The organism is Streptomyces vietnamensis (genome assembly GCF_000830005.1).
Lineage (GTDB): Bacteria > Actinomycetota > Actinomycetes > Streptomycetales > Streptomycetaceae > Streptomyces > Streptomyces vietnamensis.
In genome coordinates this window covers 8,719,104-8,776,113 of sequence record NZ_CP010407.1, presented here as the reverse complement: position 1 = coordinate 8,776,113, position 57,010 = coordinate 8,719,104, and the positions used below count along the sequence as shown (strand labels likewise).

49 protein-coding genes and 3 pseudogenes (1 of these 52 running past the window's edge) are annotated in these 57,010 nt (G+C 70.4%); 33 read left to right on the top strand and 19 right to left on the bottom strand.

Going from position 1 to position 57,010, the window contains the following annotated elements; translation table 11 throughout:
* Positions 1 to 333, bottom strand: the 5' portion of a protein-coding gene (locus SVTN_RS38980; protein ID WP_245727824.1) for a hypothetical protein. It extends 57 nt beyond the left edge of the window; 333 of the gene's 390 nt are visible here — the first part of the coding sequence; its start codon is at positions 331 to 333; the stop codon falls past the left edge of the window.
* Between the two features lie 264 nt (positions 334 to 597).
* On the opposite strand from SVTN_RS38980, the gene SVTN_RS38975 reads away from it, so the two are divergent.
* Entirely contained in the window at positions 598 to 1,077 is a 480-nt protein-coding gene (locus SVTN_RS38975; RefSeq protein WP_245727822.1) for a hypothetical protein, read from the top strand.
* Positions 1,078 to 1,199: 122 nt separating this feature from the next.
* Here the strand turns inward: SVTN_RS38975 and SVTN_RS38970 are convergent, their stop codons facing one another.
* Both SVTN_RS38970 and SVTN_RS38965 read right to left on the bottom strand, forming a co-directional pair.
* The gene (locus tag SVTN_RS38970) at positions 1,200 to 1,730 is read right to left on the bottom strand and encodes a hypothetical protein (protein ID WP_041133282.1); all 531 of its coding nucleotides are present in this window, start codon (positions 1,728 to 1,730) and stop codon (positions 1,200 to 1,202) included.
* A 506-nt stretch (positions 1,731 to 2,236) separates the two neighbouring features.
* Positions 2,237 to 3,328, bottom strand: a complete 1,092-nt coding sequence (locus tag SVTN_RS38965) for an IS630 family transposase (protein ID WP_041127257.1) — start codon at positions 3,326 to 3,328, stop codon at positions 2,237 to 2,239.
* Between the two features lie 80 nt (positions 3,329 to 3,408).
* On the opposite strand from SVTN_RS38965, the gene SVTN_RS38960 reads away from it, so the two are divergent.
* The gene (locus SVTN_RS38960; RefSeq protein WP_041133281.1) at positions 3,409 to 3,930 is read left to right on the top strand and encodes a hypothetical protein; all 522 of its coding nucleotides are present in this window, start codon (positions 3,409 to 3,411) and stop codon (positions 3,928 to 3,930) included.
* Between the two features lie 10 nt (positions 3,931 to 3,940).
* Here the strand turns inward: SVTN_RS38960 and SVTN_RS38955 are convergent, their stop codons facing one another.
* Positions 3,941 to 4,816 (bottom strand): IS5 family transposase, encoded by an 876-nt coding sequence (locus SVTN_RS38955; protein WP_041133280.1) that lies wholly within the window; start codon positions 4,814 to 4,816, stop codon positions 3,941 to 3,943.
* 227 nt (positions 4,817 to 5,043) lie between these two features.
* Positions 5,044 to 6,225: pseudogene (locus SVTN_RS38950) on the bottom strand (IS701 family transposase).
* 65 nt (positions 6,226 to 6,290) lie between these two features.
* Here SVTN_RS38950 and SVTN_RS41315 point away from each other — a divergent pair.
* The 3 genes and pseudogenes from SVTN_RS41315 to SVTN_RS42830 all read left to right on the top strand — a co-directional run.
* The gene (locus tag SVTN_RS41315; protein WP_052499568.1) at positions 6,291 to 6,806 is read left to right on the top strand and encodes a hypothetical protein; all 516 of its coding nucleotides are present in this window, start codon (positions 6,291 to 6,293) and stop codon (positions 6,804 to 6,806) included.
* Positions 6,807 to 7,456: 650 nt separating this feature from the next.
* Positions 7,457 to 8,635, top strand: a complete 1,179-nt coding sequence (locus tag SVTN_RS38940) for a Cmx/CmrA family chloramphenicol efflux MFS transporter (RefSeq protein WP_041134743.1) — start codon at positions 7,457 to 7,459, stop codon at positions 8,633 to 8,635.
* A pseudogene (locus SVTN_RS42830) lies at positions 8,632 to 8,871 on the top strand (helix-turn-helix domain-containing protein); the annotation flags it as partial. The gene SVTN_RS38940 and the pseudogene SVTN_RS42830, both read left to right, overlap by 4 nt.
* Positions 8,872 to 9,257: 386 nt before the next feature.
* Here the strand turns inward: SVTN_RS42830 and SVTN_RS45985 are convergent.
* Positions 9,258 to 9,791, bottom strand: coding sequence for a transposase family protein (locus tag SVTN_RS45985; protein ID WP_245727821.1), 534 nt, complete (start codon positions 9,789 to 9,791; stop codon positions 9,258 to 9,260).
* A 770-nt stretch (positions 9,792 to 10,561) separates the two neighbouring features.
* On the opposite strand from SVTN_RS45985, the gene SVTN_RS38925 reads away from it, so the two are divergent.
* On the top strand, positions 10,562 to 10,957 hold the full coding sequence (locus SVTN_RS38925; protein WP_041133278.1) for a hypothetical protein: 396 nt from the start codon (positions 10,562 to 10,564) through the stop codon (positions 10,955 to 10,957).
* Positions 10,958 to 11,057: 100 nt separating this feature from the next.
* Positions 11,058 to 12,536: a glutamate-cysteine ligase family protein gene (locus tag SVTN_RS38920; protein WP_041133277.1), complete on the top strand. Its 1,479-nt coding sequence runs from the start codon at positions 11,058 to 11,060 to the stop codon at positions 12,534 to 12,536.
* A gap of 219 nt (positions 12,537 to 12,755) precedes the next feature.
* On the opposite strand, the gene SVTN_RS38915 is transcribed toward SVTN_RS38920, so the two are convergent.
* On the bottom strand, positions 12,756 to 13,157 hold the full coding sequence (locus SVTN_RS38915) for a hypothetical protein (RefSeq protein ID WP_041133276.1): 402 nt from the start codon (positions 13,155 to 13,157) through the stop codon (positions 12,756 to 12,758).
* Positions 13,158 to 13,904: 747 nt separating this feature from the next.
* Between SVTN_RS38915 and SVTN_RS38910 the strand changes: the two genes are divergently transcribed.
* From SVTN_RS38910 to SVTN_RS38895, 4 genes and pseudogenes are all read left to right on the top strand, one after another.
* Entirely contained in the window at positions 13,905 to 14,279 is a 375-nt protein-coding gene (locus tag SVTN_RS38910) for a hypothetical protein (protein WP_041133275.1), read from the top strand.
* Positions 14,280 to 14,726: 447 nt separating this feature from the next.
* Positions 14,727 to 15,536: pseudogene (locus SVTN_RS38905) on the top strand (RNA repair domain-containing protein); the annotation flags it as partial.
* 208 nt (positions 15,537 to 15,744) lie between these two features.
* Complete coding sequence (locus SVTN_RS38900; protein WP_041133273.1) at positions 15,745 to 16,464, top strand: leucine-rich repeat domain-containing protein; 720 nt, start codon at positions 15,745 to 15,747, stop codon at positions 16,462 to 16,464.
* 181 nt (positions 16,465 to 16,645) lie between these two features.
* Complete coding sequence (locus tag SVTN_RS38895) at positions 16,646 to 17,557, top strand: ADP-ribosylglycohydrolase family protein (protein WP_041133272.1); 912 nt, start codon at positions 16,646 to 16,648, stop codon at positions 17,555 to 17,557.
* Positions 17,558 to 17,638: 81 nt separating this feature from the next.
* Here the strand turns inward: SVTN_RS38895 and SVTN_RS38890 are convergent, their stop codons facing one another.
* Positions 17,639 to 18,073 carry a MarR family winged helix-turn-helix transcriptional regulator gene (locus SVTN_RS38890; protein ID WP_041133271.1) on the bottom strand — a complete coding sequence of 145 codons (435 nt, stop codon included), beginning with the start codon at positions 18,071 to 18,073 and terminating at the stop codon, positions 17,639 to 17,641.
* A 118-nt stretch (positions 18,074 to 18,191) separates the two neighbouring features.
* Between SVTN_RS38890 and SVTN_RS38885 the strand changes: the two genes are divergently transcribed.
* The gene (locus tag SVTN_RS38885) at positions 18,192 to 19,319 is read left to right on the top strand and encodes an NADH:flavin oxidoreductase (protein WP_041133270.1); all 1,128 of its coding nucleotides are present in this window, start codon (positions 18,192 to 18,194) and stop codon (positions 19,317 to 19,319) included.
* Between the two features lie 167 nt (positions 19,320 to 19,486).
* The gene (locus SVTN_RS38880) at positions 19,487 to 20,146 is read left to right on the top strand and encodes a rhomboid family intramembrane serine protease (protein ID WP_041133269.1); all 660 of its coding nucleotides are present in this window, start codon (positions 19,487 to 19,489) and stop codon (positions 20,144 to 20,146) included.
* A 258-nt stretch (positions 20,147 to 20,404) separates the two neighbouring features.
* Here SVTN_RS38880 and SVTN_RS38875 read toward each other — a convergent pair whose 3' ends face one another.
* Positions 20,405 to 20,842: a nuclear transport factor 2 family protein gene (locus tag SVTN_RS38875; RefSeq protein WP_041133268.1), complete on the bottom strand. Its 438-nt coding sequence runs from the start codon at positions 20,840 to 20,842 to the stop codon at positions 20,405 to 20,407.
* Positions 20,843 to 20,942: 100 nt separating this feature from the next.
* Between SVTN_RS38875 and SVTN_RS38870 the strand changes: the two genes are divergently transcribed.
* Positions 20,943 to 21,569: a TetR/AcrR family transcriptional regulator gene (locus SVTN_RS38870; protein WP_052499566.1), complete on the top strand. Its 627-nt coding sequence runs from the start codon at positions 20,943 to 20,945 to the stop codon at positions 21,567 to 21,569.
* 378 nt (positions 21,570 to 21,947) lie between these two features.
* Here the strand turns inward: SVTN_RS38870 and SVTN_RS38865 are convergent, their stop codons facing one another.
* Positions 21,948 to 22,247 carry a DUF6342 family protein gene (locus tag SVTN_RS38865; RefSeq protein ID WP_041133266.1) on the bottom strand — a complete coding sequence of 100 codons (300 nt, stop codon included), beginning with the start codon at positions 22,245 to 22,247 and terminating at the stop codon, positions 21,948 to 21,950.
* Between the two features lie 231 nt (positions 22,248 to 22,478).
* Positions 22,479 to 23,405 carry a LysR family transcriptional regulator gene (locus SVTN_RS38860; RefSeq protein WP_041133265.1) on the bottom strand — a complete coding sequence of 309 codons (927 nt, stop codon included), beginning with the start codon at positions 23,403 to 23,405 and terminating at the stop codon, positions 22,479 to 22,481.
* A gap of 227 nt (positions 23,406 to 23,632) precedes the next feature.
* On the opposite strand from SVTN_RS38860, the gene phnA reads away from it, so the two are divergent.
* The 3 genes from phnA (at position 23,633) to SVTN_RS38845 (ending at position 27,786) form a co-directional block, all read left to right on the top strand.
* The gene (gene phnA / locus SVTN_RS38855; protein WP_041133264.1) at positions 23,633 to 24,877 is read left to right on the top strand and encodes a phosphonoacetate hydrolase; all 1,245 of its coding nucleotides are present in this window, start codon (positions 23,633 to 23,635) and stop codon (positions 24,875 to 24,877) included.
* 164 nt (positions 24,878 to 25,041) lie between these two features.
* Positions 25,042 to 26,448, top strand: a complete 1,407-nt coding sequence (locus SVTN_RS38850) for an MFS transporter (RefSeq protein ID WP_041133263.1) — start codon at positions 25,042 to 25,044, stop codon at positions 26,446 to 26,448.
* 204 nt (positions 26,449 to 26,652) lie between these two features.
* A complete protein-coding gene (locus SVTN_RS38845; RefSeq protein WP_041133262.1) occupies positions 26,653 to 27,786 on the top strand; it encodes a TIGR03364 family FAD-dependent oxidoreductase in 1,134 nt (377 codons plus the stop codon).
* 91 nt (positions 27,787 to 27,877) lie between these two features.
* Here the strand turns inward: SVTN_RS38845 and SVTN_RS38840 are convergent, their stop codons facing one another.
* Positions 27,878 to 29,389, bottom strand: coding sequence for an aldehyde dehydrogenase family protein (locus SVTN_RS38840; protein ID WP_078908682.1), 1,512 nt, complete (start codon positions 29,387 to 29,389; stop codon positions 27,878 to 27,880).
* Between the two features lie 296 nt (positions 29,390 to 29,685).
* Here SVTN_RS38840 and SVTN_RS38835 point away from each other — a divergent pair, with 296 nt between their 5' ends.
* Entirely contained in the window at positions 29,686 to 30,462 is a 777-nt protein-coding gene (locus SVTN_RS38835; RefSeq protein ID WP_041133261.1) for a hypothetical protein, read from the top strand.
* A gap of 108 nt (positions 30,463 to 30,570) precedes the next feature.
* On the opposite strand, the gene SVTN_RS38830 is transcribed toward SVTN_RS38835, so the two are convergent.
* The gene (locus tag SVTN_RS38830; RefSeq protein ID WP_041133260.1) at positions 30,571 to 31,260 is read right to left on the bottom strand and encodes a TetR/AcrR family transcriptional regulator; all 690 of its coding nucleotides are present in this window, start codon (positions 31,258 to 31,260) and stop codon (positions 30,571 to 30,573) included.
* A 106-nt stretch (positions 31,261 to 31,366) separates the two neighbouring features.
* Here SVTN_RS38830 and SVTN_RS44525 point away from each other — a divergent pair, with 106 nt between their 5' ends.
* The 5 genes from SVTN_RS44525 (at position 31,367) to SVTN_RS38805 (ending at position 35,482) form a co-directional block, all read left to right on the top strand.
* Positions 31,367 to 31,693, top strand: a complete 327-nt coding sequence (locus SVTN_RS44525; protein ID WP_041133259.1) for a hypothetical protein — start codon at positions 31,367 to 31,369, stop codon at positions 31,691 to 31,693.
* A complete protein-coding gene (locus SVTN_RS38820; RefSeq protein WP_041133258.1) occupies positions 31,690 to 32,649 on the top strand; it encodes an NAD-dependent epimerase/dehydratase family protein in 960 nt (319 codons plus the stop codon). The genes SVTN_RS44525 and SVTN_RS38820 overlap by 4 nt, the downstream gene beginning before the upstream one ends.
* A 156-nt stretch (positions 32,650 to 32,805) precedes the next feature.
* Entirely contained in the window at positions 32,806 to 33,183 is a 378-nt protein-coding gene (locus tag SVTN_RS38815) for an FKBP-type peptidyl-prolyl cis-trans isomerase (RefSeq protein WP_041133257.1), read from the top strand.
* 233 nt (positions 33,184 to 33,416) lie between these two features.
* A complete protein-coding gene (locus SVTN_RS38810) occupies positions 33,417 to 34,310 on the top strand; it encodes an AraC family transcriptional regulator (protein ID WP_041133256.1) in 894 nt (297 codons plus the stop codon).
* Positions 34,311 to 34,525: 215 nt separating this feature from the next.
* Positions 34,526 to 35,482, top strand: coding sequence for an ankyrin repeat domain-containing protein (locus tag SVTN_RS38805; RefSeq protein ID WP_245727819.1), 957 nt, complete (start codon positions 34,526 to 34,528; stop codon positions 35,480 to 35,482).
* A 116-nt stretch (positions 35,483 to 35,598) separates the two neighbouring features.
* Here SVTN_RS38805 and SVTN_RS38800 read toward each other — a convergent pair whose 3' ends face one another.
* On the bottom strand, positions 35,599 to 36,615 hold the full coding sequence (locus SVTN_RS38800) for an alpha/beta hydrolase (protein WP_041133255.1): 1,017 nt from the start codon (positions 36,613 to 36,615) through the stop codon (positions 35,599 to 35,601).
* 273 nt (positions 36,616 to 36,888) lie between these two features.
* Here SVTN_RS38800 and SVTN_RS38795 point away from each other — a divergent pair, with 273 nt between their 5' ends.
* Genes SVTN_RS38795 through SVTN_RS38785 form a run of 3 tightly spaced genes read left to right on the top strand, consistent with a single transcriptional unit; the run spans position 36,889 to position 40,197 of the window.
* Entirely contained in the window at positions 36,889 to 37,722 is an 834-nt protein-coding gene (locus SVTN_RS38795) for an alpha/beta fold hydrolase (protein ID WP_041133254.1), read from the top strand.
* Between the two features lie 19 nt (positions 37,723 to 37,741).
* On the top strand, positions 37,742 to 38,647 hold the full coding sequence (locus SVTN_RS38790; RefSeq protein ID WP_041133253.1) for an alpha/beta fold hydrolase: 906 nt from the start codon (positions 37,742 to 37,744) through the stop codon (positions 38,645 to 38,647).
* A complete protein-coding gene (locus tag SVTN_RS38785; protein ID WP_041133252.1) occupies positions 38,644 to 40,197 on the top strand; it encodes an FAD-dependent oxidoreductase in 1,554 nt (517 codons plus the stop codon). Before SVTN_RS38790 ends, SVTN_RS38785 begins: the two co-directional genes overlap by 4 nt.
* A 211-nt stretch (positions 40,198 to 40,408) precedes the next feature.
* On the opposite strand, the gene SVTN_RS38780 is transcribed toward SVTN_RS38785, so the two are convergent.
* From SVTN_RS38780 to SVTN_RS38765, 4 genes are all read right to left on the bottom strand, one after another.
* Positions 40,409 to 41,032, bottom strand: a complete 624-nt coding sequence (locus SVTN_RS38780; protein WP_041133251.1) for a TetR/AcrR family transcriptional regulator — start codon at positions 41,030 to 41,032, stop codon at positions 40,409 to 40,411.
* A 419-nt stretch (positions 41,033 to 41,451) separates the two neighbouring features.
* Positions 41,452 to 42,051, bottom strand: a complete 600-nt coding sequence (locus tag SVTN_RS38775; protein ID WP_041133250.1) for a hypothetical protein — start codon at positions 42,049 to 42,051, stop codon at positions 41,452 to 41,454.
* Positions 42,051 to 43,742: a helix-turn-helix domain-containing protein gene (locus tag SVTN_RS44005; RefSeq protein WP_245727818.1), complete on the bottom strand. Its 1,692-nt coding sequence runs from the start codon at positions 43,740 to 43,742 to the stop codon at positions 42,051 to 42,053. The genes SVTN_RS38775 and SVTN_RS44005 overlap by 1 nt, the downstream gene beginning before the upstream one ends.
* A 125-nt stretch (positions 43,743 to 43,867) precedes the next feature.
* Entirely contained in the window at positions 43,868 to 46,165 is a 2,298-nt protein-coding gene (locus SVTN_RS38765) for an FUSC family protein (protein ID WP_052499565.1), read from the bottom strand.
* Positions 46,166 to 46,333: 168 nt separating this feature from the next.
* Here SVTN_RS38765 and SVTN_RS38760 point away from each other — a divergent pair, with 168 nt between their 5' ends.
* From SVTN_RS38760 to SVTN_RS38745, 4 genes are all read left to right on the top strand, one after another.
* A complete protein-coding gene (locus tag SVTN_RS38760; protein WP_078908680.1) occupies positions 46,334 to 47,830 on the top strand; it encodes an MFS transporter in 1,497 nt (498 codons plus the stop codon).
* Positions 47,827 to 48,468, top strand: coding sequence for a TetR/AcrR family transcriptional regulator (locus SVTN_RS38755; protein ID WP_041133249.1), 642 nt, complete (start codon positions 47,827 to 47,829; stop codon positions 48,466 to 48,468). The genes SVTN_RS38760 and SVTN_RS38755 overlap by 4 nt, the downstream gene beginning before the upstream one ends.
* A 62-nt stretch (positions 48,469 to 48,530) precedes the next feature.
* Positions 48,531 to 49,187, top strand: a complete 657-nt coding sequence (locus SVTN_RS38750; RefSeq protein ID WP_041133248.1) for a maleylpyruvate isomerase N-terminal domain-containing protein — start codon at positions 48,531 to 48,533, stop codon at positions 49,185 to 49,187.
* Positions 49,188 to 49,327: 140 nt separating this feature from the next.
* Positions 49,328 to 49,786: a group II truncated hemoglobin gene (locus tag SVTN_RS38745; RefSeq protein WP_041133247.1), complete on the top strand. Its 459-nt coding sequence runs from the start codon at positions 49,328 to 49,330 to the stop codon at positions 49,784 to 49,786.
* An 85-nt stretch (positions 49,787 to 49,871) separates the two neighbouring features.
* Here the strand turns inward: SVTN_RS38745 and SVTN_RS38740 are convergent, their stop codons facing one another.
* A complete protein-coding gene (locus SVTN_RS38740; protein ID WP_041133246.1) occupies positions 49,872 to 54,107 on the bottom strand; it encodes a tetratricopeptide repeat protein in 4,236 nt (1,411 codons plus the stop codon).
* A gap of 146 nt (positions 54,108 to 54,253) precedes the next feature.
* On the opposite strand from SVTN_RS38740, the gene SVTN_RS44520 reads away from it, so the two are divergent.
* The 3 genes from SVTN_RS44520 to SVTN_RS38730 all read left to right on the top strand — a co-directional run bounded on the left by SVTN_RS44520 (position 54,254) and on the right by SVTN_RS38730 (position 56,747).
* A complete protein-coding gene (locus SVTN_RS44520; protein WP_159026568.1) occupies positions 54,254 to 54,415 on the top strand; it encodes a hypothetical protein in 162 nt (53 codons plus the stop codon).
* Complete coding sequence (locus SVTN_RS38735; RefSeq protein WP_245727817.1) at positions 54,412 to 55,059, top strand: hypothetical protein; 648 nt, start codon at positions 54,412 to 54,414, stop codon at positions 55,057 to 55,059. The genes SVTN_RS44520 and SVTN_RS38735 overlap by 4 nt, the downstream gene beginning before the upstream one ends.
* Positions 55,060 to 55,469: 410 nt before the next feature.
* Positions 55,470 to 56,747 carry an extracellular solute-binding protein gene (locus tag SVTN_RS38730; protein ID WP_041133245.1) on the top strand — a complete coding sequence of 426 codons (1,278 nt, stop codon included), beginning with the start codon at positions 55,470 to 55,472 and terminating at the stop codon, positions 56,745 to 56,747.
* Positions 56,748 to 57,010 lie beyond the last annotated feature (263 nt).

The following is a 57,010-nucleotide window of genomic DNA, read 5'->3' as shown; positions in this document are numbered from 1 at the left end:
CTCGAAGTCCGACGCTGAGGCGATACCCAAGGCCGGGAGGGAACCCACGTCGTCGAGGCCGGCGATGAAGTCCACGTCGGCCCAGCCACCCCGGAACAGCACAACCGACAGCTCGGCCTGTCCCGGACCGGAGATGACCACGCCGACCGAGTCAGGGTCATGCACCCCGGCCCTGTCGGTCTCCAGTGGCTGGGGCCATGACGCTTCGGCGTCCCTCCAGGTCACTTGGCCCACTTCCAGGCCGGCCGACCTCCAGCCCACCGCCCGGCCGGCCAGAACCGCGGCCACCTCATCAAGATCAACAACCCTGTCCATGAAGGGATCATCGCTCATGGGCGAACCGGGCGGTCCGGAAAACCGGCAGCGAGACCGCGCGACGAACGCGCCTGCCTGTTCCTGCTTCTCCCCGATATTTCCTGGATGCCGGCCTGCGGTCGTTCCAGAGACTACCGACAACCGTTCCTGCTTCTGACCTACGCAGCCAGCCGACTGAGTACGGACGGATGAGTGGCGTACCCGGCCGTCCCACGCCTTCAGCACCGCTGTAGCGTTGCAACGTTGTCCGCAAAAGATCAGGGGGATTCAGTGACGAGATCCTTGCACTTCAGCTGGGAACTGAGCGGCTCCGGCTGGGCGACGTGCAGGATCTGGGACGGCTCGACGAAGCACCGGGAAATCGTCAGCTACTGCACAAACGCGTTCGCCGACTTGTTGAAAGGCGTGACGGGCCTCTACGGCCCCCATGGCATCCAGCGGTTCTCATTCGACCTCGAACCGGCAGAAGCGCGGTGGATTCTTCGTCGCCGAAACAGCGACGTGCACATCACGATCCGCCACTTCCCGGACATGTCGACGAGCTTCGACGCACCGGACGGGAAGGGCACCCTCGTGTGGACGTCCACACGTCCTCGCACCTCCCTGGCACATGCGGTCCTGATGGCTGCCGAGAAGGTGCTGCGAACCCACGGCGAGGACGGCTACCTCCGGAAGTGGCAGCTGCACGCCTTCCCCACCACCGAACTGGAAACCCTTCGTCACCTGCACCTGGCAGCGGATGACTGCGCTCTCCAGCACTGAACCCACGGCGCCTCACGGAGCAAACGAAAGCTGAGCCAGAACCGCTTCTTGTTGATCAGAAACTCATGGTGTTCACTCGTTGTGACTGGTTCCCCATGCCTGTGGTCAAGCGTCGAGGGTGCTTACCGGGTGGCTGATGTCATGCCGATGGCATGCCGGAACCGTGCCCACCGAGAGGTCGGCAAGCTGCCACCAGAGACTTCATCGGGAGAATCGGCATCCTGTGCCGGGGCGGTCCGCTCTGTTCGGTCCTCGTGAGCGTCTCCGCGGAATGCGACGGCGTCCTCCTCGATCCCGACTGCCTCCAGGAGGGTGTCCAGGGCCTTGTTGGCTTGCTCGTGCGGCTGGGTGAGCCAGACGTACGAGACGCCGGCCGGATTGCCGTCGTGCTTGCTGATCGCGAAGCTGAAACCTTTCAGCCGGAACAGAACGACGTCGAGATCGTCCAGCCCGTCCCACGACCGCTCCACATGCAGGCGCAGCCGCTGGGCCACGGGCTGCACCGGCAACGCCAGCGCTCCGATCATCTGGAACAGCGGGGCGGAGTGCTCCCAGACGCTGTACTGGTGGGCGGGGTTCTTGCCGGTGTAGTAGGGCGGTTGTACAGCCGGCTGCCAGTCAGGCTCAGGTCCCGGGACCTCGATCTCCGTCACAGCAGTTCCTCCCCCCAGCCTCCAGCAAACGAGTGATCAACCTACCTCCACCAGGTCGGCCGGCGTTATGTGGCGCTGGTCAGGCCTGGTTTCGGTGGCTGGTGGCTTTGTTCATGAGAGCGGGCTCTGGCACAACTTCTGTGATCCGGCCACGCGTGGCGTAGTGAGTCGGTCGGAGACAGATCAGAGGGCTATCGCCACGGCGCGGCCTCCTGACGAAACGCGAGCAGTACGTCCAGGTCGCCTGCCGTTGTTCGCTCGACAATCACCGTGGTTCGTCCTCCTGCCGAGCGGACCACGTGCCGATCTCGTAGTTCATCCGGTTCAGGGCACCTCGGAAGGTCGTGATGGTGCACCAGATGGCCTTGCCCGCCAAGTAGCCGGTACGGGTCCGGCGCAGGACAGGGACGCCGGCGCTCCTGTATCCCTTCGCGCATCGCGCGGATCTCTCTGCCGTCGCTGATTCCGGAGCCCTTCAGAGTGAAGAGCTGAAGGCACCTCTCGATCTAGTCTTCTGAGTCAGGAATTCTGTTCAGATATGAGGCGAGGCGTTCGAGGATCTCGTTCGCGGTCTTGGTCCAGACGTAGGGCCTGGGGTCGGTGTTCCAAGCGGCGATCCAGGTCCGGATGTCCTGCTCCAGGGCTTGGACGGTCTTGTGGACGCCTCGCCGTATCCGCTTGTTCGTCAGCTCGGCAAACCATCGCTCCACCAGGTTGAGCCAGGACGACCCGGTCGGCGTGAAGTGCAGGTGGAACCGAGGGTGGGCCAGTAGCCAGGTCTTGATCGCCGGTGTCTTGTGAGTGGCGTAGTTGTCCAGCACCAGGTGGACGGCGAGGCCGTCCGGAACTTCCTTGTCGAGCTTGATGAGGAACTTCTTGAACTCCTCGGCCCGGTGGCGCCGGTGCAGGGAGCCGATGACCTTGCCGGTGGCGACCTCCAGAGCGGCGAACAGGGTGGTCGTGCCGGCCCGGACATAGTCGTGCGTGACGCGTTGCGGCACTCCGGGCATCATCGGCAGCACCGGCTGAGAACGGTCCAGGGCCTGGATCTGCGACTTCTCGTCCACGCAGAAGACCAGGGCCCGCTCGGGCGGGTCCAGATAGAGGCCGACGACATCGTGGACCTTGTCGACGAAGTACGGATCCGTCGACAGCTTGAACGACTCCGAGCGGTGCGGCTGCAGGCCGAACGCCCGCCAGACCCGCGACACGGTCGACTGCGACAGGCCCAGTTCCTTCGCCATCGACCGCGTCGACCAATGGGTCGCGTTCTTCGGTGCCGCCTCTAGCGTCCTGGTGACCAGTGCGGCCACCTGCTCGTCGGTCACCGTCCGAGGGCCGCCCGGGCGGGGCATGTCGCCCAGGCCGGCGATCCGGTGCTCGACGAACCTCGCCCGCCACCGGCCCACCGCATGCGGCGTCGAGCCGAGCCGGGCCGCGACATCCTTGTTCGAAGCGCCCTCCGCGCAGGCCAGGATGATGCGGCAGCGAAGAGCCCACGCCTGCGGCGTGGAACGGCGCCGCACCCACCCCTCGAGCGCAGTCCGTTCCTCGCTGGACAGGATCAACTCGGCCTTCGGCCGCCCAGTACGCGCCACAGGGCAAGCCTATACATCTGAACAGAATTCCTGACTCAGAAGACTAGGGCGTGTGTCGGAAGTGCTCTAGGTTGGCTGATGTGAGCGCGCGGGGGCGGAGTTACCGATATGTCGGACCGGTGGAGCTGAAGGCTGCGGTCCGGCCTGGCAGTGACGGGTCCCGGATCAGCTCGGCAGCAGAATTCGACAACTGGATCGCTGGGCGATCGGCGGCGGAGCTGGCCGAGCCATTCACCTTCGTGGTCGGCACGGACGGTGTGCTCCGGCTGGCGCCGCGCCGGAGCGAGCACGTGGCCTGTGCCGGCGGAGACATGGTTCTGAGTGCCGGCGAGATCGGTTTTGTGCGCGAGGCGGACCGGTGGACCGTGAGCGAGATCAGCAACCAGTCCACCGGCTACTGCCCCGACATCGGCTCCTGGTCGGAAGTCGCCCATGCTCTGGATGCCGTAGAACTTGAGCGGCCCTCCGGCTTCACTCACGAAGTGGTGTTCCGGCGATGTCCTGGCTGCCAGGAGCACAACATCGTGCGCGAGGACGACTTCGTCTGCGTCTTCTGCGGCAGCGATCTGCCGGAGACGTGGAACGTGGATCCCACTGTGTGACGGCCGAGGCTCAAAGCCATTCGTTGATGGCCGCGACGAGGACGGTTGCTTCGTAGCGGACGGCGAGCTTGTCGTACCGCGTGGCGACAGCGCGGTTCCTCTTGAGGCGGTTGATCCCGCACTCCACCGCATGGCGCTCGCGGTAGTCGGCCGGGTCGAAATACGGCGGTCGGCCCCCGCGGGAGCCGAGCCTTCGACGGTTGCGCGCCTGGTCGGCCTTGTCCGGGATGGTGCAGCGGATCCCGCGGCGGCGCAGGTAGACGCGGTTCTTGCGGGAGGCGTATGCCTTGTCGGCCCGCACGCGGTCGGGGCGGACGCGTGGCCGGCCCGGCCCGATGCGGGGCACGCGGACCTTCTCCAGCACGGGTTCGAACTGCGGCGAGTCCCCGCGCTGTCCTGCCGTGATCACGATCGACATGGGCTTCTGGCCCTGCTCGACGGCCAGGTGCAGCTTGGTGGTGAACCCGCCGCGCGACCGCCCCAGCCCGTGATCACGGGGCTCGGTGAAGATGCCGCCCGGTGGTTCCTTCTGCAGGTCGCCCTGTATCCGGGCTCCGGCCGCGTGCTGGTGGGCGCGGCAGACCGTGGAGTCGATGCTCAGGTCCCACACGATCACCCCCTTCGCGTCGGCCAGGGACTGGAGCCGGGTGAGGATCCGTTGCCAGGTGCCGTCCCGCTGCCATCGGCGGAACAGGTCGTAGACCCGGCTCCATGGCCCGTACTCGACGGGGATGTCCCGCCACGGAACACCGGTGCGGACCCGGAACCGTATGCCGTCGATCAGTCGCCGCCGAGGCCAGACGGGCGGCCGCCCCGCCTTCCTCCCCTTCGGCAGCAACGCCTCCAGCGCTGCCCACTGTTCGTCCGTGAGATCTCCCCGACCCATGAACCGTGATCATTCACGCTCCAAGATCCACTTTCGATACACGGCCTAGTACTACAGCGGCACTGGTAGGTGGTGAGGGTAGTCGCGTCGTCGCCAGTGGCTGATCTTGGCCTGGGCCTGGTGATGGCGGCGGAAGCGAGACCAGGTCAGGATGTGGGCGAGGTCGTTGAGCGGCCGTAGGAGTGTGCGCGCGAGGAGCTTTCGGATCTCATTGCAGGACAGGCGAATCAGACTGATTCGTCCCGAGTGACTGCCCCCGGAGTCGGGTGGTCGGCGCGGATCACCGCCAGGAGGGCGGCGGCGAGCATCGCCAGCGTGATGTGTCGGTACCAGGCCGGCCACTTGCGGACCTCGTGCTGGTCCAGGCCACACTCGTTCTTCGCGGTCTCGAAGCACTCTTCGACCGACCACCGCGCACCCACCGCGGCCGCCACCTCCGCCAGCACGGTCCTCACTGGCGCGTGGACGAGGAAGAACGCGATCTCGGCCGGATCAGCGATGGAACGCCGGACCAACAGCAGGTGTTCGAAGCCTGCGGCCGGTGCGGCCAGTACTGCGCCCGGTCTGGCCGAGTGTCGCATCCCCACCTCAACGGTCGCCCAGTCGTAACGCCGCATGCCCTTGGAGCCCTGACCACAACTACGCCGCTCCCACGCCTCGCCGGGGATGCGGGGCAGCAAGGTGCGAACCTGGACAGAGCGGCCGTCCGCCATAACCTTCAAGTGCGGCGGGACCGCCATCGCATACCGCAGCGACTGCGCCTCGCACCATTCCCGCAGACCGGATGCTGCCCGTAGGCCGCATCCGCGGCCACCCACGCGAACGGAGCCCCGGCCGCCAGGGCACGGGCCAGCATGCGACGCCCCAGCTCCGGTTTGGAGGCGAAGCCCACCTCGTCGGGCACCGCCGCATCCTTGCGCCGACCTGCGTCGCGCACCCATGACTCGTCCGGTAGGTACAACTCCCGGTCGATCAGCACCCGCCCGCGCGAGGACGCGTAGCCCAAGAACACCCCCACCTGGCAGTTCTCAATCCGCCCCGCCGTGCCCGTGTACTGCCGCTGAACGCCCGCTGACCGGTTGCCCTTCTTCAAGAACCCCGTCTCGTCCAGGACCAGCACCGCGTCGGCCTCGCCCAGACGCTCGACCACGTAGGACAGCACCACATCGCGGACCCGGTCCGCATCCCAGCGGGCGGCCTCCAACAGCCGCTGTGTCGACCAGGGCATCGCGGCACCGGCCTGCTCAGCCAACTGCCACCCGTTCTTGCGCGGCACGTCCGCCAGCAGCCCCCTGACGTAGGTGACTGCTGTCGCTCGCGGCTCTGACCTCTCGAAACACCCAGCCGATCCGCGGCCCCAGACCGGCCAGCTCCGCGCCCCACAGCTCCACCTGATCCGATGTCACCACACGACGATCATTGCAGGCAGGATGACCCACGCGGCGAATGCCGCCGCGGCACCAGGGAGACCCGCATGGCTGACTACTATCCGTACCGAATCGCGACCAGGAGAGGGGACCTGACGCTGATCTGGCAGCCCGGGGAGGGCGATGCCACCGATGCGCTCGTCGTTGACGACCTCGGACGACTCCTGGCGTTCCAAGACCGCAAGACGCTGCAGGAATACTGTGATCGCAACGGCTGGGAGCTCGTCTGGGAGGGCGAAGCCACTCTCGATCTGGACGTCGTACGGCAGTGGGTCGAGCACCCCGACCGTGGCTCGGTCACGGCAGGACTGCTGCTGGACGCGTGGAACTTCCTCGAAGACCTCTCCCACAGCCTGAAGGCCGGCCCCTCCCTCCCCTTCCAAGGGCCGATCCACGACAGCGCTTACGAAAAGATCTTCGGCGGCGAAGCTCTCGAACCGACCGCTGACGAGGGAGCCTGGACGGACGAGGAGACCGCGGCCGTGCGCGAACTCCTCCGCGCGGGGCTGAACCTCTGGGAACAGGCCCTGCGTGGGTCGCAGAGCAATGGCAAGCGGGAATGATCTGACAGACGCCCAAAAGGATGTGTACGAGCGGAACACTGCCGCCCTCGATGAGGCCGAGGAGCAACTCCGGATGGCCCCACAGGAGGCCCGTGCGAGGTTGAAGGCAGTGGGCATCAATGGCGGCCCCAACGATGACGACGAAACCTCGTGCTTGAAGTGCGGATGTCGGGCGTATGTGCCGACACCCCACCATCCCGACGCCCCTTGCCCGCGAGAGCACTGCGGGCACTCCCGGCTCAGCCACTATGGGTGATAGAGCTCGCCCGGTGAACATCGGGTCTGCCCGCTTCGCCACTGAGTCCTTTCATGGCGGAGACCAGCTGTGGGGCGCGGAGTGGAGAACTTACGTTTCACAACGTCCACGCGCGCCCCTGGGCGACTACCTGTTGCGGGACATGACGTTGGTGACACAGGCCAATGCCCGGAAACCAAGATGCTGCGACGGGGGCTGGTCGGGTAGCGTGCGGGTCATGTCGAGTCCTGAGTCAGACAAGGTGGGGGCTTTCGGTCACGCCGTCAGCCCCCTGAACCACTGAGCTCGTAGCCCTGTCGTCGCACCGCTTTTTGCGGTGGGACGGGTGGTGCTTGGGGCTGGCCGCGGTGACGAGATGACCTTCTCGTGCTTCTCCTCACCTCGGAGCCACTCGATGCCTCTGCCGCTGTATCTGCTTGCCATGGCGGTCTTCGCCATGGGCACCTCGGAGTTCATGCTCGCCGGCCTCTTGCCGGACATCGCCTCAGACCTTGACGTCACAGTCGGGACAGCAGGTGTCCTCACCTCGGCCTTCGCGATCGGCATGATCGTCGGCGCCCCTTCTGTGGCCGCGCTCGCCCGTGACTGGCCCAGGCGCGCCAGCCTTCTCGGGTTCGTGCTCGTTTTCGCGGCAGCCCACGTCGTGGGCGCCGTCACCACGAGCTTCCCCATCCTGTTCGCTACTCGAATCGTCGCCGCACTGGCGAACGCCGGGTTCCTTGCCGTCGCTTTGACGGCTGCGGCCACGCTGGTCCCGCCCGACAGGAAGGGACGTGCGCTGGCCGTGCTCCTGTCAGGCACGACGGTGGCCACGATCGCCGGTGTCCCTGGTGGTTCGGTGCTCGGCACGGTGCTCGGCTGGCGGGCCACGTTCTGGGCTGTCGCCGCTCTCTGCCTGCTGGCGGCTTTCGGCATCCTGAAGGGAATCCCAGCCGGACGTGATGAGGACGAGGCAACTGGCAGGCCTGCCTTGCGAGCGGAACTCGCCCAGCTCGCCAGGCCGCAGTTGATCCTGGTGATGCTGCTCGGTGCGCTGGTGAACGCGGCCACGTTCGGAAGCCTTACCTTCCTCGCCCCGGTGGTGACCGACAGCGCCGGGCTGGGCGAGTTGTGGATCTCTGTCGCTCTGATGCTCTTCGGTGCGGGTTCCTTCGTGGGGGTCACCGTCGCCGGCCGGCTGTCCGACAGGCGTCCCGGTCCGGTCATTGCAGTTGGCGGTCCGTTGCTGCTCATCGGCTGGCCGGCCTTGGCGATGCTGGCCGACGAGCCGGTCGCCTTGTTCATCCTCGTGTTCGTGCAGGGCGCACTGTCGTTCGCGCTGGGCAGCACGCTGATTACGCGGGTCCTCTACGAAGCTGCAGGAGCACCTATGATGGCCGGCTCGTATGCGACCGCGGCGCTCAACATGGGCGCCGCAGTCGGCCCCCTCATCGCTGCGGCCACCCTCAGCACCGAAGCCAGGAACCTCGGGCCGCTCTGGGCGAGTGGACTCCTCGTCGCGGTGGCGCTGCTCATCGCGTTCCCCTTCCTCACCGCCATCACGGCCCGCCGGAGCACGGAGGTGCTCCAGTGAGGCATGCGAATGCCCCCTTGAACATCGAGGGACGCCGAAGGCTCGTGGAGCGCTGCCGCACCCGTCCGATCGCCCGCGTCGCTGCCGAGGCCGGTGTCTCCCGCGCCTGCCTGTCCGCGTGGAGGAACCGGTACGACACGCACGGCGAACTCGGGCTGCAGGACCGCCCAAGCGTCCCGCGATCCTCGCCGACCCAGACCCCACCCGATGTCATCGAACGGATCGAGCGGTTGCGGACGCTGGTGCATACCCCGGCGAATCGCCGTTCGAGGTAGGGCTTGTAGGGATCCAGCCTGCTGGGTCGGGGGCGGTTCTCGCGGATGGTGTCTTGTCGGCGTACGGCGTTCGCGTACCGGAGCGCGGTGTCGAGTCCCCAGTCCAGGTGCCGGGCAATCCGCCCGGCGTGAGTGGCCCTGGGCGAGCATCTTGTGGACCAGGGCGTGTGCGGCCTTCTTGCGCTCAGCCCACCGGCCGACGGGCGCCGCGCCGGGCGCCCTCGGCGTAGGCGCCGCCCGGTCCCGGCAGATGATCTCCACGCCAGGATGGCGCTCCAGCCACGCGGCCAGCGGCCCGGCTTCACGTGTGGGGAGTACGTCGACCACGCAATGATCTTCGGCGCTGGTCAGGACGGTGGAGTAGGTCTGGCCTCGGCGGAGCTCGAAGTCGTCCGCGCCCAGCAGCCGTGGAGGCTGAACCGTGGATCGGGCAGTGCCATGACCCTCCGGAGTACGGTCATCCGTCCCGCGCCGAAGCCCAGCTGGGCAGTCAGCCGGGCGCCGGCCCGCCCGGGCAGCGCGAGCCCCACTCGCTCCAGGGCATGGTTGAGACGCCCGGTGAACCGTGTGTACGGGGCGGCCGGCCGGGAGAACGGCTCGGCGAGCGTCCGGCGCGGGCAGTCTGCCGCCCCGCGGATGAAGCGCCGGACCGTCAGCCGGATCACAAAGTCCTGCTCAGCGAGCGGAAGGTCCTTCAGCCTGCGCTGGTACCGGTCGTCCACCCGGTCCGAGAAGCGGCCGCAGTCCGGACACGCCGCTGCGGCCGCGCGGCCTCTCGCCACCGCCTCGACCGTGCCGAACGCGGCCGTCACCGCTTCGACAGCCACCTCGTCGATCCCCTCGAACACCAGCGAGTCCCAGAACGGTGCATCAGTGTGCATGACCGGCACCATCACCGCTCGTAACGGTCCGCAGCAGCGACAGGCAGACACCTGAGGGAGCGTTATTTCCTGATGTCAGACGACAAGGCGCATGCCGTCTCACACGAGTCAGACTCCTCGCGATCGAACAGGGAAGTAACGCTCTGCGACGCTCCCCAAGCTCTGCGCCAGAACCTGGAACTCACCTACAAAGCCAGTACGTGCGCCGAGTCCTCGTCGAGCAACTGCGCGTCATCGGTCATGCGCAGTAGGAGACAGTCCACGGATCGTTCCACCAGCAGGCTCGGCGCAGCCACCGCGATGACGAACCTGTCGGCAGGCTCGGGCGGGGACTCGGCTCCGTCCCGAAGACCTGGCTCAGGGACTCCCGCTGGCGCCCTCGAGAACGTCACTCGGGTCGGCGCGGTTGCGGTCGTGGCCGATCAGGTCACCCGTGTCCCGGCCTCCGTTGTCATGGCGCCGCTTCACCGCCCGGCGCGACTCGGTCACGCCCTCGCTGCGACAGCGCATTCCTGCAGAACGCTGGGTGCACGGCCTCCGCGCCGACAGGGGATGGCGAACATGCCACACTGGGACAGAGGCGTCATACAGGGCCATCATTCCAAGAATCCGGGAACCGTTCATCCACAGCACCGCTGCTTCGAACCCCCTACGAAGTGCACAGCGAGTCTCACGGTTGCCCGCGATCGCCTCGCGAGTCGGACTGTCCCCTTACACGCCGGCTGTCGCCGCGCATTCCTCTTCCGGCTCGCTCGAAGGAGGTGTGTTCCATGACCAGGACCATGCGAGTCCGCCGGTTGGTGGCGGGTGCCGCCGCGTCCGGCCTGCTGGCAGGCGGCGCCGCGCTCGGGATGGCCGGCTCGGCGGCGGCTGCTCCTGCCCCGGCGTCCGTCGCCACGACTGTCGTGACCCATGACGACGGCGACCGGCACGACCATCACGACCGGTGCGAGTGGAAGAAGGGGCACTGGGAGAAGACGTGGGTCAAGGGCCACTGGGAGAAGAAGCGGGTCAAGCACGACACCTGGCACCCGGACCGGCATGACAACCACGGGAAGTGGCACCACGGCTACTGGGAGCACAACCAGTCCTACAAGTGGGTCTACGTTCCGGGGCACTGGGAGCAGGTCTGGGTGAAGGGCCACTGGGACTGCCACCACCGGTGAAACACCTGCCGGGTGCTGGGGGCCGGCTCGATGGTCGGGTCGGCCCTGAAGTGGGACGCTGAAGAGAAGGGTCCGTGCCGACGAGTCTCGGGAGGGCCTAATGGGACGCGACGTTCCGGCGCTGGAGTTCACCCGTGACGACCGTCGCCGGTTCCGGAACAAGATGCACACGTGCCTCGACGTGTTCGCTCAGATGCTGAGGGAGTCACGGTTCGACTTCGAGCGGCCGCAGGTCGGGTTGGAGATCGAACTGAACCTCGTGGACGAAGCCGCGGAGCCCGCCATGCGCGGCTCGGACGTCCTGGAGGCGCTGGCCGACCCGTCCTGGTCGACCGAGCTGGGGCGGTTCAACCTGGAGATCAACATCGATCCGCGGCAGCTCACCGCGGGCGGCCCCGGATCCTGGGAACAGGAGATCCGGGACGCGCTCAACCACGCCGAGGAGAAAGCCGCGGCGATCGGGACGCACCTGGTCATGATCGGAATTCTGCCGACGCTGGAGCTGAAGGACGTGGGTCCGGCGTCGCTTTCCGAGAATCCGCGGTACCACCTGCTGAACGAGCAGATCTTCGCCGCACGGGGCGAGGACCTGTTGATCGCGGTGGACGGGGTGGAGAGGCTGCGCACCTACGCGGACACGATCACGCCGGAGGCGGCGTGTACCAGCACTCAGTTCCACCTGCAGGTGTCGCCGGACGAGTTCGCGGACCACTGGAACGCCGCGCAGGCCGTCGCCGGGGTACAGGTGGCGCTGGCCGCGAACTCTCCGTTCCTCTTCTCCAAGGAGCTGTGGCGCGAGACGCGTATTCCACTGTTCGAGCAGGCCACCGACACCCGGCCGGAGGAGATCAAGGTGCAGGGAGTCCGGCCCCGGGTGTGGTTCGGCGAGAGGTGGATCACCAGCGTCTTCGATCTCTTCGAAGAGAATGCGCAGTACTTCCCGGCGTTGCTGCCGCTCTGCGACGACGAGGATCCTCAGAAGACGCTCGACGAGGGAGGGACCCCTGAACTTGCCGAGCTGACGCTGCACAACGGGACGGTCTATCGGTGGAACCGCCCCGTTTACGCCGTCGTCGACGGCGTACCGCACCTGCGGGTGGAGAACCGCGTGCTGCCCGCGGGGCCCACGGTGGCCGACGTGCTGTCGAACGGCGCCTTCTACTACGGCCTGGTCCGCGCCCTGGTCGACGAGGACCGGCCGGTCTGGTCGCGGATGTCGTTCTCGGCTGCTGAGGACAATCTGTATGCCGCAGCCCGGCATGGAATCGATGCGCAGCTGTACTGGCCCGGGATGGGTGAGGTTCCCGTGACCGAACTGGTGCTGCGCCGCCTGCTGCCGCTCGCAGACCGCGGGCTGGAGCGGTGGGGCATGGACAGCGCCTGGCGGGAGCCGCTGCTGGGGATCATCGAGCAGCGGTGCGTCAGCGGCCGCAACGGCGCGGTATGGCAGTCGGAGATGTTCCACCACATCCAGGACATCGACCACGTGGACCGGCATCAGGCGCTGCGGCGGATGACGCAGCAGTACCTCGACTACATGCACATGAACGCTCCGGCTCACACATGGCCGGTCGAATGAGCCGGGGCTCCGGACGCGGCTGAGCCAGGGCTCTGCACGCGGCGCCACTCAGGCACGGCAGGGCGCCGTCCACGTTTCTCCGGAAGGGGCCGCACCGACGGCCAGGTCCTGGGAGGCCGTGCAGGCGTCCGGGCGGGGCCCTGGAGCGGACCGCCACAGAGCGCCGACCAAGATCCGGCCCCTTCCCGGACGACCAGTGGGACGACCAGTGCCGGCCCACTACGCGCAGATACGCTTGAAGGCACTCGCACCCGGCCGGGCATGGAACTTCACCACGTGCCCGGCGTCGTCGGTGAAGACGGCCTCCGTTTTGGACTTCAAGGTCATCGTGCCGTGCTGGCTCGGGTTGTCCCACCCGTCGGGCGGATTTCCCGAGCCGTCCGACAGCGGGGTCTCCGCTTCGAAGTACGTCGCGCCGATACGGGCCTCGTCTATTCCGCAATGCGTATAGAGGTCGAAGGGGATCGTCCGGAGGGACGGTGTCGTCCGGACGAACGGTGTCTCCCGGAGAGACGGTGTCTCCCGGACGGCCTCTGCGCCCTCGTCGGCCTTGGCACAGCCCGTGAGGACCCCGACAACCAGCCCGAGGGCGAAAATGATGTGCCCAACTCTCCCAACCATGGTGTTTCGACGTCCCCACCAGCTCGACGGTTCCACTCCCCACGGCCGTACGCCACACACAGCGCGTCGTGCTGCAACACTCATGGGTCCAGTCGGCCCGACCGACAACGCCGACATCGAGCCCCGTCCCCGCGAAGCCGGGAACAGCCGACAGTCGACGTGAGACGACGCCCAGGCAGCCGGGCGCGGGTCGGCAGGGGGCGTGGATGACGTGGAGCAGGCCGGCCGCCGGGGAAGCGATCCGGACTCCGTCGTCGCTGATGCCCCGCATCGTCAGTCGCCGCCATGGGACAGGGCGGGTGTGGCCTGGTGGTCGTACAGCCATCAATCCGCCTCCTCGCTCACTCTGCGCGACAGCTAGCTCCGGCGCGCCCGCCGGCCCTCGATCGTGGTCTCGTACGTCAGGTGCACCGCCCCGGGAGCCGGCACGACACCCGTCGTTCCTGAGGGGATGTACCGCGGGCCTCCTCCGGGTTGCCGGGCATGTCCGTCAACTCGGTCGGCCTCTCCTCGGGCGCAGGCCACGGACGTTCGTGCACTGATGTGCGCGCAACGCCGATGCGTTCCGACCGGCCGCCACCGCCCGGACGACGGTCCTGTCGCAGTGACAGCCGTTCGGCTACGACGGCCCCGAGGCTGTCGGAACAAGGCTCCGGTCACCGAGCCACCCGCCCTCCGTCGCGCCCGCGGGTCGGGTATCGCGGATTTCGGTTGAGACCGGCACGCGGGGCCGGAGAGACTCCCACGATGAGACGGACCACGCCCGGCAAACCGGTGAAGCAAGGATGGGACGGGCCTTGGTACCGGGTCCGTACGGAAGCCTTCGAAGCGTCGTTTCTGCCCAGCGACGGCGAGGACCTGAACACGGTCTGCAACATCGATGTCTCCGTGACCCTGAACGACGGATCCCACTGGACCGCAACCGTCTTCACCGTCGCGGAAGTCGAACGCCTGATGACGCTCTGGGCAGGGACCGACGAGGCTCTGGGAGGCCGGTACTTCTGGGTCCCTGACGGCCTGATCGTCCGGGACCCCGGCATCGACGGCATGACCGACGTGATCGCCGGACTCATCGAGAACAGCGAGTTCCCCGACATCTTCCAACGGTCGGGCGACGACTGATCAGACTCCGGAATACAGGGCGCCGCAGCGGGCCCCGGTGGCAGCCTGGTGTCCGTACATCACGCCCCCACCGGACAGGGGCTGGTCAGAACTCGGTCCAGTCGCCCTGCACCCGCCTGCGAGCGGTGCTCCGGTCCCGGGGTTCTCAGGGGAGGAACGTCACCGCCGGGAAGGCCGGGGACCGCGCCCTGGGCCTGGACGTTCAGCCGCCAGCCCCGCAGGCGCGACCAGAACGACCGGAGCACGGACCATCCCCCGCGAGCGGCGGGCGCCAACAGTCCTACTCGCGGGTTACTCGTCCCCTGGTGCCCGAGGTGGGAGCCCGGGGTGAAAACCGCCGCCGTGTTTCGCTCTCCCGCCGAGACCGCAGCAATGTGGACGGGCTCAGCACGGCTTGCAGGGCCGACCGGGCGCGCATCACCCTGATAGTCGAGAGCAGGTGCTGACGTGCACACCAGCGACGAGATCTACCACCGGGTGCTCTGGGACCCGCGCTTCGACCCCGAGCGGTTCGTGATGGGGATCGCCGAGCGCGGGGCCCCGCCGAAACGGGTCCTGCTCGGCGACTTCGTGCCGGGCGGGGAGATCCCCTGGCACCGGGTGGTGTTCTTCGAGGCGGACGGCCAGGTCGTCTGGGACCGCGCCTCGGGCATCGACCGGCTGGACGAGACCCTCGCCGGACAGGCCGGTCCCGTGCCGGACCCGGCACCCGGCGATGTCCTCGCCGTCCCGCCGACGAACCGCACCGCCGTCGCCTGGCTGCCGCCGGCAAAGCTGTGGCCGCCGATCCAGCACATTCGCCGCGAACACGACCGGCAGATCCGCCGCTGGCCGCCGCACGTCAACGTGCTCTTCGGTTTCGTCCCCGAGGCCGAGTTCCCCCGGGCCCTGCCGCTGGTCGCCGCGGCGCTCGCCGAGACGCCTCCGTTCACCGCCCGCCTGGCGGGTGTCCACTGGTTCGGACACCGCCAGGACGCCACCGTCTGGCTCGATCCGGCCGCCGCCGGCCACGAGCCCTGGGCGCGGCTGCGGGAGTCCCTGGAGCTCCGCTTTCCGCTGTGCGGATCACGCTCGCACGGCTTCACCCCGCACCTGTCCCTCGGCCGTACCCCCGACCCGCACCCCCTTACCCGCAAGGCCGAGGCCCTCCTCGGCCCCATGACCGCCCGGGTCGACGAGCTGGTCCTGCTCTCCCGGCACGGCGACGAACCGATGCGGGTCCGGGCCCGCATCCGGCTCGGCAGCGGCGACGTACGGCCTCCGGAGAGCCTCGCCCTTCCTGGCAAACCTCCACCATCGCCCCCTCCAGAGCGATGATCCTTCGTCCGAAGTCCCTCTCCCCCGGGCCCGGGCCGAACACGCTGAGGCCAGTTGATCTGGTCCTGCCTGTCCGCTGCCCCGTCGCCGCCGAGGAAGGTCCCGGACGAGAATCGGAGCCCAGACCGCTGGCGAAGGGGAGACGGCCGTGAGGCACACACTGAACTTGTGGCGTCAAGAGCTCGGAGAGGTGCCCGAATCGGTCTGGCGACAGACTGAGCTCGATGTGTTGATCCTCGCGGACAACGGACTCACGGCCCTCCCGCCGGACATCGGGCAGCTCCACCGGCTGAAAACCCTGGACCTCGGCCACAACGCGCTGACGTCGGTGCCCGAAGAACTCGGCAAGCTGACCGAGCTCGGCGACTGCCTCTACCTGCACGACAACCAGCTGTCTCGACTCCCCGATTCTCTGGGAAACCTGACCCGTTTGCGTTACCTCAACGTCGGCGAGAACCTCCTCACCACCCTGCCGGAGACCATCGGTGGAATGAGCGGCCTCATCGAGTTCAGAGCGCAGCACAACCGGCTCACCACCCTGCCCGATGCCATCGGCCGGCTCCGCAGCCTGCGTGAGCTGTGGCTCCGAGGAAACGCGATCGAGTACTTGCCGTCGTCGACGGCCAAGCTGCACGAACTGCGTCACCTGGACCTACGCGAGAACTCCCTGACCGAGGTGCCGGAGACACTCGCCCACCTCCCGCGGCTGCGTCAGATCGACCTGCGGAGCAACAACCTCGGCCGGCTGCCCGACTGGCTCACCCTGATGCCATCGCTGGAGAAACTGGATCTGCGTTGGAACGAGGTCGATCCCTCCCTACCGCTCCTCAGCAAGCTGGAGCGGCTGGGGTGCGTCGTCCTGATCTGACGGCGACGCCCCTCGCGCCACAGTGCCGCTGTTTCTCCTGAACAAACACGAGGGAGTCGATCACCAAACGCCGCTGAAACTCGTCGACAAACGCTGTTGCTGGGGATGAGCAAGGCCAGCACGCCCATGCCGCGCCGAAATCGGGGTGCCGGAGACGTCGTTGCCTTGTGATACTGCTCCGATGATCGACCTGCCCACCGCCGCGCTGGACTCACTGTCCGGGCTCGCCTTCGGTGACGCCTTCGGCGACCGCTGGTTCGGCATCCTGCGCCGCGAAGGCACCGCAGCCCTGGAGGCACGGATCCTGCCTCCGGAACCGCTGTGGCTGTGGACCGACGACACCGCCCAGGCAGTCGTGCTCATCCGGGAACTCGCCGAGAGCGGCGGCACCGTCGACCAGGAGCGGTTCGCCCTGCGCCTCGCCGAGGCCTACGCCGACGACACGCACCGCGGCTACGGAGCCTCCATGCACGACGTGCTCCGCCGGATCGGCGCGGGCGAGCCCTGGCGGGGCGTGGTCGCCGGACAGTTCGGCGGCCAGGGCTCCTGGGGCAACGGCGCGGCCATGCGCGTGGCCCCGCTCGGCGCCTGGCTCGCCGACGACCTCGACGCCGTGGCCGAGCAGGCCGCCGCGCAGAGCGTGGTCTCGCACCACCACCCGGAGGCGGTCGCCGGAGCGGTGGCGGTGGCCCTCGCCGCGGCCCTGGCGACCCGCAGCCGCGGCGGGCCCGCGCCGGCCCGCCCAGACCTCCTCCGGGCCGTCGCCGCGCGGCTCCCCGACAGCGACGTCCGGTCCGGGCTGCGGATCGCGGCCCGGATGCCGGCGCACACCTCGGTCCGGCACGCCGCCGAGGTCCTGGGCTCCGGCTACCGGATGTCCGGTCCCGACACCGTCCCGTACGCCCTGTGGTGTGCGGCGGGCCACCTCGACGACCTGCACGAAGGCCTCTGGACCACCGTCGCCGGACGCGGCGACATCGACACCACCTGCGCCGTCGCGGGCGGGGTCATCGCCGCTCGTACGGGCGTCACCGCCCTCCCGCCCGCCTGGCACGCGGCCCGCGAACCGCTGCCGCCGGTTGCGTCGCAGTAGGAACCCACAAGGCCCGTGCGCCCGTCCGAACAGGAGGTACGGCTCAAGGCGGCAGCTGCGACATCCCCGCAGGGGGCGGAGTCAGACGGCGGGCCGAGAGACGAAGACCCGTTCCAGCAGGGTGTACAGGCGGTCCCTGTCCTGGTCGTCGAGTCCGTCCAGGCCCTCCTGCGTGGTGCGCATCTTCGCGCGGATCGCGTCGGTGACGCGCTCGCCCTCGGCCGTGAGGATGACGTTCTTGACGCGCCGGTCGGAGGCGTCGGCCTCGCGTCGCACCAGGCCCCGCTGCTCCAGCCGGTCGATGATCCCGGTCATGTTGGAAGCGTCGCAGGCCATGGTCTCGGCCAGGGCGCGCATCGCGGCGGGTCCCCGGCGCAGCACGGTGAGGGCCTTGCCCTGGCTCGCCGTGAGGTTCTCACTCGCCGCCGCGACGGTGAAATCGCCGTAGTAGACGCCGAGCGACACGGAGAGCAGTTCCATGAGCTGGGCCGTGTCGACGCGGGGGCCTTCTGTCATGGAGGCCACTCTATCCGGAAATGCTTGACCATCTCAACTATATGGCTCTACCGTCTCCTCATTGCATGAAGTTCTCAAGCATCAAGGTTGTCAAGTAGTAGCCATGAGGAGCGTCCCTGTGACCGTCAACGCGTCCCCCACCTCCCGCGCGGCCGAGATCCTGTCCCGGCCCGTCACGCTGAACGGCCTGACCGTCCCGAACCGCATCGCGATGGCTCCCATGACGCGCATGTTCTCCCCCGGCGGAGTCCCCGGCGAGGACGTGCGGTCGTACTACGCCCGCCGCGCCGCCGCCGGCGTGGGCCTGATCGTCACCGAGGGGACCTACGTCGGCCACGAGTCGGCCGGGCAGAGCGACCGTGTGCCGCGCTTCCACGGCGAGGAGCAGCTCGCGGGATGGGCGAAGGTCGCCGAGGCCGTGCACGCGGCGGGCGGCACGATCGTGCCGCAGCTGTGGCACATCGGCATGGTGCGCGAGCAGGGCCAGGCACCCTACCCCGAGGCCCCGGCGATGGGCCCCTCCGGCATCCGCCCCGACGGCACCGAGGGCACGGGCAAGGCCATGACCCAGAGCGACCTGGACGACGTCATCGGCGCCTTCGCCGAGGCCGCCGCGGCCGCCGAGCGCATCGGCTTCGACGGCGTCGAACTGCACGGCGCCCACGGTTACCTCATCGACCAGTTCCTGTGGGCGGGGACGAACCGCCGTACCGACGCCTACGGCGGCACCTCTGTGGCCCGTACGAAGTTCGCGGCCGAGATCGTGGCCGCGGTCCGCGAGACCGTCTCGCCCGACTTCCCGGTGATCTTCCGCTTCTCGCAGTGGAAGCAGGACGCCTACGACGCGCGGCTCGCCGAGACCCCGGAGGAGCTGGAGGCGATCCTGGCCCCGCTCGCCGCGGCCGGCGTCGACGTGTTCCACGCCTCCACCCGCCGCCACTGGATACCCGAGTTCGAGGGCTCGGACCTGAACCTGGCGGGCTGGACCAAGAAGCTCACCGGCAGGCCCACCATCACCGTCGGCTCGGTCGGCCTCGACGGCGACTTCATCCACGCCTTCGCGGGCGAGGGCGCCCCGGTTCAGGGCATCGACGACCTCCTCGACCGCCTGGAGCGCGACGAGTTCGACATGGTCGCCGTCGGCCGCGCGCTGCTCCAGGACCCGGAATGGGCGGCGAAGGTCCTGGCGGGGCGGACCGACGAGCTGAAGCCGTACGACGCGACTGCGGTGAAGACGCTGAGCTAGCCCTCGGACTCGCGAAACGGTTCGCCGCCTCCCTCGGCGAACCGTTTCGCGTTCCGGCCGGGTGGCGTGTTGCTCATCGCGCCTTGACGCTGTCCGGGTCGGCAGTGCGTCGCCGTCGGGACGGGAGTGCCCGCAGGGTCCGCTGCGCCACCTGACAGGCTGTGGGCATGGACATGCATAGTGTGTTGCTCTACGGGTGCGCTGCGGCCGTCGTCGTGTCGGGCGTCCAACTCCTGGCGGCGCTCGCCGTGAAGGACTGCGAGGAGAAGGCTCCTCCGCTGGCCCTGTTGCAGTCGTGGCGGCGGCCGGTCCCGAGAGCCGCTGCGGGGCTGATGGGCACCATGGTGGCGCTCGGCGTGGCCCAGGTGGTCGCCCCCGCCATGATCGATGCGCTGGAGCGCCACCCCCATGGCGCGTGGTGGCGAGCCGTGACCGCCTTGATGGTGCAGTCCTCAGGATGGTTCCAACTCGTCTTCAACCTCGCTGCGCTGGCCGTTGTCGCTCCGGTCGCCGAGCGACAGTTCGGTCCCTGGCGGATGGTACTGATCTTCACGACGAGCGGTGTGACGGCACAGGCGGTGAGCATGGCCGGCTGGAGTCTCCAAGGAGGCGGCGACTCGGTGGCGATCTGCGGCCTCGTCGGCGCACTCGGCACCCATTACGCGACGCGCGGCAGCGTCACCGCCCTGCGACGGGTGGCCCTCCTCATCCCCGCCGCAGGCCTTGCCCTTTGCCTCCTCGCCAACAACCACGGCGTCGGGCTCCTCGTCGGCTGCGCACTCGGAGTCGGACTCGCGTCTCCTGCCCGGCAACACCTGGTGGCCTGATCCCGAGCGACGGACGGCGGCCACATCGCTCCCCAGGAACCCGCCGCCTGCGGGGAACCGCAACCGGCCGCCGACATCCATGAGCCGGAAGGGCCGGCCAGGAGCAGCGGACCGTCCCCGCAGGCACGGGACGCAGAGCGAGGAGACGCCGCAGGATGTCACGCGCGGGTCGACCAGGTCGGTGGCCGCGGCGACCGGGATGTCGTAGTCGGCGATCTGACGGATCCGACGGGCCTCCGCCCTACATATCGGTCGGCCTTACCGGTCCAGCGCGGCAAGCAACTGGCTCGCGCGGCCGTCCGCCGCGGCGAAGGCGAGGTGGTCGTGATAGTCGCGGGTCTCGACGATCAGGCCATTCCTGACGCGCAGCACTTGGATGTTGGCCGTGCGGAAGGTGCGGCCGGTGGCGGGGTACAGGCCCTCGTAGTCGAACTCGGCGATCACCACCTCGGGGTCGTCGGTCTCGTGGATGCGGATGTTCTCGGCACGCAGGCGAATCGCATCAGAGGCTCCCAGGGCATCGAAGCGCTTACGGAGTTCCGCCCGGCCATGGATGCGGCGCGGGGGAACCGGCGAGAAGACGATCTCCACCTCGGCGTCCTCCGCGTAGAGCTCGGGGAGTTCACTCCACTTGCCCGCCGAGATGAGACCCGTCAACTTCCCGAAGATCTCGCGGGGCGTAGCTGGTGCGGACATGGCCTACCTCCGTGATCCCGCCGCCTATAATCGGATAGGCGACTCCGTTTCCGACGATACGGATAGCCCACTCCGTTTGTCCAGGCATGGCGAGGCTCACTTGACGACAGATCAGACTCCCCCCGACACGGGCGTGAAGCCCCTGCGCGCCGACGCGCGGCGGAACCGTGCGCGGCTGCTGGAGGTCGCTGAAGCGGTCTTCGCCGAGCGGGGCACCGGCGCGTCCACGGAGGAGATCGCCCGGGAGGCGAAGGTCGGCATCGCCACCGTGTTCCGGCATTTCCCCACCAAGGAAGCCCTGTTGGAAGCGGTACTCGTCCGACGACTGCAACGGCTGGCCGAGGAGGGGCAGCGCCTGATGGCCGAACTCGGGCCGGCGTACGCCCTCTTCGCGTTCTTCGATCTGGTACTGGATCAGTCGCCCGTCAAGAATGCCTTCGCCGCGGCGCTCGCGGACGCGGGGGTCGATGTCCGGGCCGCCACCTCCGAGGCCGGGCGCGCCCTGCGCGAGGTGCTCGCCGCCCTCCTCGACGGCGCCCAGCAGGCCGGCGTGGTGCGACGGGACCTGGAGGTGCCGGAGCTGACGGCGATCCTGGTGGGCACCTGTCGCATGCTGGAGCACCTGGACGGTCACCCGGAGGCCGCGAAGCGCGCCCGAGCGGTCGTCCGCGACGGGCTGAGGGCGCGTGCCGGGAGCCCGGGAGGACAAGGACGTTTCCACTCCTGAGGCCGCCCGAGACCGTCCCCACGGATGGTCGGCTCGAACCTGTCCGTTCCGCCCGGCCGGCACTCTTCACGTCACCCGGACAAGGGCCCTGCACGTTCTCCCCCGTCGGCCGCGCTCGGCGAGCGCGGTCGGGGTCTGCCCCACGGCCCACGAGCGTAAGGCCGTTCACCGACAGGCTCCCGCGGTTCCGCAGGCGTACCGGAGCGTTCCCCTGAGACGGCTCCCGGAGCACGTCGAAAGCGCTTCGGCCACGGGTCGGCGGGGTGGCGTCCGGGCCTCGCCTCACCGTGCTGGGCGTGGGGCGGTTCCTCCCCGGATCACGCAAGGGTGGCGGTCTCGCCGCGGCGAGACCGCCACCCTCCGTCGTGCGGGGGCGTCCTAGTACTGGAGGTCCTTCTGCTCGGCGATCAGGCGGCCGGCGATGTGCAGGTTGCCGTCGGAGTCGAGCACCGCGATGATCTTCTTCGTGGAGCCGTGATGGGTCGTGAAGTAGATCTTGTCCGCCTCCTGGGAGGAGGAGTAGTTCGTGTTCACGGACAGCTCGATGCTCACCGGGGAACTGATGAGCACGTCCTTCTTCGGCGAGGTCGGGTAGACCTGGTTCTGCCGCAGTTTGACGCGGCCGTGGATGTCCCCCTCGTCCCAGTCCGACGCAACCCCGAGATCGATGTCAGCCATGCGATTTCCCCTCCGGTTCCGGTGACAGGATCTTTCGGCCGGGCTGCCGCAGGGCGTCCCGAACCGCCCCAGAACCTACGCAGTTCGTTCACAAAGCGGCACCGCGTCCCGTGAATATGACTGGTTTTCCTTCTGCTTAGTCGCGAATTGACACCCAAGGCCCCAGAGCGACGGAAACACCCGAAAAGAGCCGTGACAAGACCTGGGGCCACGTTCTGCCATGCCGAACCGTCAGGAGCCGTCTGCCGGTTCCGGGAGTTCTCGTGGCCAGCGGCCGACGGAGCGCAGCAGGGTGGTGAAGGCCCGTTCGGCCGGGGACAGCAGGCGGTCGCGGCGGTAGACCAGGGTGACCGGTCGGGAGCGGAGCAGGGGGTTGATGGGGAGGATGGCCAGAGTTCCCGCGCGGACATCGTCCACTACGGCATGTTCCGAGATCAGCGCCAGACCGAGGCCCGCCGATACGCATTGCTTGAGGGCTTCGGGTCCCCATACGTCGCTGCGTGAGGCGTCCGTCAGTTCCCATTGCGCCAGGGCTTGTTCCTGCAGTTCTCGGGTCTGCGAGCCCGGTTCGCGCAGGAGGAAGCGGGCGTCGGCGAGGTCGTCCGGGCCGACCTGGTCCCGGCCGGTCAGGGGGTGGGCCGGGGCCGCGATCAGGACCAGGCGTTCGTCCAGTACCGTCTCGGTTACCAGCCGTGATGCCGTCGGTGCGCCGGCCACCACCGCGATGCCGATGTCGCCGGCGACCAGCCGGTCAAGTACCGCTTCGTTGTTGCCCACGAAGATGTCGCAGTCGATGCCGGGATGCTGCTGGGCGAAACGCGCGAGGAGCGGCGGGAGCAGGTAGGTGCCGACCGTGGTCGAGCCGCCGACCAGGAGGCGTCCGGAGGCCAGGCCGCTCACCTGTTGGACCGCGGCGACCGCCTCCTGGGCCAGGAGGAAGACCCGTTTGCCGTACTCGGCCAGTACCTCGCCCTCGGCCGTCGGCCGGATCCGGGTGCCCGAACGGTCGATCAGAGTGACCTTCAGGGACTGTTCCAGACGGCGTACCTGGTTGGAGACCGAGGGCTGGCTCATGTAGAGGCGGTGCGCCGCCGCGGAGAAGCCGTGGTGCTCCACGACCTGCATGAAGATCCACAGACGGTGGAGGTTGAGTTCCACATGCCTCCCCAGAGGTCTTCGGTGATCATCCTGGCCGCCGAGCCTAACCGCGCGAACGGCCCTTGGGGAGGGTGCGGACAGCGGGGCCCGGCGGCGTGAGAGCTATGGGCGTCATAACGAAGCCGGTGGTTCTGCCGCCGGTCGGCCCGGTGCTACCCATGAAACTGCGGGACGGCGCACCGAGGCGGCCGTCCCGGCGACTTCGACCATCAGGGGTGGATCCGCACATGACCGAACCGCTGACAGTGAACGGGCGCCGCTACCCTCGGCCCCGCCGTCCCGTCGTCGTGGTGTGCATCGACGGCAGTGAGGACGCCTACCACGAGCGAGCGATCGCGGACGGCCGCATGCCCTTCCTGGAGCGCATGCTCGCCGCCGGCGCCGACCTGCGCGCCGAGTGCACGATGCCGTCCTTCACCAACCCCAACAACCTGTCCATCGCCACCGGTGTGCCGCCGTCCGTGCACGGCATCTGCGGCAACTACTTCTACGACCCGCAGGCCGGCGCCGAGGTCATGATGAACGACCCCGAACTGCTGCGCGCGCCGACACTGTTCGCCGCGTTCTCCCAGGAGGGCGCCAAGGTCGCGGTCATCACCGCCAAGGACAAGCTGCGCCGGCTCCTGGGCAGCGGTCTGGTGGACGGCATCTGCTTCTCGGCCGAGAAGGCCGATCAGGCCACCGAGGAGGAGAACGGCATCAGCAAGGTCCTCGCGCGGACCGGGATGCGGCTGCCGTCCGTCTACAGCGCCGAGCTCAGCGAACTCGTCCTCGCCGCCGGCGCCGACATCCTCGAACACGACCGGCCGGAGGTGATGTACCTGTCGCTGACCGACTACATCCAGCACAAGCACGCCCCCGGCTCCCCCGTGGCCAACGACTTCTACGCCATGCTCGACCGCTACTTCGAGCGCATCGACGCCCTCGGCGCCGTCCTCGTCGTCACCGCCGACCACGGCATGAACGCCAAGGCCGACGCCGACGGCACCGCCCGGGTCGTCCACCTCCAGGACGTCCTCGACGAGGCGCTCGCGCCCGGCGCCGCCCGCGTCGTACTGCCCATCACCGACCCGTACACCGTCCACCACGGAGCCCTCGGCTCCTACGCCACCGTGCATCTGCCCCCGGATGCCGACCGGGAGGCCGTCGGTGCCCGGCTCGCCGCTCTGGGCGGTGTGGAGACCGTCCTGACCCGTGAGGCGGCCGCGGACCGGTTCGAACTGCCCGCCGACCGGATCGGGGACCTCGTCGTCATCGCCGAACGCAACACCGTGCTCGGCACGACCCCCGCCCGCCACGACATCTCCGGCTTCACCGAGCCGCTGCGCTCGCACGGCGGACTGACCGAGCAGAAGGTGCCGTTCCTCGTCAACGCGCCCGTCACCGGCCTGCCCGAGGGGCACCGGCTGCGCAACTTCGACGCGTACTGGGTCGCGGCCGCCATCGCCGCCGGTGAGCCCCTCACCGCCTGAGCCCTGCCCCCTTCATCACCGCTGACCCGGCCCCGGCGCGCGCCTGGGTGCGCGCCGGGGCCGCGTCATGCACCCACACCCCCCGCGAGTGAGCCCAAGGGGCGCCGTGTCTTTCGGCGCCCCCCGAGGAGAACCGAGCCCGACGAAGAGCAGAGGACACCGCCATGGCCGACCTCGCACCATCACCGCGCACCGTCCCCACCCGTACGGCGAAGGCCGACGCCGCCCGCTGGCGCCGCCGTATCTTCGCCGTCACCTGGCTCGCGTACGCCGGGTTCTACTTCGTACGCCAGGCCTTCTCCGTCGCCAAGCTCGGCATCCTCGACGACCCTGCCGCCGGCACGGTGCTCACCGAGCAGGCCCTGGGCGTCATCGACGCCGTCTATCTCACCGCCTACGCGGTCGGGCAGTTCCTGTGGGGCATGTGGGCCGACCGCTTCGGCCCCCGCGTCGTCGTCATCGGCGGCATGATCGGAGCCATCGCCGCGGCGTGCGTCATGGGCGTGAGCAGCGCGCTGCTCGTCTTCGGCGGCGCCATGGTCCTGCAGGGGCTTTCCCAGTCGGCCGGCTGGGCACCGCTGTGCAAGAACATGGGCAGCTTCTTCCCCATCGAGCAGCGCGGGCGCGTCCTGGGACTGTGGAGCACCAACTACGCGTTCGGCGGACTGGCCGCGCCCCCGTTCCTCGGCTGGATCGCGTACGGGCTGTTCGACAGCTGGCACCTCGCGTTCCTCGCCGGGGCCGCCACCCTCGGCATCGTGCTGCTGGCGTTCGTCCTGTTCCAGAAGAACACGCCACGCGATGCGGGGCTGGGCGAGGACGGCGACGCGGGTTCCGCCGGACCGGGCGGCGCGGAGGACGGCCGGGTGCCGGCCGCACGGGCGGCGGACGGCACCGCGGTCGAGGCGGGGGCGTCGTGGGAGCGGACTGCGGACGGCACCGCGCCCGGGGCGAGGGCGTCGCGGGGCGGGCTCGCGCTGTACCGCGAGACTCTGCGCGACCGGATGGTCCTGACGCTGGGGGCGGCGTACTTCCTCCTCAAGCCGGCCCGTTACGCCATCCTGCTGTGGGGCCCGGTCCTGGTCAGCCGGCGGCTGCCCGGCATCGACAAGGTCGGCGCCGTCCTCATCCCGGTCGCGTTCGGGGTTGCCGGAGTCCTCGCTCCGATCGCCGCGGGCTGGCTCTCCGACCGGCTGTTCGCCTCCCGTCGCGTGCCGCCGTGCGTGTGGGCCCTGGCCCTGCTCACCGTGACCCTGGCCCTGTTCATGCCGCTGACCGCCACCGGCAGCGTCCCCGTCATGATCGCCGTGCTCGCCGTCATCGGACTGACCGTCTACGCCGCGGACTCGATGATCTCCTGCGTCGCCGCCGTCGACTTCGGCGCCGACAAGGGGGCGGGCACCGCCGCCGGACTCGTCAACGGCTGCGGCTCGATCGGCGCCGTCCTGGGCGGGCTGCTGCCCGGATTCCTCTCCGGCGGCGTACTGTTCACCGGCTTCGCCGGCGCGGCCCTGCTCGCCGGACTGCTCATGCTGCCGCACTGGAACCGGTTGCCGCGCACGGCGGCCTGACGCCGGTACGGCACGGCGGCGCGTCGCTCCGCACGGCACGGCGCTGCCGCGTGACGTCGCTGCCGTGCGGCCCGCGTCGCCTCGTACACCCCGGTACACCTCGTACGCGGGTCCGTACTGCCGCATCGCCCCGGGCCCCCTCCCCCGGCTCCCCCATCAGCCATGACCTCGCCGTACCCGTCACGTACTGAGAGAGGAACCCCCATGAGCGTCCAGCACACCGACACCCTCGTCGTCGGCGCAGGCATCGTCGGCCTCGCGCATGCTCTCGCCGCCGCCCGCCGCGGCGAACGCGTCGTCGTCATCGAACGCGACGACTTCGCCGTCGGCGCCTCCATCCGGAACTTCGGCATGATCTGGGCCATCGGTCAGGAACGCGGCCACATCTACCAGCGGGCCCTGCGCAGCCGCGAGATCTGGCTGGAGATCGCTGCCAAGACCGGCATGTGGGCCGAGCGCTCCGGCTCCCTGCACCTGGCCCACCACCCCGACGAGGTGGCCGTCCTGGAGGAGTTCATCGCCACCACGCCCGCCGCCCGCGAGCACGGCGTCACCATGCTCACCGCCCGCGAAACCCTCGAACGCAGCGACGTGGCCCGCCCCGAGGGACTGCTCGCCGCCATGTGGTCCCCCACCGAGGTCAACGTCGACCCGCGCCGTGCCATCCCCGCCGTGGCCGAGTACCTGGTCGCCGAATACGGCGTCGACATCCGCTTCGGCACCACCGTGCGCGACATCGGCCTGCCCCGCGTGTCCACGACCGCGGGCGAGTGGCATGCCGAGCGTGTCTTCGTGTGCAGCGGCAACGACTTCGCCACGCTCTACCCCGACGTGTTCGCCGACAGCGGTCTGGTGCGCTGCAAGCTGCAGATGATGCGCACCGGCGTCCAGCCCGGCGGCCGGCAGCTCGGCCCGATGTTGTGCGGGGGTCTGACCCTGCTGCACTACGCCGCCTTCGACGGCCTTCGGTCCCGCGCGGCGCTCGCCGAGCGGATGGCCGGGCAGCTGCCCTTCCACCGCGAGCACGGCATCCACGTCCTGCTCTCCCAGACCGCCGACGGCCGTCTGACGATCGGCGACAGCCACGCCTACGGCATGACGCACGACCCGTTCGCCCGCGAGGAGGTCGACAGGGCCGTCCTCGACTACCTGGGCACCTTCGCCGATCTCCCCGACCCGCGCATCACCGAACGCTGGACCGGCTACTACCCCTCCCTGCGCGACGGACGCACCGAACTCCTCGTCTCCCCCGAACCGCATGTCACCGTCGTCAACGGCGTCGGAGGCGCGGGCATGACGCTGTCCTTCGGCCTCGCCGAGGAAACCGTCATCGGCTGAACCACACGTGGACCGGCCCCGGCGGGATTCCTCCCGCCGGGGCCCTGTGCTGTTCGGGTGTGTCAGGGGGCCGGGCTCAGCGGCCGCGGTCTCAGTAGCCGATGCAGGCCGAATGCCACTGGGTGTAGAAGTCGAACACCTCCGGCGAGCACTCGGGCGGCCCGTACTGCGACGCCTTCGCGCCCGTGTGCGGCAGATGCGCGTACGCGCCGACTCCCGGACGGTTCACGTGCAGCATCCCCGCCTCGAAGCGTTCCATCGCCTCGAACGCCCGCGACTGCGAGGCGGTGAACACGGTGCCGCTCATCCCGTACCGCACCGAGTTCGCGATCCGCATCGCGTCGTCGAAACCGTCCGCGTCGATGACGGCGAGCACCGGCCCGAACACCTCCTCCTGCGCCAGCTCCGAGTCCCACGGCACGTCCCGTACGACCGTCGGCCGCACGTAGCAGCCCTCGGGCAGGTCGGGCCGCTCCTCGGGCCCGCCGCCGCACACCACCTTCCCGCCGTCCCGCTGCGCGCCGGCGACCGCTGCCAGCGCGGCATCGCGGCGTACGGTGTTGACCACGGGGCAGATCCGCGATGCCGGGTCGTCGCCGGGCCCGACCCGCAGGCCCGCCACCCGCGCCACCAGCCGCTGCAGGAAATCCTCACGTACCCGTACGTCCACCACGGCCCGGCTCGTCGCGCTGCACCGCTGCCCGGCCTGGCCGAACGCCCCGTGCACCACCGCCTCCACCGCCCGCTCCAGATCCGCGTCGTCACACACCACGACCGCGTTCTTGCCGCCCAGCTCCAGCTGCGTGCGCAACAGCCGCTGGGCGCCGCCGGTGTGGATGGCCGTGCCGACCCCCAGCGAACCGGTGAAACTGATGCCGGCCACCTGCGGGTTGGCGACCAGGGCTTCACCGGCGGCGACATCGCCCTGCACCAGATTGAGCACCCCGTCGGGCAGCCCCGCCTGCTGGAACACCTCCACGAGCAGTGCCGCCGTCAGGGGCGTCAACGGCGAGGGCTTGAGCACCGCCGTACAGCCCGCGAGCAGCGCGGGCGCCACCTTCCACATCGGAATGGCCAGCGGGAAGTTCCACGGCGTGACAAGCCCCACCACTCCGATCGGACGGCGGAAGGTGTACGCCAGGGTCCGCGGGTCCTCCGCCGGGACCGTCACTCCGCCCAGCAGCCGTGCCTGCCCCACCGTGAAGTCCAGCACCGCGCGGGCCCTGACCGCCTCGCCCCGGGCCTCCGACAGGAGCTTGCCCTGCTCACGGGTGATCGCGGCGGCGAACTCGTCGGCCCGTGCGGTGAGCAGCCGGCCCGCCTCCGCCAGATACGCGGCGCGTTCGATCGGGCCCAGGGCGCGCCAGGCCGGCAGTGCCGCCCCTGCGGCGTCGACCGCGCGGTCGGCATCGACACCGCCCGATTCCGCGAAACCCCCGATCGCATCGGAGAAATCCGCCGGATTGACGTTCTCCCGTACGAGCCCGGACTCCGCCGGAACCCACCGGCCGTCGACGAAGTTCAGCCGCAGATGCCGGGAGACGTCGTCGTACCGAAGACGCCTCGAAACGCCGTCTTGCCGAAGGTGCTGTGAACGAGCCATGCCCTCCCCTTCGTCGGACCCGGGCCGGCGCACACGACCGGCCCCCGGCCAGACTCGCCCAGGACAAGAACCCCCACAATCCGCGATTGCCCAATGCCGGCGATAGCCACCGCCTATCCATCATGGACCTGGAACTGCCGGCCGAATCCCTCTCGGGTTCCCGGGAGTTCACCCGATCGGCGCGGGATGCGCTCGTGGAGCAGGAACCCGTTCCCCCCGTCCGCCCGTCATGTCTATGGGAGTTGCCCGAGACTCAACGCCCTTTCGCTCTTCACCACCGAGGTCCGAGGAGATCCATGGTCGACACCGTCAACTCACTGGCCACCCGTGTTCACGAACTGCTGGTGGGGCTCGTGACCAACGGTCCCGCCGCGGTGGGCACCACCACCGCGGGTCTCCACGACGTCGTCGCGCGCGCCACGGCGCTCGGCCCCCACGGCGCGTGGCTCGTCGCCGCGGGCCACGCGGGCCTCGGCGACCTGGCCTGCGTACAAGGGCAGACGGACCAGGCCGTCTTCCACCTCGACGCCGCGGTGTCGGCCGGCTACAACGACTGCGTGGCGCTGCACGTCGCCGCCATGCGCCCGCTGCACGACGATCCCCGATTCCGAGCCCTGTACCAGCGGATGCGCATCACCCAGGCCGACCTCGACGAGTTCTTCTGGCTGCACCAGGAAATGCAGATCATGTCGCAGGACGCTCAGCAAGCGAGCGTCGACAACATCGGCCGCCTCGACACCGGGGTGTCGCCGCTCCCCCAGGCCCCCATGCCGACCCGCGAACCGAACACCGCCGGCGTCCTGATCACCCGCCTCGATCTCGCCGCGGCCCAGACCGCGCTCCAACAGGTCGTCATGAAGGCGGAGTTCCAGCGCAGCTCCGGCAATACCAGCCTCAGTCTCATCGACGACTCGTGGGACTACGCCCGTGCCAGGCACGATGCCTGGCACGCCGACGAGCTGGACTCCCGGCGCCTGCGGGCCGCCGAGGCCCGGGCTTTCGTCGAGCGCCCCGGCGCCGGCACCACGCTCGTCCCCTGCCCGCCGCTGGGCTCGATCGCGTACCCGAGCTGAGGAGGGCCGCACCGGCACGGGGGCCGGTGCGGCTTCTTCGCCCGGCCTCTCGCTCACGCGCCCTGACGCAGGACTCTGCGGGCCGGTAGCGCAACGCCGGAAGGAGCTTCAGTCCTTCGCCCGCCCCGCGATGCCGTCCAGGACCCGGTCGAGCCCCCACGCGTACTGCTCGTCGGAGACGAACTGCGCGATCGTGTCCGCCGCCTCGGCCGTACGGGGGTAGCGGTCGGCGGGGACGGCGCGGAGCTGCTCCCGGCGGGTCGCGACCCGCTCGGCGAGCGGCGGGGGCGGCGCGGGTGAGGGGAGTTCGGCGGCTTCCAGGGCGATCGCCCCGAGGACCTGGACGATCAGCAGGTACGAGGCGCGCGCCGCCTCCGTCGGGTCGAGGCCGGCGTCCTCGAGGACCATGAGCAGGGCTTCGCCGAGTGCGAGGGCGTGAGGGCCGTCCATCGGGCCGGAGAGCAGCAGGTGGACCGCGCCCGGGTGGGCGAGCAGGCGGTGTCGCAGGTCGGCGGCGAGCGTGTGGATGCGGTCCCGCCAGGGCGTGTCGCGGGCGGTGAGGGCCGCGAGGTCCGTCTCGCCGAGCAGGTGCTCGACGACCGCGCGTACCACCGCGGCACGGTCCGGGAAGTACGTGTAGACGGCGTTCGGCGCGAGTCCCAGCTCGGCGGCGATGCCCCGGATGCTCACCGCGTCGGCGCCGCGGGCGCCGAGCAGCCGGATGGCCGCCGCGACCACCTCGTCCTCGCCGACCGCCCGCTTCCGGCCCCGCTTCGCCGGCGGCGTGTCCTGTGCCATCCGTACGCCTCCTCGCCTGTCCTGATGTCCTGACTGGAAACCTTGACGAGACATTTTTGCACGGCGTACATTAATTGCACGGCGTACAGAAAATGGAGGTGATCCCATGCGCACCCTCATCCGCGTTCCCAGATGCCCTGCCTTGCGCGTCTGGACCCGATGGACGGCCGGTTTCCTGGCGTTCCCGATCGCGGGCCTCGCCGGCCGCGCGGCGGCCGGTCCGGTCGACGACGCGATGAGCGCCCTGGTGGGCGGGGGCTGGACGGTGACCACCTTGGCCGGTGTCGGGGTGGACGCGCGGTTCACCGTCTTCGGCGCCACCGGCGCACCCGCCTTCTGCGCCCTCTCCGGCATCCTGCTCCACGGGCTCCTGCCCGCCACCGCCCCCGGCCGGACCACCGGCTCGGGCTCCCTCCACGAGGTCGACGCATGAAGCACACCACCGCACCCCGTCACGTGATCTTCGGCTCCGGCGCCGTGGGCACGGCCGTCGCCGAGGCACTGGTACGCCGAGGGGAGCCGGTCCGCATCGTCAACCGGTCCGGCCGCGCGGACGTCCCCGACGGTGTCGAGGTGGTCGCCGGCGACGCGGCCGACCCCGCGTTCACCACCGCCGTCGCGGCCGGCGCGGCCGTCGTCTACCAGGCGCTCAACCCGCCGTACCACCGCTGGCGGCAGGAGTTCCCCGCCCTCCAGGCCGGCGTGCTCGCCGCGGCCGAGGCGGCCGGTGCCCGCATGGTCTCGATGGACAACGTCTACAGCTACGGACCTCCCGGGGGCCGCCCGTTCACCGAGGAGACCCCCGACGCCGCGACCACCCGCAAGGGGCGGCTCCGGGGCCGGATGGCGCGGGACCTGCTCGCCGCGCACAAGGCCGGGCGCGTGGAGGTGGCGATCGGTCGCGCCTCCGACTACTTCGGGCCGCGCGGCGGCGCCCAGTCCAACCTCGGCGACCTCGTCTTCCCGGCCCTCCTCGCCGGGCGCACCGCGACCGTCCTCGGCGACCCGGACCAGCCGCACACGTACACCTACGTCCCCGACATCGGGGAGGCGCTCGCCCTCCTGGGCCGCCACCCCGACGCCCCGGGCCGTATCTGGCACCTCCCCAACGACCCGCACACCCGCACCACCCGCGAGCTCGTCGACCTGGCCCACCACGCCACCGGCCGCCCCGGCACCGCCCGGCTGCGCCGGATGCCGACGTTCGCCCTGTACGCGATGGGCGCGGTGAACCGCACCGTACGCGAACTCATCGAGATGCAGTACGAGTTCGCCGAGCCGTTCGTCGTCGACTCCAGCCTCGTCCGGGACCGGCTGGGCGCCGTCGCCACCCCGGCCGAGGAGGCGCTGGAACAGACGGTGGCGGCCTACCGCGCTCTCAGGAAGTGAGCGCCCAGACGTCGATCCGACCGTGGACGACGCCCGTGGGGTTTGATGCACCCCGGGGGATCGGCGTTCTCGGTAGCGTGATCGTCTACCGCATGGAATGACCATGCGTCCGGCTGGTCCGTATGCGGCCTTCCGGCGGACAGTGATGAGGCTGCCATGAGTGAACCGACGAAGCCCGAGATCGACCTTCCGGAGGGTGACGCTCCCACCGAGCTGACCGTCCGGGACCTCGTCGTCGGAGACGGGCCCGAGGCGAAGCCGGGCAGGGTCGTCCAGGTTCACTACGTCGGGGTCACCTTCGAGTCCGGCAAGGAGTTCGACGCCTCCTGGGACCGGGGTCGGCCGTTCAAGTTCGCCGTGGGCGGTGGCAGGGTCATCAAGGGCTGGGACCGGGGGATCAGGGGGATGAAGGTCGGCGGCCGGCGCGAGATCATCGTTCCCCCGCGCCTCGGTTACGGCAAGCAGTCCCCCTCGCCGTTGATCCCGGCGGGCTCGACGCTCGTCTTCGTGGTGGACCTGCTCTCGGTGGTCTGAGGCGGACCTGCTGCCGCCCGGCCTGCCCGTACGGAGCCAAGGGCCGGGCAGTACCCGCCGCTCGGCCGACCGCGACACCGCAGCGGTGCCCGGGCTCGCGATGTGCGTGGGCGGCAGCAGGCCGACCGGGCTCGCGACCAGTCGGTCACCCGATCGTTCCGGGCACGGATCGTCGGGTCCTGGAAGGGTGGTGATTCCTACGGTGAACACATCAGAGGGAAGGACACGCACCCGTGCTGGAGCAGCTCAACCAGGCGCTCGACCACATCGAGCGCTGCCTCGAAGCGGAGGCCGGCCGGGAGGTCGACGTCGCCGAGGTCGCCCGGATCGCGATGACGTCGGAGTACCACTTCCGACGCCTGTTCTCGGCGCTCGCCGGGATACCGCTCTCCGTGTACGTACGGCGCCGGCGCATGACGCTCGCCGGGGCCGAGGTGCTGGGCGGGGAGCGGACGCTGCTCGACGTGGCCGTGCGGTACGGGTACGGCTCGGGCGAGGCGTTCGCCCGGGCGTTCCGGTCGGTGCACGGCATCGGGCCGGGCGAGGCCCGGCGCACGGGTGCGACGCTCACGGCGCAGCCGCGCATGTCCTTCCGTGTCGTCGTCGAAGGGAGTACGGCCATGCGGTATCGGATCGTCGAGAAGGAAGCGTTTCGGGTCGTCGGCAGGAAGGCGCGGGTTCCCCTCGTGCACGAGGGGGTCAACGCCGCGGCCGCTGCACACGTCCAGAGCCTGGACGAGCAGGCGATCGTGCGGATGAAGGAGCTGGCCGACGGGGAGCCGGAGGGGGTCCTGTCGGCGGTGGTGCACCTGACCGACAGCCGGGAGGAGGGTGCCGAGGTGGACTACTGGATCGGGGTGGCCGCCGGCCCCGAGGCGGCCGCGGAGGAGCTCGACGCCCTCGACGTGCCGGCTGGGACCTGGGCGGTCTTCGACAACCACGGGCCTTATCCCAGCGCCCTCCAGGAGCTGTGGCGGGACGTGTTCACGCAGTGGTTCCCCTCGAACCCGTACGCGAGCCGGCCCGGTCCGGAGCTGCTGCGGACGCAGCCGGTGGAGATCGGTGCGGAGACGGACTCCCAGCTGTGGATCCCGGTCGAGCGGACCGGCGGGAACGCCGGGGCGTGAAGACCAGGATCTGGGGGCGGCCGCTTCGACCATTCCTTCAGACATCCGTCTGAGGGATGGGCGGCCTGCCCCGCCCGTCCGTCCGGCCCTCCCGCACAACCGTGTCCAGTGCCCTCGGCCTTGAAGGTCGCGCGGCGAGCAGCGGGTTGTCAGACCCGTGTGCGAGCGTGGACGCGTGCGGGGAAACCGTGCGGTCGGGCGTGGGAGGGGGATCGGTGACGGCAGTGGATGACGGCTGGACCGGGATGGGCTGGGACTGGACCGACCACGACGACATTCGCCGGCGCCTCGACGAGGGCGCCGATCCGGAGAGATGGAGCGGGGGTCGGCCGCTGCACCGTGCGGCCTTGTTCGGCTCTCCGGAGGTCGTCGCCGAGCTGGCCGGTCGCGTGACGGACGTGGACGCGCTGGAGGACGGGGTGACGGCCCTGTGGGAGGCCGTCGTCTCCAGGAAGCCGGAGAACGCGCGTGCCCTCGCCGCTGCCGGGGCCGATCCCTGGCGGCCGTCGATCGGTGGCTGGTCACCTGGGCGACTGAGCCTCGCCGGACCGACGCCGGGCCTCTTCCCGGTACCGGCGCAGGTGTCCCTGACCGACACGGAGCGCGCGGCGGCGCGGGAGGCCGACCGGCTCATCGCGGCGCTGGGCGAGTTCCACTACGAGGGCACGGGGCTGGCCTGCGTGGCCGGGATCGACGCGGCCGAAGCGGTCCGCCGTCTGGAGGCGGCGCCGGTGGAGGGCGAGGTCATCGACGAGTTGCTCGAAGCCCCGTACGAGTACGACATGGAGGAGAGCCTGCGTTTCATCGGCGTGACGTCCGTGCCGGGCGGGTGCATGGTGACACAACCGTGGGGATACGCGCCGCAGATGCCGGGCGTGCTGACCCGACTGTCCGCCGGAACCGTCTGCTACGGCCTGTACGCCAATCCCAAGAGCGGCAACCAGGGCAGCGTCGCCCGTCACGGAACCGTCGAGAGCTGGGACCTCCACCCGGGTGGTGGGCCGTACGAGGACGACACCCCCGAGGAGGTGCTGAACGCCTACCTCTACCAGTACAAGGCCGTGGCCCATGCCTGCGCGTTCGCGGGACTGTGTCCGCCCGACGCGCGCGCCGTCGTCGGCCCTCCCGATGTATGGGTCGAACTGCCGGACCGTGACTACTGGACTCACTGACCCGAGCGAACCGTCCTCGGGCGCGTGGGTGCCGAGAAGGCGTTGGCCGTGTCCTTCTGCTCTCGACTGACCGAGCCGGCCTGGTCGCCGAGGCTGGTTCGGCATGTCCGGGGCGGTCAGGGCTCTGTCAGGGCAGTTCGCAGAGCGTCGAGGGCGGCAGCGCGGAAAGCGGTCATCGAAGGTGCTTTGCCGTCGAGCAAGGCATCAGCACCGTGGTACATGCCTGATTCGAGCCGCAGCTCGCAGGCGACGCCGGCCTCGCTCAGACGTCGGGCGTAGTCGACGTCTTCGTCGTGGAACAGGTCGAGGTCGCCCACACCGATCCACGCGGGCGGCAGTCCGTCGAGGTTCCTACGCCTTGCCGCCGCAATGTAGGGGCGATCGTCGCGGTCCTGTGGCGGGCGGCCGAGGTAGGAGGTCCAGGCGAAGCGATTGGAGTCCGGGGTCCACGTATAGACGGCGCTGTGGGGAGGGTCGACGCGTAGAGCCGTGCGGTCGTCGAGCATGGGGTAGACGAGGAGTTGGAACCGGACCGGCACTCCTGAATCGTGGGCGCGCTGGACCACGGCGGCGGCGAGTCCGCCTCCGGCGCTTTCGCCGCCGACGGCGATGCGGGCGGGGTCGATGCCGAGGGCGGCGGCACTGGCGTGAAGCCAGCGGAGCGCACTGAAGCAGTCGTCCAGAGCTGCGGGGTACGGATTTTCGGGTGCGAGGCGGTAGTCGACGCTGACGACCAGAGCCCCGAGTTCGTCGGCGACGCGGCTGCACCAGGTGTTCTCCTGCCGGGCGGCACCCATGATGGTTCCTCCGCCGTGGATCCAGAGCAGCGCTGCGCGCGGCGCTTGGCCTGATGCCTGGTAGGTGAGCACCTCGACGGGGAGGTCGTCGGTCGTGGCCGGCAGTGTGCGCCGCTCGATGCGGACGCCGGGCCTGGAGGCGGCTCCCGCCAAGGGCACGAGGCGGCGGGCGACGGCCAGAGTGACGGGGTTGCCGAAGTTCAGCGGGAGGAAGAGCACGGGGTGCCGCAGCTCGCGGGGGACTGCCGCCAGAGCGCGGCGACGTGCGCTGATCGCCGCGGCGGCGCCGAGGGTCGCTGCGGCGCCCAGGCCGCCTAGAACGCGTCGGAGTGTCATGTGCTGATCACCTTTCGCTCGGGGGTCGCGGTTCTCGGTCTCAAGGGGCGGTGCCTTGCCGGTCGGCCGCACCTTCCAGGTCGGGCAGTGGTTGCCTGCAGATCTCGTGGGTCTCGCCGCCGGGACCGCAGCGAATCTTCGGTGACCTGGTCGGCCGCTTCGGCGTCGTCGCGTTCGGGGTTGTCGTGCAGGAGTCGGCCGAGACGGGGCGCCGCGCCCGCGACGAGGGCTTCCGCTTGACACGACCACCTTATCGGTAACAGTGTAGCCATTATGAGTACCTGGTCTGAGCCCCAGCCCGACTCCCGGTTCGTCGAGGTGAACGGCCTGCGGATCCACTACAAGCGCGCCGGGCACGGCCCGGCACTCGTGCTGCTGCACGGCAGTGCCTCGTCCCTGCAGCACTTCGACCACGTGACGGACCTGCTGTCGGATTCGTTCGATGTCATCCGCCCCGATCTGCCGGGGTTCGGACTGACGGGCCCGCGCAAGGACCGCGACTACCGGGTTCCGGCGTACGCCACGACGGTGGCGGGCTTCGTAGCGGCGCTGGGCGTGCCGCGCTACGCGGTGGCCGGCAATTCCCTGGGCGGCCACATCGCCTGGAACGTCGCACTGGATCACCCGGAGCGACTGACCGGCCTGGTGCTGGTCAATGCCACCGGCTACCCGGAGAAGACGGTGCCCGCGGGGATGCGCCTGACCCGCAACCCGCTGGTGCGGCCCCTGCTGAGGCGGGTGATGCCGCGTGGGGCAGTGGAACGCAGCCTGCGGGAGGCCGTCGGGCCGCGTTCGCAGATCGTGGACGACGCCATGGTGGACCGCGCCCATCAGCTCATGAGCCGCCCCGGTAACCGCTCGGCCTTCGTCGACTTCTGCAACACCGACCAGCCGGACCGCAGCGCGCAGATCCCCCGCATCACGGTGCCCACGCTGGTGCTGCGCAGCGCGGGCATCGACGGCCAGCACTTCGCCCGCGACATCCCCGACGCCCGGGAGCTCGTCCACCCCCACGGCGGACATCTGCTGCCGGAGGAGGAACCGCGGTGGGTCGCGGACGCGATCGCCAAGTTCCTCGGCTCCTGCGCCGGCACCCCCGCGATCTGAGGGCAAGGAGGCCCGTTCCATGAAGTACTTCGTCGCCCCGGGCGAGGACCGCAAGCTCACCGCCGACTCGCGCAAGGCGCTGCGCGGCAGTTTCATCGAGCTGTCCGACGGCGTCACCCACTACGAGCTGACGGGGCCCGAGGACGGGGATGTGGTCCTGATGGCGGGCGGTCTGACCATCCCGCTGTTCTACTGGGACGGCCTCGTCAGCGAGCTGCACGCCCGCGGGCTGCGGACTCTGACCTGCAGCGCCTACGGCCGCGGCTACTCCGACCGGGTACAGGCGCGATACGACGAGACGCTGTTCACGCGGCAGCTGGCCGAGCTGACGGACCGGCTCGGCCTGACGGCGCGGCCCCTGCACCTGGTCGGCACCTCCATGGGCGCGCTCGTCGCCATGACGTACGCGGCCCAGTACCGCTCGTCGGTGTCCACGCTCACCATCGTCGGCCCCGCCGGTCTCGCGAAACCGCGGTCGGCCTCCCCCGACCGGCTGCTGCGCAACGACGTGCTGGCCGGAGTGGTCGTCCGCCGTCGCGGCCTCCGGCTGCTCCAGGAGCACCTCGGGCACAACGTCCGGGACCCCGGGCTCGGCGCGGAACTGACCGACATGGTCCTCGGCACCCTCCGCTTCGAGGGCTCGCTGTACGCGGTCTTCGACACCCTGCAGCACCTGCCTCTCACCGGCCGTGACGACCTCTTCCGGCGGACGGGGGCGCTGGGCATTCCGACGCTGCTGCTGTGGGGCGACGAGGACACCGTCACGCCGTCGGCGCACTTCGACACGGCGCGCGCCCTGCTGAAGCCTCAACACCATCACGTCATCACCAGATGCGGGCACATGGCCCCGTTCGAACGGCCTCGCGACGTCGCCGACCAGCTCGTCCCGTTCGTGTCCGCACGCACCGAAAGGCTCGACCCATGAACAACCCCCACGCCATCGACGTACTGATCATCGGCGCCGGCCCCTCGGGCTCCGCCTTGGCGATCGACCTCGTACGCCGCGGACTCGACGTCCGGATCGTCGACAGGTCCCCCCACACCTTCGACGGCTCACGTGCCAAGGGCATCCAGCCCCGCAGCCTCGAAGTCCTCGAAGACCTCGGCGCTCTCGACGACGTGCTGGCCGGCGGCGACCTCTATCCCAAGCTCGGGCTCCATGCCGGACCCATCGGCGTGCCGTGGAAGATGTTCCCCCACAGGGAGGCGACCCCGGACGTCCCGTACCCGAACACCTGGCTGATCCCGCAGTTCCGCACGGACCGCGCCCTGCACGCCCGGCTCAGCGAGCTCGGCCGCGAGGTCGAGTTCGGCAAGGAACTGACCGAGCTGACGCAGGACGAGGACACGGTGGTCGCCAAGGTGGTGGGCGCGGACGGGGTCGAGGAGATCGTCGCCCGCTATGCCGTGGGGGCCGACGGCGGCTCCAGCGCGGTGCGCAAGCAGCTCGACATCGGTTTCGCCGGGACGACGGACGAGTCCGACCGCGTGCTGATCGTGGATGCCTCCGTCAGCGGCCTGGCCCGCAACCGGTGGCACATGTGGCCCGGCCTCGGCGGAAAGCTCATTGCCGCCTGCCCGCTCCCCGACAGCGACATGTTCCAGTGGATGATCCGGCTCACACCCGACGAGAAGCCGCCCCAGGAGATCGGCGCCATCATCGACCGGATCCACTCCCACACCCGCAACCGGCACATCCAGCTGCACGAGATCCACTGGAAGTCCGTGTTCCGGCCCAACATCCGTCTTGCGGAGCACTACGGCCGCGGACGGGTCTTCCTCGTCGGCGACGCGGCGCACGTCCACACCCCGGCCGGTGCCCAGGGCCTGAACACCGGTATGCAGGACGGCTACAACCTCGGCTGGAAGCTCGGCCAGGTCCTCGCCGGCGCCGACGCGGCCCTGCTTGCCACCTACGAGGCCGAGCGGCAGCCGATCGCCGCCGGGGTCCTTGGACTGTCCACGGAGAAGTGGGGCGGCATCGCCAAGCTCGACCCCTCCAGCATGAAGCGCGGCAAGGACGAGCAGCAGCTCGCCCTGACCTACTACGGCGGCCCGCTCGCCCCCGCCGACAGTAGCGGCACCGGCACGCTGCACGTGGGCGACCGTGCCCCGGACGCCCACCTGCTCGGCGCCGACGGCGCCGAGACCCGCCTGTTCGAGCTCTTCCAAGGACCGCATTTCACCGCCATCGCCTACGGCCCCGGCGCCGCCCGGGACCTCGAACTCCTCGACTGGCCGACGACGGGCGCCCAGCTGAAGCGGCTGACCGTCGGACCGGCCGCGGGCGACGGCCGCTCCTTCTCCGACCCCGCCAGCACGCTGCGCAGTGTCTACGGCCTGACCGGCGACACGCTGCTGCTGATCCGTCCCGACGGCTACATCGGGCACATCGCCACCCGGGACTTCCGCACCACCGCACAAGCCGCCGTGCGGGCGATGACGCCGCAGACAAGGAGCCGAACCATGCCCTAGCCGGGCCACACCTCCCCCGGTTCGGGGGCCACTGAATGAGCCGCATCCTCCTGCGCGCGTCGTCATCGGCCGGCCTGCGCTGGAACGGCTGTTGCGCGACGCCCTGAAGCACCATCCCCAGCGCGATCTGCGGGGCGCAGCCGACGTCACGGCCAGTGAGCAGGAGGAACTCCCAGGCTCCGGGCCGGGGCGGGGCACGTCGTCCTGGCCGTCAGACGTCGTCGTGCAGGTGGGCAAGCCCGCTGAGAAGGAGTTCGAGTCCGAAGGAGAACTCGTCCTCGATCGGAACGGGCATCGACCCGGCGACGGTGGCCGTTGCCGGGAACAAGGCTGGATCGACGTTCTGGAAGACGGCGGACAGTTGTGCGTCCGCGAGTTGCCCGCCGCCATGACCGTTGACCTGTATGGCGAATCCGAGGACGTAGCGGGCGAGGGTGGCGAAGGCGTGCGCGGCCAGTCGCGGCGGGAAGCCGCTGTCGAGCAGCGCCGCGACACAGTGCTCCCGCAGCGCCATGGCGTTCGGCCCCAGGGGTATCTCTTCGACCATCAGGCGCGCCGCGTTCCGGTGCCGGGCCAGGGCGTCGAACATGGTGTGCGCGACCGTCCGCAGCGCTTGCTGCCAGCCCATCGCGAGGAGTTCGTCGCCATTCAGTTCCACGGCGCCGAACATGCGGTCCACGACATGGGCGACCAGCGCTGTCCGGTTGTCGAAATGCCGGTACAGGGTCGCCGTGCCCGAGCCCAGGCGCTGGGCCAGCGTCCGCATCGAGAGAGCGTCGGCCCCCTCGTCGTCCACGATCTGCAGGGCGGTGGAGACGATGCGCTCCAGCGGCACGGGCGGACGCCCCGGGCCTCGACCCGATGCCGGGGTCGCTCGCGTAGGACCAGCTGCTGCCACTGAAACGTCCACCTCCTTGGACAGCACCATAACAGCAACACCGTATCCACTATGGAGGCCGCCGGTTGGGCACCGAGTGGCGGCGCCCCCTTCGAGCCGCCCGTCGATGACCGCTCCTACGGAGTTCGACGGCGGGCGGGTGAGCACCAAGGACTGATGCTCCAAGAGCGAGGTCTCGCGGATCTGCAAGGACCTGGACGGTCAGCTCACCGCATTCCGCGGCCGCCGTGTCCGGCAGCGGACAGCCCAGCGCGCCACGATCCGCCAAGGCGGCTGGTGACAACTCTCGCGCCCAAGTGACAACTATCGCGCTTCGGCACAACCCGCCGTGGGCGCGCCGGACGGCGTCCTCAGGGTCAGGCTCCGATGCCGACGGAGGAGACGTGGGCGTAGGCGTTGTAGTCGGAGTCGAGGTCGCTGATGACGTCGTCCCAGATCTCGTCGACCGTGTCGGCGTCCTGGGCGGCCCAGGCGTCGACGAGGTCGCCCCAGATGTAGCGGACGGTGATGGATCGCTGCTGGAGGTTGGGGCGGAGGCGCTCGGCCGGTACGTGGCTCTGGTCGACGGGGTAGATCTCCATCCGGCGGCCCCGGCCGTCGTTGTCGAGGTGGCGCTTGAGCCAGCCGGAGCGGATCAGGTTCTCCCGTCGCCGGATCCAGTACGCGCTGTCGATGCGTTCGCGGTTCGCCGCGGTGGGGGTGGACTTGCCCTTCGTCCAGGAGCGGATCGTGCGGGCGGTGACGCCCTGGTCCTTCAGCGCGGCGCGGCCGGCCGGGCTGTCGAGGTACCGCAGACGGGCATTAAGGCCTCGCTTGGAGGTGACGGGCGAGGAGATGCCGGAGGAGTAGACGATCCGGTTGAGCTCCAGAATCAGGGCTTCGCCGCCCTTCATGCCCCGGGTGTTGAACCTCCCGAATTCTCCCCATCGGGACCAGAGGTCGGGTGATCCCGCCATCAGCGCTTACCTCCCAGGATGTAGGTGGCCTTTTCCTTGACCTGGTTCAGGTCCCGGCCTTCGGGGAACACCGGGCGCCAGTCTCCCACGACGTGAAGTTCGTCGGTGCCGGAGATCTCCACGACCTGAAGCCCGGCCTTGCGCGCCTTGTCGGCCTTCATCCACAGGTTGGCGAACGCCTTGGCCCGGATGATGTGCATCCAGTCCGGGCGGCGCAGTTCGCGGTTCGCGCTGGACTCGCCGATGGTGGAGACGAATTTGGAGTACATGGCCTTCACGTACGCCACGGTCAGTTCGTCGCCCTCGGCGAGGGCGGTTCTCCGGGATTCGGCCAGTGCGCGGCGGAGCTTTTCGAGCAGGGCCTCGGAGGCGCCGGAGACGAGGGAGCGGTGGATCACCGGGGCGTCCGCGAGGCCCTGCCGGGCGCAGTCGAGGAGCAGGCGCAGTGTGGACTCGCCGACCCACAGCTCCCCCGGCTCCATGCGGTTGCCCAGGGGGTTGGGCAGGTCGGTGTGGTCCCAGGCGGCGGGGGTGATGAGGTGGACGCCGGCCTTCTTCGGGTCGTGGATGCCACTGGTGTCCTCGACGAGCCGGCCGATCGGGAGCCAGCACTTGAGCGCGGACAGGTAGGCGGCGTTCATGTCGAGGGCGGTCACCTCGATCTCCTCGCCTCGCTTCGCCGCCGCGAAAAGCTCGGGGTTCCGCCACTTGGGGCGGCCTTCCCAGATTTCGTCCGCGCCTTTCTGGGACTTCTTCCGGAGGATCTCCTGCGTCGGCGGGAATTCCGAATGCTCGTAACGGCCGCCCACCCGGGACGCCTTCAGGAGCGTCATCACATCGGGAATGGCCATCTTGATCAGCTCGGCCTGCGCCGCCTCCATGTCGCCGGAGCACGCCGCCAGCACCTCGTGCACACGGCCGGCGATCTGCTCCACCAGCGTCCCGGAGGCGTATCCGGGTGCGTTCCGCCGGGGCTCGGCCGTCTCTGGTACGGCGGACGCGGCCTGTTCGGTGGGCGTGGCCTGTTCGGCGGGCTCGGCCTGTTCGGTGGGCGTGGCCTGTTCGGCGGGCTCGGCCTGGGTGGCGGGCTCGGCCTGGGTGGCCGGTACGGCGGGCTCAGCCGCAGCGACCGGAGCGGCCGGAGTGACGGCAACCGTCGGCGGCTGGGCCGCGAGAGCCGGGGCGGGTGTCTCCTCGGCGGCCGGGAGCGGGGCGGAGGCCGGCGGCGCGCTCGCCGCGGCAACGGCCGCCGCGCAGTCCTCCGCGGTCAAGTGTTGCGGGAAGCCCTCCAGTTCGTGCTGTGTCGGCTGCCCGCACAACACGCACAGTTGCACCGCGGCTGCGGATGGCTGGACCGACGGCACGGCGGCAGGGGCGGCCGTCGGTTCGGGGGCCGGGGGTTCCGGAGGTACCGGGGGAACGGTGAGCGTGCCGGGCGTGAGGCTCGGGGCGGCGCCGTGCAGGACCCCGATGGCGTGCGTCGGACCGGCCAACAGGTCGAGCGCGGCCAGGCGGTAGTGCGCGGCGAGCAGGTCTACGTCCTCCAGCGACCAGTGGGCGCCGCCGGACTGCTTGCGGGAGACCTGGGCCTGGGACAGCCCGAGCGCGGCAGCCAGGTCGCCCTGCTTCTCGCCCGCCCGTGACATGAGCGCAGCCACCGTGATCCTGAGGACCTCTTCCGTACTCAACACGATGTCAATGTAGCATTTCTGATACGCAATACGCATACACAATGAGGACACCGGCGCACAATGCCGGGAAACCGGACTACCGTCCGGTCCGCGTCGGTGAGGGCATCGGCGAACTCCGGTGCCGGTCAGGGGCGGCGAATCCGCCGCGACACCTCCTGGGCGCGGCCCGGCCGAACCGGGCCTCCTCTGCCGGTGTCGCCTGTGAGCCGTACCAGGTCCGTTTTCAGTGAGGCCAGCCAGGAGACCGTCGCGTAGTACACGCGCGGTGCGCCGGGCGGGTCATCGGCGATGGCGGCGGAGGCCGTCGGGGTGTGGAGTGGTACCGGCGTTTCCACCATGTCCCCCGTGGGGTCCATCCGGGCGGAGGTCAGCAGCATGGCCGCCGCGACCCGGTCGCCCGCACGGACGACGGACTCCGCGGCTTCTCTCCCCAGCGGCGGAACCACGACCGGCTCGGGAGGTACGAGCAGCCGGTCGGCGCCCCACAGTGTGTGGTGCCCGGCGATCAGTGCGGCCTGCCAGTCCTGACCGGCCGGCGGCGAAACGGGCCCCTCGGGTTCGCCCTGGTACTGCGCGTACGCCGACTCCGCCATGACCAGGGCATGCTGCAACGACCGGTGGCCCGGCGCGGTGACCACCGGCACGCGCCACCCGCCCGCCGCGATCTGCGCCGTCGTGGCCACGACGATCTCCGCGGTGATCCGCAGCAGCACCGCGGCCGACCGCCGCAACTCGTCATGGGCGCCCCGCGGCCAGGCCAGCAGTCCGAACACCGCACCGATCGCACTGCCGGTCAGCACGTCGAGCAACCGGAACTCGGCGAGCTGCCAGGTGGCCGGCGCCAGCTGCGCGAAGACCAGGGCGACCACCACCGTGAACAGCGCCTGCGCCCAGCCGACGCCTTTCACCGGCCCCAGCGTGAAGGTGACCAGCATCAGCGGCGGCAGCGCCACCGCACAGACCTCGATGTCGGTACCGACCAGCGCCAGCAACGCCGCCGCGACCAGCGCGCCGACGAGCGTGCCGGTCAGCGCCCTCCGCATGGTCGTCCGGGTCTCCCGTACCGTCGTGCGCGTCAGCGTCAGGGTGGCGAGCAGCACCCAGAAGCCGTGCGGGAGCGTGTCGACGCCCGCGATCAGCCGGGCCGCCGCCAGGGCCAGACTGATCCGTACGGCGTTCTGGAAGAAAACCGACCGGCCGCCGACGTGGCCCGAAAGGCGCCGCCACCACAACCGTGGCGCCCGCATCCGCGCGTACCAGAACCGGCCCGGCGCCGGTGCGTCGGCCGCCCGGCCCCGTACGGCGATGTCGGCCGCGGTGGACATCGCGAGCGCCGCGTCCGTCACCTCCAGGAGCGCCGCATTGCGGCGCAGCACAGCGGGAGGCGCGTCCTCTGCTGCCGTCAGTGCCTGACGGATCCGCCACAGGCGGGCATGCGCCCGACCGTCGGGGATTGCGCCCCGCAGCCGGGCGGCGGTCTCCCTCGCCACGTCCGCGACCACCCGCAGTGGGTCCGGGTCCTCTGTCTCCGGCACCTCGGCCGCCTCGGCCCGGCCTTTCCGGGCCGGTCCTCCCGCCGGCGTGTCCGGCTCCGCTCCGGCTCCCCCGGCTCCCCCGGCTCCCCCGGCCCCCCCGGCTCCGGATCTTCTGGGCGGAACCGCATCCCGGGGAGGCGGCGGCAGCACCGCCAGCCGGCCGAGCAGGGTGCGCGTCGCCAGGCCCGTGTGGGCCAGTGCCCTCTGCCGCACACCCGCTCCGGCAGGCCGTTCCGCCTCCGGGACACGGGAGGAACGAAGCCCCTCGCTCAAGGCCCGGGCGGCGCTCAGCGCGTCCTCCGGCAGTGTGTACGGGGCGGAACGCAGCCGGTCCGCGCAGCGCGCCGCACCGTCGGCGGCCCGGGCAGCCCTTTCCCGGTAGGGCAGGGCCGCCGGCTCGGGCAGCAGCGTCATCTCCGCGATGATCAGCAGGACGAGCCCGAAGCTCGCCCCCGCCAGGCGCTCGCCCAGCGAACCGGGGTCGTAGGGCGGGAACGACGGCAGGATGTACATCAGTTGCAGGCCCGTGGCCGCGCCCGCGAACCGTGGTCCGCCGACAGCCATGAACGCCAGCACGAACCCGACGACCAGCATGCCGACCACGGCGCTCCACGTCCGCACGGACAGGTACGTGCCGAGCGTGATCAACACCCAGCAGACCGGCACCAGGCCCAGCAGCAGCGTGGCCCGTCGGCGCCCGGAGCCCGGGAGACGCGACAGTCCGGCCATGGCGATCGCGCCGAACAGCGCGTACGTCGCGCCGACCGCCGAGTCGAAGCCGTAGAGGAACACATAGAACCCGGCCGTGGCGGTGATCGTGACGCGCAGAGCCCCGCGTGCCGCCGCCCGGTAGGCGGGCGGCGGCCATCGCCCGAACGCGCCACCCATGCCCCCAGCATCACCCGCGCCGCCGCACCCGGCACGACGGGGACGCACACCCCGTCGTGCCGGATGCGACGGGGCCCGGTCTTGGCGCGGGGTGCACACTTGTTTACCTTGGGGGTGAACACGCGTACACCCCTGCTTTTCCGGCCCTCGCACCGTCTCTGGAGCACGATGACCTCCGCCGCATCCGAATCCGGCACGACTCCCGGACGCGCCCGTTCCCGGCTCGTCGTCCCCGTCCTCGCCTTCTGCGGCATGCTCGTCGCCATCATGCAGACCCTCGTCGTCCCGCTGCTGCCGCACATACCCGAGCTGACGGGGGCGAGCGCGGGCGCCGCAGGCTGGCTCGTGACCGTCACCCTCCTCACCGGCGCGGTGTTCACTCCGGTGCTCGGCCGGGTCGGTGACATGTACGGCAAGCGGCGGGTCCTCCTCGCGTCGCTCGGGGTGCTCACCGCCGGCTCCGTACTCTGCGCGGTCAGCTCCGACATCGGTGTGCTGATCACCGGCCGGGCCCTCCAGGGCACGGCTCTCGCGGTGATCCCGCTCGGCATCAGCATCATCCGCGACGAACTCCCCGCCGAGCGCGTACTGCCGTCGATCGCGCTGATGAGTTCCACCCTCGGCATCGGCGCCGCGATCGGACTGCCCCTGGCCGCCGTCGTGACGGAGAACTTCGACTGGCACACCATGTTCTGGGCATCCGCCGCACTCGGCCTGCTCGACTTCCTGCTCGTGCTGGGGATCGTGCCGGAGTCAGACGTGCGCTCCCGGGGACGCTTCGACGTGCCGGGCACGCTGGGCCTCTCCGTCCTGCTGACCGGTGTGCTCCTGGCGATCACCCAGGGCTCCGGCTGGGGCTGGACCTCCGCGCCGACGCTCGGCCTGCTCGGCGCCTCGGTGGCCGTGGGTCTGCTCTGGGGCTGGTACGAACTGCGCACCCCGTCCCCGATCATGGACCTGAGGGTGTCCGCCCGGCCCGCCGTACTGCTGACCAATGTCGCGGCCCTGCTCATCGGCTTCTCGTTCTACGCCAACTCCCTGGTCACCGCCCAGCTCGTGCAGGAACCTACGAGCACCGGCTACGGCCTCGGCGCCTCCATCGTCGTCAGCGGACTCTGCCTGCTGCCCGGCGGGCTCGCGATGGTGGCCCTCTCCCCTCTCTCCGCGCGGATCTCCGCCGCGTACGGGCCCCGCACCGCGCTCGCCGTCGCGGCCGTCGTCATGGCCCTGGGCTACGTGGTGCGCTTCTTCACCAGCCACAGCCTCTGGCTGATCGTTGCCGGCGCCACCGTGGTCTCCTGTGGCACCGCCATCGCGTACTCCGCGTTGCCCGTCCTCGTCATGCGGGCCGTGCCGGTGAGCGAGACCGCGTCGGCCAACGGGCTCAACACCCTGATGCGTTCCGTCGGACAGGCCTGCTGCAGCGCCGTGGTCACCGCCGTACTGGCCCGTGCGACCTTCGTGGCGGACGGCCGCACCGCACCCACGCTCCACGCCTACCTGCTGATCTTCCTGATCGCCGGCGGAGCGGCCCTCGCCGCCCTCGCCGCCGGCCTCCTCCTGCCGTCCGACCGGCCGAGCCGGGACGGTTCGCACGACGGCGACCGGCCGGGCGGTACGGTCACGGTGGCACCACCCACCCACGCCGCCCGAGGGAACGCATGAACACCGCCGACGAACCCGCCTCCCCGGCCACTGCCGACGCGGAGCGAACCGTCCGCAGGGAAGCCGGGGAATCCCGCGCCGGTGGCGGGCCAGAAGGCTCGGAGACCGGACGCGATGCCATCATCCGCGCCGCGCGGCGGGCGTTCACGCTCAAGCCGTACGCCGAGGTCACCATGCGCGGCATCGCCGCGGCGGCCGGGGTGAGCCCCTCCCTGATCGTCAAACGCTTCGGCACCAAGGAAGCCCTCTTCAACACGGTCGTCGACTTCCGCCCGGCCGCCGCCGAACTCTTCGGCGCTCCGCTTCCCGGCCTCGGCCGGCACCTCGTCCTGACCATGGTCGACCTCCGCGACCGGCTCCGCGGCGACCCGCTCCTGCGCGTGGTCTTCTCCCTCGGTTTCGAGGACGAGCGCACCCTGCTGCGTGCCCGCTTCCGCGAGCAGATCACCGACCACCTCGCCGGTGTCCTCACCGGCCCCGACGCCCGACTGCGCGCCGAACTCATCGCCGGCCAGCTCCTGGGCCTGGGCGCCACCCTGAGCCTCCACCGTCCTGACGGCGCCACCGCCCACACCACCGCCGAACGACTCGCGGACCTCTACGGCCCCGGCATCCAGCGCCTCGTCGACGGGAGCTGAGCAGCGCAGCGGCACGGTCGACGCGACGGTTCTCGGGCCGCCCGTGTTGGTAGCTTGCGGACGTGGACGACTTCTCACGCTCGTGGACCGCACTGCGCGAGGCCGTCGCCGGTCTCGCCGACGAGGACTTCGCCCGGCCGTCGGGCTGCACCGGCTGGCTCGTACGCGACCTGGTGTGTCACCTCGTCATCGATGCCCAGGACGTCCTGATCACCCTCGCGACGCCCGCCGGCACACCGCCGACGCGCGACGCCGCGAGCTACTGGGAGGTCGCCGACGCGCCGCCGACCGGCGACGATCCGCTCGACGCGCTGACCGTACGGCTCGCCGCCGCGTACGAGGACCCGGGGCTGCTGAAGTTCCACCTCGACGACGTCGGCTCCGCCGCCGGGCGCGCCGCCGTGCTCGCCGACCCCGGCCTCGCGGTCGGAACGCGCGGCGAGGTGCTCACCGTCGGCGATTACCTCTCCGCGTACGTCCTGGAGTGGACCCTGCACCACTTGGACCTCGTGGCGCAGCTGCAGCGGGCGCCACGACCGCCCGCGGAGAGCCTGGGCGCCGCACGTGAACTCCTCGAGCGGATCGCCGGCGCGCCCTTCCCGGCCGAGCTGTCCGATACGGACGCGCTGCTGGTAGGAACGGGCCGTCGCATGCCCAGCACCACCGAACGGGCGGCACTGTCCCGGACGGGCGTGCGGTTCCCGCTCTCGCTCGGCTGAACGGGGCACGCCCGGTGACGGCGGCCCCTGCTCGTACGGTCGCTCATTCCCCTGTCGCCCCGCCGAGAGCGAACATCCTTGGCTCCGGGCCGTGTTGTGTGAAAGCTGGGAGGACGCATCCCGGATCACGGAGGCCTTCCATGAGCGCCGAACACACCAACACCCTGTACGAGGCCGTGGGAGGTGCCGACGCGCTGCGCCGGCTCTCCGAGACGTTCTACGAGGGGGTCCTGGCCGACCCTCTCCTCGCACCCGTCTTCGCCGACTTCACCGCCACCCATGTGGAGCACGTGGCCGTGTGGCTGGCCGAGGTCTTCTCGGGGCCTGCCGAGTTCACGGCGGAGCACGGCGGGCACCAGGCCCTGCTCCGCGCCCATCTCGGGCTCGGCATCACGGAGGAACAGCGACTGCGCTGGATGGAGCTGATGACGGCGGCCGTGGAGAAGGAGCTTCCGGACGACGCCCTGCTGCGCCGCCGGGTGGTGGAGTACTTCGACTGGGGCACGCGGATCGCCAAGGACGTCTCGGCCTCGGCCCCGGGTACGGACCTCGGCAACCCCGGCCCCACTCCGCGCTGGGGCTGGGACGGCCTCGCCTGACGCCGTCCCGCGCCACCGGCCCCCTCGACGGGCGCTGGTCCCGGCGCGGGCGTGGTGGGCGTGTGCCTCGTGCGGGGACAGCGCGTCATGGTCCGGTACGGCGCTCCGGCGTCGGCAGCAGCGCGGTGAGGGAGAGGACGGCCGAGACCGACGCCGGGTCGAAGTGGCGGCCGAGGAGGCGGGTGAACTCCTCGTCGCCGAGCTCGGCGCGCTGTCGGCGCAGGGCCGTGATGTTGAGGACGGAGTTGTCCGGCTTGAACCGCTGGTTGAGGGAGAGCGCCCGCACCAGCAGCGGCACCGCCTCCTCGGGAAGTCCCTGTTCCGCGCGCAGGTTGCCCAGTGCGCCGTAGTCGAGCGCCACCTCCGCCCACGCGCCCTGTGCCTCGTCGATGGCGAGGCACGAGCGGTAGCACTGCTCGGCCATCTCGTGATTCCCCCGCGCCTGGGCGACCTGGCCCAGGTGGTAGGTGCTGTTGGAGACCCCCGCCTGGTTGCCCAGCCGTCTCTTCACGGCCACCGAGGCACGGAGGTACCGCTCCGCCTCTTCGTGGGCGCCCCGCTCCTGGCAGACGTGGCCGAGCTGGTGGAGCACGATGGCCCGGTTGGTGTGGTTCCCCAGCTGTTCGTAGAGCGCGAGCGCGGCCAGATAGCTTCGCTCTGCCGCCTCCAGGTGGCGGGTCTCCAGGTTCACGCGTCCGAGGTCTTCGTGGCACTTGGCGACGGCCTCGGTGTAGCCGGCCGCCTCGCACACCGGCAGCGCACGCGTCAGCAGCATCCGGGCCCGCCCGTACTCGCCGCGCGCGAGCGCGGCGATCGCCAGCTGTACGTAGGCGCTGCCCAGCGGCGACGGGCTCGGAGAGGAGGCGAGCAACCGGGTGTACCGCGTGGTGAGGTCCGTGACCTCGTCCGCTGCCGGGGCGTCGAGGTGCCCCCGTACGATCCGGTCGAAGGCGTCGGCACCGAGCTCCATGCGCTGGACGGCGAGCCAGTCGAGGTCCTCGTGCCCGCCCCGGTTCCCCTGCCCTTCCAGCCAGGCGTCGATCGTGCAGGGCACCGCGTCCTCCACTCGCCCCAGGACGGTTCGTACGGCGCCGAGTTGCCTGTTGCACGCGGCGAGGTTCTCCTGCTCCCCGAGTGCCGCGAACACGGCGCTCGCGCGGGAGAAGCACACCTCCGCCCAGGACACGTCCCCGAGATCGCGGGACATCTCGCCGAGGAGTCGGCAGCTCTCGGCGATGTGCGTGCTGCTTCCGATCTCTTCGAAGATCTCGAGGGCGGTCCTCGCGTGCGCCTGCGCCGCCTCGTGGTCGAAACGGGCGAGGGCGATCCTCGCCAGCCTGACCCAGCCGTTCCCCTCGTTCATCCGGTCGCCCAGGGTCATGTGGTGGGAGAGCGCGACGCGCGTGCACCGTTCCGACTTCGTGTAGTCCTTCGCGCGGAACGCCAGGATGCCGATCTGGTGCTGGGCGGCCGCGATCCCCGCGAGATCGCCCAGTTCCTCGCAGATGGTCAGCGCCTCGACGTACTGCTGCTCCGCGAGGCGGTCGTCGCCCCTGCGACTGGTGTGGTGCGCGAGCTGGTGCAGGGTGACGGCCACCCGCTCGCGCTCGCCGATGCGTTCCGAGATCGACATCGACTGCCGGTACAGGTGCTCGGACTCGGCGTGGTCACCGCGGCCCTCGGCGAGCAGACCCAGGTTGTGCAGCACGCCCGCGACCAGGTCGTCGGCCCCCAGCTCCTCGAAGCGGGTCAACGCCTGGCGGTAGCGGCTCTCGGCCTGCGCGTACCGCCCCCTGCGCGCGTCAAGGCCGCCGAGTTCCGCGAGGCATTCGGCGGCGGACAGCGACCCGGGCGTCGCCATCGACAGCGCCTGGTGCCGCAGCCGTTCCTCCCGGGCCCACTGGCCGCTCCGCTCGAGTTCGTGACAGGCCCGCTGTGTGTGCTCGACGGCCTTCGGCACGCGGCCGGCGGCCAGTTCGTGGAACCTCGCTTCGAGTACGTGGCCGATGTACTCGTCCTGTGCCGTCGTCGTGCCGCTCCGCCACGCCCAGTACGCGCCCGCCCTGCGATGGGCACCGGTCAGCCGTTCCGGTCCGGCGACGCGCACCAGGGCGGCGGCGGTCCAGCGGTGCACCAGGTATCCGTCGCCGGCGGGCGCGAGGAGCCCGAGGTGCAGGAGCCGTGCGACGGCCTCGTCCAAGTCGTCCGGCTCCGGCGGCGGCAGCTCCTCGCCGGACGGCCCGGGCCCGTCAGCCGGATCGGATGGATCGGATGGATCGGCCGGTGCCTCCGCCATCTGCCATGCGAGACCCCTCCGGTCCACCGGCAGCCGGTACACCGCCGCGCCCAGCAGCAACCGTCGTGCCGCGGGCGCCCCGTCGAGCCGGGCGAGCAGCTCCGGCAGGAGCACGTCCTGCGCGATCAGCGCACCGGTCTCGTGCAGCATCGGCCCCAGCCCGCCGCCCGGCGCGACCTCACGGCCGGTCAGTGCGGCGCCCAGCCGGGCGCTCACCTCGTCGAAGCGTGCCGCGCCGTCCCGCAGCAGCGCGTCGAGGTACTCCAGGGAGCGCGGGTGGCCTCCCAGACGCGCCCACACCTGAGCCTGCTCGGGCGGTGACAGGGCGTCGATGCCCGGCAGTCGCCAGATCAGCTTCCGGGTCTCCTGCCAGGTCAGCGGCCCGAGGTGCAGGTTCTCGACTCCCGCGACCGGGAAGGGGTACCTGCTGGTCACGAGGGTGCCGTGCCGCTGGGCCCAGGCATCGAGGAACTCCGCGAGTTCCCCGTCGCGGAGCCGGTGATCCGCGTCCAGGTTGTCCTCGGCGTTGTCGAGGACGAGCAGGAGCGGTACGGCTGCCGCCCCTGCGGGCGCGCCGAGCAGCTCCCGCCAGTCCCGCCCCGGCTCGTTCAGGGCGATCACCCACTGGTGGAGCGGATCGGTCTCCGTGAGCCCGTTGCGGGCGCAGTGGGCGCCAAGGCCGCGGCGCAGCTGCTCCATGATCGTGCCGGTGTCCGTCTCACCGGCGACGGCCACCACGACGCCGTCCGCCGCGGCGGCCGTGAAGCGGCGGACGAGTTCGGCGGCCAGGCTCGTCTTGCCGACGCCGCCGATGCCGTGCAGCAGGATCCGCGGCTCGGTGCCGACCAGCTGCCGCAGGGTCCTTCTGCGGCCGACGAAGTCGTGCCGCCCGCGGACCGTGCCGTCGACCACGACCGCCTGCGTGTCGGGTTCCCGGGGGAAGGACTCGGGCGTCGCGAAGGGGGCGCCGTCGCGAGGCGCTGCGGAGGAGGTGCCGCCGCGAGGCGCTGCGGAGGGGGCGCCGCCCGGCCGTGACGCCGGATCGGCGAGGAACAGTGCCGGTGTCGCCCACTCGGGAAGCGGGCGCGGTTCACGCGCGAGCTCCCGGCGCACCTCCGAGAAGACGGTGAGCAGGTCCGTGTCCGGGCGGCTCATCAGCCCCTCGTACAGTCGTGCGCACAGTTCGATCGCGTAGTCGTCGCTGACGGCGCTGTTCATCGCCAGTACGGCCTGGGCCCCGTTGTCCAGCAGGCTCCTGGCCAGACCCGGCAGCTCGGCCTGTCCCTCCCGTGCGGTGGAGCAGCCCGCCAGGACGATGAGGGGCACCCCGCCGTCGGACGGCATGACGTCCCGTACGAAGCGGGCCGCGTCCACCGCGTCCTCCTCGCCCGTGGCGGTCTCCAGGAGCAGCGCGCCGGGGCGGGCGTGGCAGGAGATGTGCAGGACGTCGCAGGGCTCCGCGTCGAGCGCGGACCGGATCGCCGCCGTGCTGCCCCACTCCAGGACGCGTACCCGGTGGCCCGTGCGGCGACCGGGTTCCACGGCGTCCAGGATCCTCGCCCATTCCCGTTCGTAGTCCAGGAGTCGCCCCGAGCTGTCGTCCGGTGCGGCGACCGCGGCGACGATGCGCAGGGGCCCGCCGGGGGCGGTGGGGGCCGGCCTTCCGGTGTGCGGCGTCGACCGGTACAGATCGACGTCGGGGTCCAGCGCCAGGGGGAGGCCGCGGCCGGGTGGTACGAGGGTCTCCCACGGCAGGTCCGCCTCCGCGGGGTCAGCCGCCTCGACGCCGACCCGGTGCCGGCCGGGCCGGCCCAGCGCTTCCGACAGGGCCCGGCCGGCGGGGCCGTCCAGGAAGCGGTCGGCGAGCGCGGTGCCCGTCTCCCGCAACAGCTCGTCCGACGGCTCCCTGTGGAGCCGCCACAGCAGATCGGCCGTGCGCCGGCTCAGTGCCTTCGGTACGTGTGAGGTTCTGACGCCCCCGATGTCGCACGTCACGTTCGTGGCGCCGATCGACAGCTTGATCACGTGAGCCCCCGTCGCGTTCGCGCCTGCGCCCGGTCCTGATCACCCGTATCACTCGTATCACCCGTACGCGGTCCTGCGCGGCCAGGATGTCGGGTGTACGTCTCCGAGGCAATCACGCCAACTGCGCCTCCTGCCATACTGAGTTCATGTCGGACACCCCGGAAGAGCCCCCGCAGCCGAACGCGGTGCGGGTCAACGAGGACGGCCTGCTCGAGTACTTCGACGAGGAGGTCTGGGTGCCGTACGTGGACCTGCCGGACGGCGATCCCGGTCCGCTGGGTGTCGTGTTCCGCAGGGAGTCGCCGTGAGCGCTCCGTCGACGGCCGGGGACTCCGGCGCGGCGGTCCTCGACGCCCTGCCCTCGCCGCTGGACTCCGTCGCCGACAGCCGGGAGGCCGCGCGGTGGACCCTCGCGTCCACCGGCGCCGTCGGCGCGCTGCTGCTCGGCGGGGGGCCGCTGCTCGCCGTGGGACGGATCGGGGACTGGGCGCACGCGCTCTGGGCCGGAGGCGGCCTGCTCGTGGCCCTTCTCGGCATCGCCTGGGCGATGTGGCAGACCAGTGAGGTCCTCGTACCGCCCCTGACCACCCCCGCGGTCCTCGCCTCGCCGGCCCTGCGCGGGCTGCGCGAGCAGCTCGACGCCGCGCCCGGCTACTACTTCGGCTCCGTGGCCACGGATGTCGAGGGCCTGCTGCGGCACCGCCGGATCGCCATGGAGATCTCCCGGCGGATGCCGACCGCCGGAGCGGCGGAACGGGCGGCCCTGGAACGCGGGCTGGCCACGGCCCACCGCAACATCGCGCGGACGGACCCGTACCTGCGGTGGCTGCTGGCGACGGCTCACGCGTGGATCGTGCGGGAGAAGCTGCGCAAGGCGCGGCGCCACACCTTCCTCTCCGCCGTTCTCGTCATCACCGGCGCGGTGGTGTTCCTCGGCGCGACCGGCCGTTGAGGCCGCTGCACGGCCGCCTCGATCGTCCGTGTTCCCGCCGTGTACCGGGGCAGAGCCTCCGGCTGCCGCGCCTTTGTTCTTCCGCTCCGCCTGCGGTGCGGCCTCCGCCGCGGCAGCCTCCCGTTCGAGCCGCTCCGTCAGCAGGCGTACGCGAGCCGCCCTCTCCGCGCCGGTCGAAATCGTCCTGGTGTCGGCTGATCGGGCGGGTCGTCAATGTGCCTCGCCGGAGTCGCCTTGGACACCGTGGAGAGTTCTACGCGCGATGAAATGAGCGCCGACATATCGGAAGACACCAAGCGGAATCTTCCCTGTTGGAGCTATGCCACAACCGTTCGGTAGGAGGCGAAATACGCCCCCTGACCAGGAGATGATTCCCGACGCACTGTCCAAAAAAGCAAGAGGAAAAACCCATGCGACCAAGACCTTTCGGCATGACCGTCTCCGTGGCCGCATTCGGACTACTGGGCTCCCTCGTCACCGCCTGCGGCTCGTCCGGGAGCGATGCGACGACCCTGCGTCTGGTGGCCCCCGAGTACGGCACCGGCCCGGCGACCAGCTCCAAGGCGTACTGGGACAAACTGGCCGCCGCCTTCACCGCCGCTCATCCCGGCAAGAAGGTCGAGGTCACGCTCTACCCGTGGGCCGACGTCGACCGCGAGGTCACCCGCATGGTCGAGGGGGACAACGCCCCTGACGTGGCCCTGATGGGCGCGTACTCCGACTTCGCCGCGCAGGGCCGCCTGTACTCCGCCAGTGAGGTGCTGTCCGTCAGGGCGGAGGCGAACTTCCTGCGGCCGCTCGCGGCGGCAGGCACGGTCAACGGCAACCTGTACGGCCTGCCCTTCGTGGCCAGCAGTCGGCTGCTCTTCTACAACGAGGAGCTCTTCGACGAGGCCGGAGCGAAGCCGCCGAAGACCTGGTCGGACCTGAAGGCGGCGGCCAAGGCGCTGAAGAAGGACGGCGTGCTCTACCCGTACGCCCTGCCGCTCGGCCCCGAGGAGGCACACGCCGAAGCCCTGATCTGGGAACTGAGCAACGGCGGCGGGTACACCGACGACAGCGGCGGCTACAACATCGCGTCCGAGCAGAACACCGAGACGTTCAACTGGATCAAGGACAACCTGGTCGCGCCGGCCCTCACCGGTCCGATCCCGCCGGCCCAGCTCAACCGTCAGGACGCCTTCGCCGCCTTCCTGCGCGGCGACGTCGGCATGGTCAACGGCTACCCCTCGCTCCTTCACGAGGCGAGGGCGAAGGGCATGAAGGTCGGCACGCTGCGGATGCCGGTGTCGGACACGCTGGGTGACGAGCGGACGCCGCCGGCGGCGGGCGTCGCCGACTGGATGATGGCCTTCAAGCACGACGACAACCACGAACTGGTGAGCTCGTTCCTGGACTTCGTCTACGAGGACAAGAACCTGAGCGAGTTCGCGGGGCGCTACCACCTGTTGCCGTCGACGGTGTCCGCCACCGAGGAGTCCCAGTACGCCGCGGCGGACCCCAGCGCCGAGCAGTTCCTGACCGCACTGCGCAGTGCCCAGCTCTACCCGGTCGACGAACCGTCCTGGCTCCAGGCGAGCAACACCATCAAGCGCAACATCGGGAAGGCCGTCGCGCCCTCCGCCGACCCCAAGGCCGTACTGGAGCAGATCGCCCAGCAGGTCAAGGACGAGACGCAGCAGAGGTAGCGGTCTCCGGAACCCGCGGAGACCGGCGCGGCGTCGACCCGACGCCCCTGTCGTCGCTCGCGAAGCACCCACAAGGTGCGCGGGGCGACGACCGCCCCCGTCCCGTCGCCGGTGTCGTCGGCCCTCTCGGCCAGGTGCCCGCCCTTCCGCCCGCGGCTAGAATTGTCCGTAATCAGGGGTTCGTACCGCTTCGGAAAGTCGGCGGTGGAACTCGGCGGCGACGATCCCCCACGAAATCGACACCCCGGACACTCCGGGAACGG

Bases quoted from the DNA above. Each gene is read 5' to 3' on its own strand.
- SVTN_RS38865 (WP_041133266.1), bottom strand. From the start codon at position 22,247: ATGGCTGACATCGATCTCGGGGTTGCGTCGGACTGGGACGAGGGGGAC.
- SVTN_RS38785 (WP_041133252.1), top strand. From the start codon at position 38,644: ATGAACAACCCCCACGCCATCGACGTACTGATCATCGGCGCCGGCCCC.
- SVTN_RS38955 (WP_041133280.1), bottom strand. From the start codon at position 4,816: ATGGGTCGGGGAGATCTCACGGACGAACAGTGGGCAGCGCTGGAGGCG.
- SVTN_RS38850 (WP_041133263.1), top strand. From the start codon at position 25,042: ATGGCCGACCTCGCACCATCACCGCGCACCGTCCCCACCCGTACGGCG.
- SVTN_RS38915 (WP_041133276.1), bottom strand. From the start codon at position 13,157: ATGGTTGGGAGAGTTGGGCACATCATTTTCGCCCTCGGGCTGGTTGTC.
- SVTN_RS38775 (WP_041133250.1), bottom strand. From the start codon at position 42,051: ATGGCGGGATCACCCGACCTCTGGTCCCGATGGGGAGAATTCGGGAGG.
- SVTN_RS38875 (WP_041133268.1), bottom strand. From the start codon at position 20,842: ATGTCCGCACCAGCTACGCCCCGCGAGATCTTCGGGAAGTTGACGGGT.
- SVTN_RS38765 (WP_052499565.1), bottom strand. From the start codon at position 46,165: ATGGGTGGCGCGTTCGGGCGATGGCCGCCGCCCGCCTACCGGGCGGCG.
- SVTN_RS41315 (WP_052499568.1), top strand. From the start codon at position 6,291: ATGGCTGACTACTATCCGTACCGAATCGCGACCAGGAGAGGGGACCTG.
- SVTN_RS38895 (WP_041133272.1), top strand. From the start codon at position 16,646: ATGATCGACCTGCCCACCGCCGCGCTGGACTCACTGTCCGGGCTCGCC.
- phnA (WP_041133264.1), top strand. From the start codon at position 23,633: ATGACCGAACCGCTGACAGTGAACGGGCGCCGCTACCCTCGGCCCCGC.
- SVTN_RS38730 (WP_041133245.1), top strand. From the start codon at position 55,470: ATGCGACCAAGACCTTTCGGCATGACCGTCTCCGTGGCCGCATTCGGA.
- SVTN_RS38890 (WP_041133271.1), bottom strand. From the start codon at position 18,073: ATGACAGAAGGCCCCCGCGTCGACACGGCCCAGCTCATGGAACTGCTC.
- SVTN_RS38745 (WP_041133247.1), top strand. From the start codon at position 49,328: ATGAGCGCCGAACACACCAACACCCTGTACGAGGCCGTGGGAGGTGCC.
- SVTN_RS38830 (WP_041133260.1), bottom strand. From the start codon at position 31,260: ATGGCACAGGACACGCCGCCGGCGAAGCGGGGCCGGAAGCGGGCGGTC.
- SVTN_RS38795 (WP_041133254.1), top strand. From the start codon at position 36,889: ATGAGTACCTGGTCTGAGCCCCAGCCCGACTCCCGGTTCGTCGAGGTG.
- SVTN_RS38820 (WP_041133258.1), top strand. From the start codon at position 31,690: ATGAAGCACACCACCGCACCCCGTCACGTGATCTTCGGCTCCGGCGCC.
- SVTN_RS45985 (WP_245727821.1), bottom strand. From the start codon at position 9,791: ATGCACACTGATGCACCGTTCTGGGACTCGCTGGTGTTCGAGGGGATC.
- SVTN_RS38920 (WP_041133277.1), top strand. From the start codon at position 11,058: ATGGGACGCGACGTTCCGGCGCTGGAGTTCACCCGTGACGACCGTCGC.
- SVTN_RS38925 (WP_041133278.1), top strand. From the start codon at position 10,562: ATGACCAGGACCATGCGAGTCCGCCGGTTGGTGGCGGGTGCCGCCGCG.
- SVTN_RS38840 (WP_078908682.1), bottom strand. From the start codon at position 29,389: ATGGCTCGTTCACAGCACCTTCGGCAAGACGGCGTTTCGAGGCGTCTT.
- SVTN_RS38835 (WP_041133261.1), top strand. From the start codon at position 29,686: ATGGTCGACACCGTCAACTCACTGGCCACCCGTGTTCACGAACTGCTG.
- SVTN_RS38790 (WP_041133253.1), top strand. From the start codon at position 37,742: ATGAAGTACTTCGTCGCCCCGGGCGAGGACCGCAAGCTCACCGCCGAC.
- SVTN_RS38940 (WP_041134743.1), top strand. From the start codon at position 7,457: ATGCCTCTGCCGCTGTATCTGCTTGCCATGGCGGTCTTCGCCATGGGC.
- SVTN_RS38910 (WP_041133275.1), top strand. From the start codon at position 13,905: ATGAGACGGACCACGCCCGGCAAACCGGTGAAGCAAGGATGGGACGGG.
- SVTN_RS38815 (WP_041133257.1), top strand. From the start codon at position 32,806: ATGAGTGAACCGACGAAGCCCGAGATCGACCTTCCGGAGGGTGACGCT.
- SVTN_RS38755 (WP_041133249.1), top strand. From the start codon at position 47,827: ATGAACACCGCCGACGAACCCGCCTCCCCGGCCACTGCCGACGCGGAG.
- SVTN_RS44525 (WP_041133259.1), top strand. From the start codon at position 31,367: ATGCGCACCCTCATCCGCGTTCCCAGATGCCCTGCCTTGCGCGTCTGG.
- SVTN_RS38800 (WP_041133255.1), bottom strand. From the start codon at position 36,615: ATGACACTCCGACGCGTTCTAGGCGGCCTGGGCGCCGCAGCGACCCTC.
- SVTN_RS44520 (WP_159026568.1), top strand. From the start codon at position 54,254: ATGTCGGACACCCCGGAAGAGCCCCCGCAGCCGAACGCGGTGCGGGTC.
- SVTN_RS38845 (WP_041133262.1), top strand. From the start codon at position 26,653: ATGAGCGTCCAGCACACCGACACCCTCGTCGTCGGCGCAGGCATCGTC.
- SVTN_RS38880 (WP_041133269.1), top strand. From the start codon at position 19,487: ATGGACATGCATAGTGTGTTGCTCTACGGGTGCGCTGCGGCCGTCGTC.
- SVTN_RS38760 (WP_078908680.1), top strand. From the start codon at position 46,334: ATGACCTCCGCCGCATCCGAATCCGGCACGACTCCCGGACGCGCCCGT.